The following is a 57,671-nucleotide window of genomic DNA, read 5'->3' on the forward strand; positions in this document are numbered from 1 at the left end:
CCCGGCACGGATGCGGCGCTGGCGCTTGGAATTATGTTAATTTTGTTTGCGGAGGGGCTGACGGACGAGAATTTTCTTCAACAGTATACGGTCGGACATGAGGAGCTGCGCGAGCATGTCCGTCAGTATCCGCCGGACGTCGTATCCGCCATTACTGGCGTGCCTGTGGATGACATTTATAAGCTTGCCCGGTTGTACGGCAGCACGACACCGTCGTTTATCCGGATCGGAAACGGACCGCAGCATCACGATAACGGGGGCATGACCACCCGCGCGATCGCCTGTCTGCCTGCGCTCACGGGGCAGTGGCTGGTCAAGGGCGGCGGCGCGATAAAAGGCAACGGCGGTTATCTGAGCCTGAACAAATCCGCCCTGGAGCGTCCCGGTCTGAGCCGCAAGAACACCCGGCGAATCAATATGAATCTGCTGGGCAGCGCCCTGCTGGAGCCGGACCGGCCGATCCGCTCGCTCTACGTGTACAACTCCAATCCGGCGATTGTCGCCCCCGAAGCGAATAAAGTAAGGGAAGGGCTGGCGCGCGAGGATTTGTTTACTGTGGTTCACGATCTGTTTCTGACCGAGACGGCGAAGTTCGCCGATATCGTGCTGCCTGCGACCTCGTCATTCGAAAATACCGATCTTTATACATCGTATTGGCATCACTATGTGCAGCTGCAGCAGCCGGTCATCGAGCCATGCGGGGAAAGCAAGTCCAATGTCGAGGTATTCAGGCTGCTGGCGCAGGCGATGGGCTTCGACGAGCAGCCGCTGCGCGATACGGAGGAGGAGATGATCGAACAGGCGCTGGACGCTCCGGGCAATTCCCGCCTGCGGGGAATTACGTTGGAAGGCCTGACGGCCAGCCAGTTCGCCAAGGCCGACGTGAAGCCGGTCCTCCAGGACAAACTGCATACACCGAGCGGCCGCATCGAGCTGTATTCCAAAGCGATGCAGCGCAGCGGGTATCCGGCTCTGCCGACCTACGTTCCGCTGGTTGACGACGGTCCGCATCCACTGCTGTTCATACCGACGGCCAATCACAATTTTCTCAACTCGACATTCGCCGGGAACGACAAGCATATACGGATGGAAAAAGCGCCGCGGCTTTATATGAATATCCTGGATGCCGAAGCACGCGGTATCCGGGACGGAGACACGGTACGGGTATGGAATGGACGGGGAAGCTGTGAGCTTGCGGCGGCGGTTGGCAGCGATGTTCTGCCTGGAGTCGTCGTCAGTCAGGGACTGTGGTCCGATGCCGCAGGCGGCAAGGCGCTCGTCAACGCGCTGACGCCGGACCGCGTTGCCGATATGGGCAATGGCGCGACCTTTTTCTCCGGAAGGGTGCAGGTGGCACAAGCACTTCATCTGCAGCATTGACAGGCGAAGCATCCCCTTTGCCCTGAACGGGAAGTTATCACAATCTATTGACCACGAAGCGGACTTGCGACAAAGTGATTTTACATTAGCGGCGGACGGAGGCATGACTGAAGTTCTGAATACTTCACAGCTTGCCGGCAGCTGCTTCTTAAAAATAAATAAATAGGAGAATGGCCCGGATCGACAGGATCCGGGTATTTTTTTCGTCCGTAGCCTATTCCTGCTCCCGGGAGGGAGCATTTTAAGGCGGCAGCACTATTTTCAAAAAAGAAAAAGAAAATCGCTTGACATGGAGTATACTCCATGCAATAAGCTTCAGTTGCTTAGCCGAATAGGCAATAGGCAGAGAGGAGGGCAAGGGATGGGAATACGGCATGACCAGTCTCGATCGTTTCTGTGCTGCAGCCTAATTGTAGGAGAAAAAAATAAAAATCGAGTCGCCAATGACTGAAATATACGCTGCTTCGGGAATAATGAACGCAGCTAAACCACTTTTTCGTACCAGATTAAGCATTGAAATTAGGAGGAGATTGAATATGCATACGGACAACATAGATACAATTACACCTCAGGCACCGATTCCATCGGGCTTCGGGCCGCAAACGACAGCACGCGAGGCGCTTGGCGGACGTGATTTGACAGGCAAAACCGCCATCGTAACCGGCGGGTATTCCGGCATCGGTCTTGAGACAACCCGCGCGTTGGCAGAAGCAGGCGCGACGGTCATTGTCCCCGCCCGCACGCCAGAGAAAGCCCGTGCTTCATTATCGGGTATCCCGAGAGTGGAGCTGGAGGAGCTGGATCTAATCGCTCCCGCTTCCATCGACGCCTTCGCGCAGCGGTTTCTGGATTCTGGACGGGCGCTGGACATCCTGATCAATAATGCCGGCATTATGGGACCGCCGCAGGTGCACGATGCGCGTGGGTACGATACCCAATTCGCCACCAATCATCTGGGACACTTCCAGTTGACGGCGCGGCTCTGGCCGGCTTTGGCCAAGTCGGGAAGCGCGCGGGTCGTCTCGCTTTCTTCCGTTGGAATCCGTTACGGAAGCGTAGATTTTGACGATCCCAACTTCGAACGCAGGGCATATGACAAATACCAGGCCTACGGACAGTCCAAATCTGCCAACTCGTTGTTTGCAATCGCATTGGACAGGCGGGGCCGGGAGCATGGCGTCCGCGCCTTCGCCGTTCACCCTGGCGCGGTCATGAGCGGATTGGTGCGTTATATGTCGGAAGAGGAGCTGAGCGCCTCCGGTGGGCTTGACGAGGAAGGCAATCCTCCCGCTGAGCCGCTGTACGTATTCAAGACCACGGAGCAGGGAGCGGCGACAAGTGTATGGTGTGCGGCGAATACGCAGCTGGACGGCAAGGGCGGCGTTTACTGCGAGGATGCCGATATCTCCGTGGTTGTCCCCGCTGACGCTCCGATGGGGCCTGGTGTCGTACAATGGGCAATCGATCCCGGCTTGGCAGATCGGCTGTGGCGTCTTAGCGAAGAGATGACCGGCGTGAAATTCACGATCTGAATGTACGCGGCCATAACGATTGCATGAACATAGCCATGATAACCGCATCATTGCGCAAAAGCCTGTTGAGAACGCTCAACAGGCTTTTGCCGTATAGGGGGCGGGTTGCAGAGCCGCCGGAGTATCCTGATTTTGATTTCATCTATAAAATCTCCAGCTTTTCTTTCAGTTATTCGCTCCTGCGGCAAAGCTCCTGTGCTTCGCTCATGAAAAAACTTTCGTTAGGGATCATCTGACAGCAAAAACGGCTCTTCGCCAACCATGCGAAGAGAGCCGTTTTTTGCTGTTTTCCGAAAGTGCAGCTTACTAAAATTTGAAATCGTTCCTTCTGTTTCGGGCGTCAAGTTAACCTTCGGGAACAACCGACCGCGAGGAGCCCGGCACTGATCACTGCCGTCACCACAGCAATGATGTGTAAACCTGAAGTCGTCACCGAGCCGCCGAATATAAGCCCCAGCAAGCTGGTGGAAAAGATGCTGCCTACGGAACGGAACGTTTGGAACAAGCCGGATGCAACGCCGGTTTCTGCCGGTTTCGTATGGCTGTACAAGGCTGTTGAAAGCCCCATATTGTTCATTCCATTTGAGATGCCGATGACTGCAGCGACCAGCAGAATGATCGGAACAGAAGTATGAGGCCCAAGCACAAGCAGCAGGAGGGTACCCGCTACAAGCACGATACTTCCGATGATGACGGGCTGCCGGTAGCTTGAACGGCGAATCATCCGGACGGCGAGCGGGGTCGTCAATACGCCGATACCTGCGAAAGGAAGCATCAGTAATCCGGCGGTCTGCGGATCGTAGCCTCTAACTTGGCCCAGCCATAACGGCAAGCCAAAGAAGAGCGAATAGAACACGATGTTCAGACCGGCATACTGGGCAAATACGGAAGTAAGCCGGATATTCGAAGCCAGCATCCTGACATCCAGAAATGGCTTATCCGTACGCAGCTCCCGCAGGATCAGGAGAGCCCCGGTAACCGGAACGATGATCAGCAGCCACCACTGGGTACCTTTGCCAAGCGTGACCAGGAAGAACATTAGGCTTGCGAACATGCCGCTGAACAGGACGATTCCCGGAAGATCGATCATGTGCAGAACGCCTTTCTGCTCTTCCGAAGGCTGTTTCTGCTTGTCCGCAGGGATCCATCTGAATACCAGGATAAGCACCAGAACCGCAACCGGTACATTGATCCAGAAGATGGATTGCCATCCCGCATGAGCAACCAGGAGACCTCCCAAAGTAGGCCCGAAAGCCGCCATTACGTTGGCGGTAATGGAAATTAGTCCGAGGGCCGCGGTTGAGCTTTTACCGTCATCACGATCTGCCGTACGGGAAACGGAGCGAATGATCGACAGACCGGCAGGAAATGCGCATGTGCTTCCGAAAGCCTGCAGGATCCTGAGTGCCAGCAGCCAACCGAAAGACGGCGCCCAGGCAGAGAGAAGACTGCTGATGATAACCAGCGCCATTCCGGTGCTGAAAACGCGGCGTGGACCGAACAGATCCGCAAGCTTGCCCATCAAGGGCTGGCCTACCGTCGCCGCAAGGTAGAAACTCGAAATCAACCAGGTTACGGTCGTTATGCCGACCCCGAAGCTGGAGCCGATATTCAGAAGCGCGACGGAGATCATGGATGAGTTCAGCGGGTTAAGCAAAACGCCAAGTGCAACGACCCATGTGACCCGTTTCATTACTCGCTGATGGTCAGACCCTATTGGTGCAGCCACTGTGCTCGCAGCCAATGTCATTATATATTGCCTCCTTTTATGTGATCGTCTTATGGAGCCTTCTTTCATTCCAACCGGCACACTGTTATTGTAAGATTGAATACTCATAAATAAAAATATATATTTAATTATAAATTAATCACTTTATAGTTATGGATTGAGGTGGAAATTCCGTTGGATTTATTGCAGCTCCAATATTTTCAAAAAGTAGCGCAGCTGGAGCATATGACGAAGGCCGCACGCGAGCTTCAAATTGCCCAACCGGCCCTAAGCATGACAATTGCACGCTTGGAGAACGATTTGGGAGTGCCCTTATTTGACCGCTTGGGACGGCAGATCCGGCTCAATGCCTATGGAAGAGCTTTTCTCATCAAAGCGGAGACGGCTCTGAAAGCTCTGGAGGAAGGACGGCGCGAGCTCGCGGATATGTCGGGGCTGGAGCATGGGCGCGTATCTCTGGCGGTGACAACTTTAAACCGTTTCTCCAAGCTGTTGGGCGCTTTTCTTTCCAAGCATCCCGATGTCAGCTTTCGCGTAATCCAGGTTCCTACAGAGGAATCGAAAATCCGGCTGCTCAGCGGTGAAATCGACTTTTGTTTCTCTTATCAGCCCTTTGAGCAGCCGGAGGTAAGCTGTTTGCCTCTGTTTACGGAAGACATTCTGCTGGCTGTACCGGCTTCACATCATCTTGCAGGACGGCGAAGCATAAGCCTTCACGAGGTGGCCCACGAATCTTTCGTCAGTCTAAAAACCGGATACAGCTTCCGCGATATAACCGATGAATGCTGCCGGAAAGCAGGTTTTGTCCCAAATATTGTGTGCGAAGGAGACGAGCCAGCGGCGATAGATGGCTTGGTCCGGGCGGGTTTGGGAATCGCTTTTCTGCCGGCGGCGGCAAGAAAAGAGTATTCTTCGCTTCATTTGCTGGACATCACAGAGCCTGTATGCCAATGGACCCTCCATTTGACCTGGCTTGAACAGCGCTATCTGTCACAGGCGGCACGCCAGTTTCATGATTTCGTCGTCCGTCTATATGGGAAAAAGAGCATTTCACCGTGACATTTCCATATAAGGCTGGATGAAAATCACTTGACATGGAGTGAACTCCATCCGATATGATGCGATGGAACAGGAAAAGGCTTGGCGGCCGATTGTCAATAAGCAATGAGATGGCTTGGGCTGCAGCCCCAAATTGAGCTCGCTGATGGCTGAAATGCATGCTGCTTCGGGAATAATAAATGACAATCCGGACCGCCTAATATAGGACCTGTTGAAGAGTTCAAAACCAGGAGGAGATTAATATGCAAACAGGTAACAGCTATACAATCACGCCCCAGGCTCCAATCCCATCCGGCCTCGGTCCGCAAACAACAGCACGGGAAGCGCTGGGCGGACGCGATTTGGCGGGCAAGATCGCCATCGTCACCGGCGGATATTCCGGTGTCGGCCTTGAAACCACCCGCGTTCTGGCCGAAGCAGGCGCAACGGTGATTGTGCCTGCGCGTACGCTGGAGAAAGCCCGCGCTGCGGTTGCGGGTATCTCGCATGTGGAGCTGGAGGAGTTGGATCTTTTCGATCCCGCTTCCATCGATGCTTTTGCGCAGCGCTTTCTGGACTCGGGACGGCCGCTGCATATCCTCATCAATAATGCCGGAATAATGGCTGCCCCGCTGGTACGCGACGCACGCGGCTACGAGTCCCAATTCGCCACCAATCATCTGGGACACTTCCAGCTTACGGCGAGGCTGTGGCCTGCATTGAAGCGGGCTGGAAGCGCGCGGGTTATCTCGCTCTCATCAACTGGAATCCGCTTCGGAGGCGTTGATTTTGACGACATAAACTTCGAGCGGCGGGAGTACGACAAGTGGAGGGCTTACGGCCAGTCCAAATCCGCCAACGCATTGTTTGCCGTCGCGCTGGACAGGCGTGGTGCGGCGTACGGCATCCGCGCCTTTTCCGTCCATCCCGGTAGAATTCTGACCGATTTGGTGCGGCATATGTCGGACGAGGAGAAGGGAGCAGCAGGAGGAAATTTAAAGACCACCGAACAGGGAGCAGCGACGAGCGTCTGGTGCGCAACAAGTGCTCAGCTGGAGGGAAAAGGCGGCGTATTCTGTATGGATGCCGATATTGCCGGGATTGTATCGGAAGATGCTCTGCAAGGGCTGGGCCAGGTGATGACGGGCGTACTGCCCTGGGCGATCGATCCCGGCCTGGCGGAGAGGCTATGGCAGGTCAGCGAGGAGATGACGGGGGTAACGTTCACGGCTTGAGCCGGATCATAAAATAACAATATTGCATTTGACTATGAAGAGTAGTTTGAATAGCAACTGAGCCTGCATCTGCAGGATCAGCTGCTTTTTTTTGCTCAAAATAAGCAAGGATAACATCCTTCCAATTCGGTAAAAATGATTTCTCCATTCTAGAGTTGACTAATCCCAATGCTGTGCTTATAATAAAAAAATGAACGGTCTGTCTTATATTGATAGGAAATAAAGTCGCTAATCAATATAAAACGATAGTTGGTACATTAAATTGATTTAAAGGAGAGATCTTAAATGAGCAGAATATAGCCGGCTGAATTTGGACCAGGAAATTTGAAACATCGTTATTGTTGTGTCCGTGAGAAATTCGCTTCAGAGCAAAATTTATTTTTTTTACCCCATGGAGAATGATCGTTCTCGATGGAGTAAGTTACTTGATAAAAACAAAATCAACACAATAGAAACTAAATACTGGAGGAATCGAAATGGAAAGATTGAATGGGAAAGTTGCATTGATCACAGGAGGAAACAGCGGTATCGGTCTGGCAACTGCAAAATTATTTGCAGCGGAAGGGGCGAAAGTAGTTATTACAGGCCGGAATCAGGCTAAGTTATCCGCCGCGGCCGAAGAGCTTGGTGTCAATGCCTTTGCCGTCCAGATGGATGCAGGTGATCCGGCAAGCATGGAAAAAGCGGTGGCTGCAGCGGTGGACAAATTCGGTAAACTGGATGTAGTTTTTGCGAATGCGGGCATTGCCGGACATACACCTCTGGGCGGGACCGAGCTGTCTGTATTTGAGGAAATTATCAAGGTCAATGTTACTGGAGTATTCTTTACCGTACAAGCGGCCCTGCCGCATCTGAAGTCTGGGGCGTCGGTCATTTTGAACGGCTCGGTGCTGGCGTCATTGGGCGCTTCCGGGTATTCGGCGTATGCAGCTAGCAAAGGTGCGGTCAGAAGCATGGTTAGAGTGCTGGCTACCGAGCTGTCGCCTCATGGGATCCGGGTGAATACGATTGTTCCGGGAGCAACCCGTACGCCAATCTGGGGACAATCGACGCCTGAAGGCATGTCCAACCTGGAGAATGCGCTATCGCCCTCCATTCCGCTTAATCGCCTGGCCGATCCGGATGAAGTCGCCAAGGCCGTCTTGTTCCTCGCCTCGGATGATTCCTCCTATATCCAGGGTACTGAAGTCGTTGTCGATGGAGGCGCAACTTCCTCGCCGGCTGGGGCTCCCATCTATCGGGCAAAAGGATAAGGAAGCAATTGGCGCTTGTTTACTCATAATTACGAAATAACTCGAATATTGTGGGTGCGGTGTTCCCCCCAAAGCGGCAGGACTCGCCCCATATCGACGGGAAATGAAGCTCAACGCAATACTCAGCAAATATTAAACAGGAGGTAATAACAATGTCTAAATTAAATATTGGAATTATTTTGGGAAGCTCCCGTCAAGGACGCGTGAGTCCACAGGTAGGAGAATGGGTGAAAGGGATTGCTGACAAACGGGGTGATGCAAACTATGATATCGTAGATATTGCAGACTTTAAATTACCATTTGTTGGAACTGAAGATGGCGAAGAGCAGGTAAAGGCCTGGTCAGAGAAGCTGAATAGCCTGGATGGATTCGTCTTCGTTACGGCAGAATACAACCATAGCGTGTCGGCGGTTTTGAAAAACGCGCTCGATTCAGCCCGGGAGGCCTGGTACAATAAGGCAGCCGGCATCGTAAGCTATGGTTCATCAGGCGGAGCCCGTGCTGCCGAGCATTTACGTGGAATCTTGTCAGAGCTAAGCGTTGCGCATGTCCGTGTACATCCAACATTGTCCTTATTTACAGATTTCGAAAATTACAGCGTGTTTAAACCGGCTGATTTACATGTAAACAATGTTAATTCCATGCTTGATCAAGTGGTTGCATGGAGCGGCGCATTAAAGCCTTTGCGGTAAAGCTGTTTTAAATATAGGAGCTGTTGAATACTTAGAGGCTGTCACTGTCAACATGGTCACAGTCTTATGCAAAAAAACAGAATTGAGCAAGGCTATTCAGCAATCGCTGCTGGGTAGCCTTGTTTTGCAATCTTTATTTCATCTTGATCTGTGCTTCATCCTTTCTTGACCTGACTTTACTAAACTAGCCTGGTAGTCAAGACAAATGGAAGGATGAAGAGAATTGAAAAAAAGCATACTGTTCCTTTGCATCGCGCTGATGCTATCCATTACGGCCTGCAGCGGGGGCAATGCGACACCTGGCTCGCTATCAGGCGGCGCAAACACGGATCAATCAACACAACCGGACAGCAGCAAACCGGAGAGCGCGGCTTCAACGTCCAATCCTTCCCCAACCCCCGCCCCCGATCCCAACAAAAAAAGCACCATCGTTTTATCTATGTACGGTTACGATCAGTATTATGATGACGCGAAGAAGGCTTATGAGAAAGAACATCCGAACATTACCGTCGATCTGAAGTATGTAACCAAGGACTTTGACCCCTCCGGCACGCTGGTGGAGAAGTTCAGGACCAAGACGAGCGCCGATTTCCTCAGCGGCAAAGGGGCCGATATGATCGTCACGGATGATTTGCCGATTGAAGGTTTCATCGGTAAACAACTCTTGGCCAATCTGAGTGACATGATGAATGGCGATACATCCTTTAAAAAAGAGGATTACTTTCAGAACATCCTTGATGGTGTGAAGGAAAGCGACGGCAGCGTGTATGCCATGCCCCTGTCCTTCTACGTGTCCGCCCTGCTGGCGGATGAGAATGCGCTAAAAAGCACGGGTGTGACTATTGGCGACAGCAGCTGGAACTGGGAGCAGTTCGCCGCCACCGCGAAAAAGCTGCCCATGACAGGCAGGTACAAATACGCTTATACCGAGAAGCGAGATAGCAATTTTCTGTATGCGCTGGTGACTGCGTCGTATTCCCAATTTGTGGATCGGGTCAACCGGAAAGCCCATTTTGATTCAGATGCGTTTATCAGCCTGCTGAATCAAATAAAGCAGCTGGAAAAGGACAATGTGGTAAGCTTTGATTTTCGAAATTACGAACATGTATATTTCCGGCAGACGGATATTTCTTCCTTCGGCGATTATATGTTCAGGGTTGCAGAAAGCAAGTTTGAAAAACCGGCGCTATATCAGGTTCCCAAGGGCGAAGGGCAGCAGGACGGCGGATCCTTTTCCCCGCTTTCCAACATCGCCATTAATGCGAATTCCGCCGTTAAGCCGGAAGCGTGGGACTTCCTCAAATTCTTGATGTCCAGGGGAGCAGGCAATGTGGACAAGGAACCGGACGGGAGTTACTCGGTGTATACTACGTTTCCGTTATCCAAGATCATATTTGCAGCGCAGGAGGCTAAGTTTGTGCAGGACGGCAAGGCCAAGCAGGAGGAACTTCAGACTGTGACTGACTTTATTTCCAAAGCGAGCAACCGGAAATCGACGCTCCCCTACGAGATCGAAATCCTCATATGGGACGAAACGCCGGCCTTCTTCAGCGGGCAGAAGTCGGCCGAGGCCGTTGCGGACATTATGCAAAACAAAGCGACGACTTACCTCAATGAATAAGCCGCGGTTCCGGTTTCCCGGACGGCTGAAGAAGGACGGGCCCGCAGCCTTGCTGTTTCTTGCGCCCAGTCTGCTCGGCTTCTCGCTGTTCTATGCGATACCCTTTGCCATGGGCATCTATTACTCCTTCACCGACAAGCTGCAAGGGGGTTCCTTCGCCGGGTTAGCCAATTACAGGGAGCTGCTGTACAGCAGCTCCTTCCGCCAGGCGGCAGCCAATACGCTGCTTTTCACGGGGATCAGCGTTCCCATTCTGATCGTGCTGTCGCTTGCTCTGGCACTCATGCTGAATCAACGGATGTGGCTTAGAAACGGGCTGCAGACGGCGGTTGTTCTGCCCCTTGTCGTTCCGGTTGCCTCTATCGTCATGGTTTGGCAAATATTCGTTGACTGGAACGGCACCTTGAACAGCTGGCTGCACTTCTTGGGACTGCCGCGGATCGATTGGATGAACTCGAACTGGTCCATGGCCGTACTGGTGCTTATGTATATCTGGAAAAATATCGGCTACAATATGATTCTCTTCCTTGCCGGTCTGCAGTCGATCCCCCAAAGCTATTACGAAACGGCCCGGATCGAGGGAGCAGGCGGCATTCGCCAGCTATTCGGCATTACGCTCGTTTACTTGATACCGACCATGTTTTTCGTCATTCTTATTTCGATTATCAATTCGTTCAAGGTATTCCGGGAAACCTACATGCTTGCCGGAAATTATCCGTACGATCGCATTTATATGATGCAGCATTATATGAACAATATGTTTGTCTCGCTGGATATTCAGAAGCTGACGGCGGCCGCTACGCTGATGGTCGGCTGCATTATTGCTCTGGTATCGGGCCTGATATCGGTCGAACGCCGGTTTCAGCAAAATCTGGAGTAATGGGGGGAGCTTATGCGGAACATTCGTGCGCTTCCCAGGGCGGTGCTGTTTACTTTACTCGCTGCAGTGGCGGCACTCCTGCTCATTCCAATTGTCCTCACAGCCGCAAACTCGCTCATGACCCAAAACGAGTTCGCCGCTAATTACGGCTTGATCGGTACGATGACCGATGCCGCAGCAGGGGACAAGGATGCCTTTGTCAATCTGAAGCTGATACCAGACTGGGTGACCTTCGCCCAGTATAAAAAACTGCTGATTACGACGCCGCGGTTTCTGCAGATGTTCTGGAATTCGGTAGGACTCGTCACGCCGATCGTCGCCGGACAGACACTGATCGCTTCTCTGGCCGCTTATGCCTTTGCCAAGCTCCGTTTCAGAGGGCGGGATGCGCTGTTCATGGTCTATCTGATGACGATGCTCATGCCGTTTCAGGTTACACTGGTTCCCAATTACATCATCATCGACCGATTGGGATTATTCAACACAACGGCGGCGATTATTCTGCCTGGCATTTTCGGCGCCTTTGGCGTATTTATGATCCGTCAATTTATGGCTCAAATTCCGAATGCCTATATGGAAGCTGCCAAGATGGACGGTGCGGGACATGCCGCCATTTTCGTCCGGATCATCCTTCCCTTGGTCAAACCGGGCTTGGCTGCGCTGAGCGTCCTGCTGTTCGTCGACTATTGGAATATGGTCGAACAGCCGCTCATCTTTCTGGAGGATGAGTTCAAGCAGCCGCTGTCGCTCTATCTGCTTCAGATCAGTGAACAGGAAACAGATGTGGTTTTTGCCGCTTCGGTCCTGTACATGTGCCCGATGATCCTGCTGTTCCTGTACGCCGAAACTTATTTTGTCGAGGGCATTCAGCATTCGGGAATCAAGGGGTAATCAAGTATCAGGAGTGATGAAATGGAAGCAGACTTCAGATCCGACGATTCTAAAAGCCGAAAGCGAAAAATCCGCCTGCTCGCCGGGTTGTTTTTTGGCTTGCTGATCGTCCTCACATTATTCAGCAATACGTTGTTTGCCTTGACGCTGCCTAAAGTTACGGTGGAGCAGCCCGAAACCGGTCTCCTGAATCAGGAGTTTAAGGGAAGTGCCGCCTTGAAGTTTGTGTCGGAGCTGGATCTATCGAACCCGGCGGGCGGGAAAGTCAAACAGGTGCTGGTCAAGGAGGGTGATGCCGTCCAGAAAGGACAGGCACTCATCATGTATGAAAACAGCGAGACGGAGCAGCAGATCGAGGCGGAGCGGGACGCGCTGGAGAAGCTGAAGCTCCCTGTGCAAAGCCTGCAGCGCGACTATATCGAAGCTGCTGCCAATGCGGATTCGGGGGCACAAAGCGACGCCCGAATCGCATTGGAAAGCGCGCGGCTGGATATTGCCGCTCAGGAAAGGCGTATTCAGGCACTGGAGGGCCAGCTTGCCGATCAACAAAAGCTGAAAGCCCCGTTCGACGGCATTGTAGAAGCTGTTCATGCGGTGGAAGGCCTGCCTTCAGGCACGGGGGAAGGTGATATCCGCCTTGTTAACTCGGATAAGGGACTGCAGTTCGAGATGCAGGTGCCTGTCAATATTGCCGCCACGCTGGATACAGCCGAGCCTTTGGAGGTCATGATTTCAGGCAAGAGCGGCCGTTCCGTTCAGGGAAATATTGTGGAAATCGGAGAGAGCGATGCCCCTCAGCCAGGCGAATCGGACCCGGAAACGATTCGTCTGCTCGTCAGCCTGCATGATGAGGCTCTCCGCGAGGGTGACCGGGTTGAGCTCAATCTCACGACCAAGGGGGACGGGAACGCGCTTATCATTTCAAGCCAGGCGGTCCATAAAGACAGGGACGGCGCCTATGTGTTTGTTATCGACAATAAAAAAGGCCCGCTTGGCAATGTCAACTTTGCAAGAAAGCTGTCGGTCACCATATCTGCCGCCAACGAGATGAGAACCGCGGTTGTCGACAGCTTAATTGGCAGTGAAAAGGTCATTGTGGAAAGCAGCGATCCTCTGGCCGAAGGCACTCAGGTCCGCTACTAGCTAAACACGCCGGCTCCCTTTTCAAATCGAAGTTTGATATGATGGAACGGTAAACAAAGGACACGACTTGGGGGCTTCGCATGGACGTCAGGACGATTTTAGTTGTGGAGGATGAACCCATCCTGAGGGAAATCGTGAAAGATTATTTTCTGAATGAAGGGTATGAGGTGCTGGAGGCTGTGGACGGCGAACAGGCCTTGCAGCTGATTCAAGACAGGAAAGTGGACCTCATCATACTGGACATCATGCTTCCAAGACTGGATGGATGGTCAGTTTGCCGCCGCATACGGAAGACCTCCGATGTTCCGATTATCATGTTAACCGCACGAGTGGACGAAGACGACACGCTGCTTGGCTTCGAGCTCGGCGCCGACGATTATGTCACGAAGCCGTATAGTCCGCCGGTTCTGCTGGCCAGAGCAAAACGGCTGCTCGACAGCCGCTCGCGGCAAAGCCAATCGCCCGGCACAAGCGATACATTGATCCGTCACGGCATCCGCATTCATTTTCCATCGCGGACGGTGGAAAGCGACGGGGTGTCGATCAACCTGACGCATACGGAATTCGAGATTTTGAGCAGCCTGATGCAGAACCAGGGCATTGTGATGACCAGGGAGCAGATGATCACCAAAATCTGGGGATACGAATACGCCGGCGACGATCGTACGATAAATACCCATATCCGCAATTTAAGAATCAAGCTGGGTGATAAAGCGAAGCTGATTACAACCATTGTCAGAACCGGCTACCGGTTTGGGGCAAGCGTATGACAAGCCGTATCGTACTGAAGCTGTTTCTGCTGACCATCCTGTTGTGTACGCTTATTTTGGCGTCTATATACGTTGGGCAAACGGTATTTTTCAAGGATTATTATGTCAATCAGAAAGTGAAAGACATCCAGACAAGCCTGCAAAGCTATAAGACGCAGTATGAATCCGGCGAGGGAGACGCCAGGCTCGCGCAATCGCTCGTGCAGGACTTTTACCGGGATCACGGCGCATGGCTGGCGGTTCTGGACCACAATGGCGAGCTGATCCAAACCGACGCGTTCGACATGGAATTGACCGGCGAGAGCCTGAGCGGGCAAACCGTGACCTATAAGGTGCCGCTGTATCACTTGGTGAGCGCGGACGAAGGGGAGGGTTTCAAAGGCTTCCTTGCGGATCAAACGCCTTTCTGGATCTACGGCATCGTGAAAGGGAGCACGTTAATTCCGGCAGCCATCCGGACAGAGAATAACGGAAGCGGGATCAAAATCGAAACGTTCGAAAACGCGCGCTTGAAAAGGATAATGACCGACCTCGTAGCGGACAAATTGAAAAAAATGGATGAGAGCCTGGCGAAGAAATTGAACTATGAATCGGACTTTAATGGCAGCAAGGCGGAGCTGTACGATCCGTTCACTTACATGCAGGGCAAAGTCGTGAAGACACGATTCCAGATGCTGGACGATACGAATAGTCTGCTCTATACGAATGCCTTGTTTCTCGATCAGATCAACGTTTTCCAGACAGAGCTGCTCTTGAAATACGCTCCCGGGGATGCGGGTCCTCAAACACTGGACTTCGAGCAGAGCAACGCGAAATACAAGCTGATCGTTCAGCCGATGCGCGGCTCCGACGGGAATACCGCCTATCTCTACGCGATGGCATCTCTCCAGCCGGTCGATGAAGCTGTGCAGATGGTCCAGAGCTACTATATGTACATTATCGCGTTTGTAGCGCTGCTGGTCCTGCTTGCTTCCTTTTACTACTCCATGACGATTGCAAGACCTCTGCTGAGGGTGAACCAGATGACGAAGAAGCTTGCCAACCTTGACTTCACGGCAGTGATCCCGATTAAATCGAAGGATGAGATCGGCGATCTGTCCAGAAATATAAACTCGCTCTCGCAAACGCTGCATTCTTATATCAAGCAGCTTCAGGATGACATCGAGAAGGAGAAGCAGCTGGAGAACACGCGCAAGGAATTTATATCCGGTGTATCGCATGAGCTCAAGACACCTCTCAGCGTGATGAAGAGCTGCATCTCGATTCTGAAGGACGGCGTGGCCGCCCACAAAAAGGATCACTATTTCGCAGCGATGGAAAAAGAAGTGGACAAAATGGATGCGCTCATCGTCGGGATGCTTGAGCTGGCCAAATTTGAGTCGGGCACGTATCAATTGAAGATGGACGAGTTTGATATCGACACCGTGATCGAAGCGGTTTGCGAGCAGTTCAGGGCGGAAATGAACGAGAAAATGCTGCGGCTGCACCTTCAGTTGTCACCTGTCAAAGTTGTGGCCAGCCAGCTGCGCATTGAGCAGGTCATGACCAATTTTATAACAAACGCGATCCTGTATACGCCTGCAGGACAAGCAATCAACGTGACCGCCATTGAAGAGGCGGATCGGGTCGCCGTCAGCGTGGAAAACATGGGCGCCCGAATTCCGCCCGAGCAGTTGGATAAAGTATGGGACCGTTTCTACCGCGGAGACACTTCCCGCCAGCGTTCCATGGGAGGCACGGGGCTGGGACTGGCCATCTCGAAAAACATTCTTGAGCTGCACGGAGTGGAATACGGAGCCGCCAATACGCAGAATGGCGTCGCCTTTTATTTCTATCTGAATAAAAAGGAATAAACTGGGGCGGGTATGCAGCTGGTCATGGAACATGAAGATACACAGCATTTAAATTTGTCCCGAAACCGCAGGGAGCTTTCACCAGTTCACGCGGTTTTTTTTGCGCTATGGCAGCAAACTTTAGGCCAGGTGAAGGATTTGGAAGCAATCGGGATAACCAGAAACCGGGACACGCAGCATGGACTGCTTCGCCGGTATAATGGAGAAAAGTGTATTCAGTAGAAAACATGCCTGAAAGAAATTAAAAGTTAACATAACTATAGTTATGTTAACTAGTTATTATAAAGGTAACATAATTAAAATTATGTTACCTAACTGCTGTTACGAGGCAATTTTGGTTATTGAAAATCCGTATAATTATTCATGACACCGAAGCTGGTGCAGCAGCCGCTGGTTGTCTGCTTCAGAACAAGAGAGACGGTGAAGAAATCCACGGGACTGATAAGGATAAAGGATTTATCGGCGGGGTTATTCGGATGGTCGGGCGGATCGTGCCAAAGCAGGAAGAAAAAATTTAAGCACCCCTGAAAAGAATTGTCGTATTCGTTTGACCCCAAATTGAGGTATGATTAGATTTGATGATGAAATCTTCTATTTACATCGGGTTTATTCGATTTAGTATGGGAAGGAGCATGCACATATGGAAAATGATCGTAACTGGGCTGGCAACTACAGGTATAGCGCCTCTGAACTCCATGTTCCTGAAAACGTGGAGCAAGTACAGGAATTGGTGGCTCGGAGCAGTCAAATCAAGGTGCTTGGCACGCGCCATTCTTTTAATGGTATTGCCGATTCTACTAAAAGCTTTGTCTCGCTTCAGAAGCTTGACCGGGTGACAGCATTAGATCAAACGCGCAATACGATAACGGTCCAAGCCGGAATCCGCTATGGAGAGCTGTGCCAATATCTTCACGGCAACGGCTATGCGCTGCACAATTTGGCGTCGCTGCCGCATATTACGGTTGCAGGCGCGTGTGCAACGGCTACGCATGGATCCGGTGATCGGAACGGCAATCTTGCTACAGCGGTTCATTCCCTGGAGATCGTCAAAGCGGACGGAGAGGTGGCCGTAATCTCCCGTGATCAACAAGACGGGATCATTGACGGAGCGGTCGTTGGACTTGGGGGATTGGGCGTCGTTACAAGCCTTACATTGGATGTGCTCCCGACATTTCAGATGAGTCAGCATGTTTTCGACAACCTGCCTCTGGAGCAGCTTCAAGAGCACTTTGACGATATTTTCTCCAGCGGCTACAGTGTCAGTCTGTTTACGGATTGGAAGAATGCATCATTCAATCAGGTCTGGCTAAAGCGCATCCTGACAGATCAAGTCTCCGCTCAGGGAGAGCCTGATTATTTCGGCGCGACACCTGCAACCGCGCGGCGGCACCCGGTGCCGGGCTATGCATCGGAAAATTGCAGCGAACAGATGGGCATTCCGGGACCGTGGTACGAAAGGCTGCCGCATTTTCGCATGGATTTCACCCCAAGCGCCGGAGAGGAGCTGCAAAGCGAGTACTTCGTGCCGCGCCATGAGGCGTATCAGGCATTATGCGCAATTAACCAGATACGGGAGTACATAGCGCCGCTTCTTTATATTTCCGAGGTTCGCACGATTGCGGAAGACCATTTGTGGATGAGCCCTTGCTATAAGCAGGAGTCGGTAGCGATCCACTTTACGTGGAAATCCGATTGGGAGGCCGTTCAGCAGGTACTGCCGATCATCGAAAAGCAGCTTGCTCCCTTCCAAGCCCGCCCGCACTGGGCCAAGCTGTTTACCATGCCGCCCGAACGGCTGCAGCCCCTGTACGAGAAGCTGCCCGACTTTCAACAGCTGCTCCTTCGTTACGACCCGCAGGGGAAATTCCGCAACGACTTCTTGAATAAATATATTTTGGCGAACTAAACAGCGGCAGTCCGGGACTTTATTCCAAGTCCATGGCTGCCGCTGTTTATATTTTGCACATTTATCGTTCCGGTTCACGCAGCAGACGATGAACTGGTCAACAATCGTCAGCTTATTTTTGTTTGGACTATTCAACTGATGCCGTGTTAATAGTATAATGTATTCTGTTTTCACAATAAGCGGGCTGGACCAACCTCTAACTTCATTTTTATGGCTGGTCCTCGAAAAGGGTGTGAGCCGTATTTTATTTCAATCCAGCGATTCTATTCACAAGCAGCCTTCATTCACAAACTTCTGGGTCTCGCGAATTTTATCTTCAACCGCCTTCCAGATGCTCTCCGTGGCGATCGGATGGCAGATGTATGAGCTAACTCATGACGCTTTCAGCCTTGGACTTGTAGGGCTGGCCCAGTTCTTGCCCATGGTGCTGCTTACTTTCGTTGTTGGTCATGTCGCAGACCGTTTTGACCGGCGAAGAATTGTTTTTTTATGTCAGATCATCGAAGGCGGGATCGCCGCTCTTCTGCTAATCGGAAATTTTGCCGGGTGGCTTGGCCGTGAGCAAATCCTGGTGGCGGCGGCGATTATCGGTGCATGCCGTGCCTTCGAAGGCCCTTCGTCATCAGCGCTGCTGCCGCAGCTTGTTCCAAAAGCCATGCTCCAGCAAGCCGTCGCCTGGACTACCTCGGTCGGGCAAACGTCTCAAATTTTGGGTCCGTCTCTTGGGGGAGTGCTTTATTCATTAGGTCCTGCTTTTGTATACAGTACATCTACTATAGCGCTGCTGGTTGCCGGAATCCTCACTTTCCTGATCCGTATGGAGCCAAGCATCCGAAAGTCGGAACCCGTGTCCATGCGCTCTGTCTTCCTGGGCCTGGAGTTCATCTTTCGGCATCCCATAATCCTGGGAACGATCTCGCTTGATCTTTTTGCCGTTCTGCTTGGCGGAGCTACGGCGCTTCTGCCGATATTTGCGCAGGATATTCTACATACAGGTGCTTGGGGATTAGGATTAATGCGAACTGCACCGGCAATTGGCGCATTATTAATGTCCGTCATTTTCTCGTATTATCCGCTTAAAAAGAACTTTGGACCCATGTTGTTCGGGGCTCTCGCCGTATTCGGACTGGCCACCATGCTCTTCGCCATTTCGACGAGCCTGCTTATATCACTGGTTGCCTTGTTCTTCGTCGGAGCTTCGGATGTGGTCAGCGTCGTTATCAGGTCTTCACTCGTGCAGCTGCAAACACCGGATGAAATGCGGGGCCGGGTGAACGCAGTGAATTCACTATTTATCGGGACTTCGAATCAATTAGGCGAGTTCGAGTCGGGTACACTGGCCGGATTTGTTGGAGCTGTTCCGGCTGCTTTCATCGGCGGTATAGGAACTATAGCCGTCGCTGGCTTATGGATGTATTTATTTCCGTCCCTCAGGCGCCTGCGGTCGTTAACGGAAAGCTAGCGGGATGGAGTAAACGTGATGATGCTCCGGGATAACCGAAGCAACACGCGGCGGAGAAATGAGGAGGGCCTTGCTCCTCTTAAGCTGGATATTACTATATATCAAGAGTTCTTTTACTTCAGATCCAGCGGAGCGGCTGCAGCACGGAGGACGGAGCAGGAATAGGCGAACTGTTCCTGTTCTTTCTCCGTCAGATTCAATTCGACCAGCTCGGCTATGCCGCGCCGTGTCAATATGGCAGGAACGCCCGCGCATAGTCCGTTAACCCCATATTCCCCCTCCAAAATCGCGGAGACTGCCGTTATCTTGTAATCGTCATTCAAAATAGAGCGGACGATATGTGCGATCGCATTTGCAATTCCGTAATGCGTCGATCCCTTCCGCTGCATAATTTCCCATCCGGCGTTGCGTGTTTTCGCAGCAATTTCGTCGAGCTTGATATGTCCGAACCGGTGGGGATGCTGGGCCAGAATGTCCAATATCGGCTTGCCGCCAATCGTTACATGCGACCAGGCCGGGAACTGGGAGTCTCCGTGCTCACCGAGCACATACCCCTGCACGCTCCGCGGGTCTACGGGCAAAAACTCGCACAGCAGCGTCTTCAGACGGGAAGAGTCGATTGAAGTGCCGGTTCCGATCACTTGGCCGCGAGACAAACCTGATAGCTTCCACACCATGTAGGTGACGATATCGACCGGGTTCGCGGCCACGACGAAAATACCGTTGAAGCCGCTCTTCATGATAAGGGGAATAATCGTTTTATAAATCTCATAAGAGCTGTCCAAGAGAGCAAGCCGGGTGCCGCCCGGAATCGGACTTGCCCCCGCACATAGAACAACGATGTCGGCATCGCCGCAATCCTCATAACCGCCGGCGTAAACTTTCGTCCGTGTATGTGTGAAATCCATACAATGCGACAGGTCGAGCGCCTGCGCGTAAGCACGTTCAGCCGTCCTGTCGATCAGCAGAATTTCGTCGCAGATCGACTGATTAACCATCGAATATGCACAGCTCGCCCCAACAAATCCAACGCCGACAACCGCCACTTTCCGTGTTTTGCTTCCCATTGCCCGATCCCCCGCTCTCGTGATGCATTTGCTTCTATTATATGATATTGCGCGGTTAAGTTGTCACTATTGTGTAATAAAGAATCACATTAACCAGACAAGCTTTAAGCAGAGACCACAGGGGCAGTTATTATTTCTCGCCTCCAACTGAAAAAACCGCCAAACCCTTGATTATCAAGGGTTTGGCGGTTTTGAGCGTGTTATAGATTCATTCAGGCACAGCTTATTCTGCAATTGAAGCATGATCCTCAACGATTATATGAGACGCTATCGAACCAGCTCAATAAACCTGCTTGCTGTGCTGGAAAGCGGCATATTGCGCATAATCATCAGCCCCACATGAGAAGGCGGCAGCCGCACGTCCAGCTGAATCTCGAAGAGGGAACCCTCTTCCAGCTCCTTCGATACAAATTCCCTGGTCACATAAGAGATTCCAAGACCCTTCCGCGCAAACTCGATGAGAAGATCCACGCTTCCGACCTCGATCTCAGGCTTGAGAGTATAACCGTAGCTTTGAAATAATTCCGTAATGGCCATTCGCGCCCGGCTGTTGCGCGAGAATAGGATGACGGGGTACTGGAGCAGCATATCCAGCGATAGAACCACATCCTTTAGCTCGGCATAACGGGCCCCCGCTACAAAGCAATCCTGCAGCTGGATACTTTCCCGCACCTCAAGCTGGGAATCGCCGATAGGCATCCGAACGACGCCCAAATCAATTCTGCCTTCTTTTAAGAAAGCGATGATTTCCGGCGTCGTTCCATGGTTCAGGTGAAGCCGGATGCCGGGATGCTTCTGATGAAAATCCTCCAGGTAGGGAAGCAAATAATGCTTGAACAGCGAATCGCTTCCGCCGATCCGCAGCTCGCCGCTGTCCAGATTTTTAAGCGCGGCCATTTTTTCTTCAGCCAGCGAAATCAAAATCTGGGACTGCTCAATATAGGAATACAGAATGGCGCCTTCTTGCGTCAGCGCAACGCCTTTGGAATTTCGGTAAAACAGCGTAATGCCGAAACTGTCTTCCAGCTGTTTGATGGCGTGGCTGACGCTCGGTTGGGTAAGATATAAGGCCTTGGCAGCCTGGGTCAAACTGCCTGTCTTCGCAGCCCAATAAAAAACTTTGTACAATTCGTAATTATTGGTCATAGACGTGGTCTATAGCTCCTGTCAAATATATTAATTACACGTATAGATGATAATCGTATTATAGTGGAAATACGAAAAAGAAACCAGAGCTTGCGGATTGGAAAGCAGTCATGCTGCCCCAATGCCGGACGATCAAGCATAAAACAACTGACGATCGTCCTTCGGCGGAAAGCTCTGATGGAAGGAGAATGAAAAATGGATCCAACAACCTTTGTTTTGTTTGGAGCGACAGGGGATTTAGCCAAAAGAAAAATTTACCCTGCCTTGTATAATTTATTCGTCGATCAGAAGCTGCCTGAATCCTTCTCCTTGATTGGTCTTGGAAGAAGAGAATGGACTGATGAATCCTTTCAGGCAAATGTCGAGCAGTCTCTTCGTATGTTTTCCAGACGCGAACCGGACGATTCCGCATCGATGCAAAAATTTCTCAGCGCGTTTCGTTACAGCGTTTTGGATATTGGCCGTAAAGAGGATTACCAGAAGCTCCTGCAGCTGGTCGAACAGCGGGAAGAAGAGCTGCGCATTTCGCCGAATCGCCTGTTTTACTTATCGGTTGGCCCTGAATTTTTTGAAACGATTGCAGCAAACATCGGGGAGAGCGGGCTTGGTTCCGCGGATGGCTGGAAGCGTCTGGTGATCGAGAAGCCTTTCGGTCATGATTTGCAATCCGCCCGGGATCTAAATCAAAAGCTGAGCAAAGATTTTACGGAGGAAGAGATTTTCCGGATCGATCATTATCTCGGCAAGCCGATGGTGCAGAAGCTTGAGATTCTGCAGCAGTCCAATCCGGTCATCCATGCGCTTTGGACCAACCGTTACATTGCCAATGTGCAGATTACCGCAAACGAAACAGTCGGCGTTGAAGAAAGAGCGGGTTATTACGATCATGTTGGCGCAGTAAGAGACATGTTCCAAAACCATATGCTGCAATTGCTTATGATGCTCACGATTCACCTCCCGAACAACAGCAGCTCCGAAAGAGTGCGCTTCAAGAAGAAAAAAGTGATGGAAGACCTCGAGCCCATTGAAAAACAGAATGTGGCCGCCAACATCATCCGCGCACAATACAAAGCGGGAACCATTCAAGGGAAACCGGTCATCGGTTATACTTCCGAACCGGGAATTGCGGCTTCATCCATGAACGATACGTTTATTGCCGCCAGACTGCAAATCGATGATTTCTTTTGGCGCGGGGTTCCTTTCTACATCCGGACAGGCAAAAGAATGAAGGAAAAATCAACGCGGATCGTCATTGAGTTCAAAGAACCGCTGAAGTCCTCCCAGGCCGACGAGGATAGCAAAGTGCCTAATCTTCTCGTATTTGAAATTAGTCCGAACGAAGGCATTACGCTTCAATTAAATACAAGGGATCCCCACCATAAAGGGGAGTTTACACCCATTAATATAGATTTTCACACGAGCAGGGACGATGTTCCCGAGGCTTACGAAAATTTGATTTTCGACGCTCTGCACGGAGACCCCACGTTCTTCGCGCATTGGGACGAAGTCGAATTGTCCTGGAAATGGGTTCAACCGGTTCTCGAAGCATTCGAGGAGAATCTGGTTCCGCTTCATCTGTATGCAGCGGGTACTTACGGACCTGTCGAGTCCGACGCGCTGCTGGCGGAGGATGGCTATCATTGGTGGTTTGATGCCAAACCTGAACAAGAAATCGAATTAAAAGAGGGAGAACAATATGTCTATCACAAAAACAATTGATCAGTTAGCAATCGATACGATCCGTACCTTGTCAATCGACGCCATTAACAGCGCCAACTCCGGTCATCCAGGTCTGCCAATGGGAGCAGCGCCGATGGCATATACGCTTTGGTCCAGACTGCTCAATCACAATCCCGGCCATGCGAAGTGGTTTAACCGCGACCGTTTCGTTCTTTCTGCGGGCCACGGTTCAGCCTTGTTGTACAGCCTTCTGCATTTGTCCGGCTATCAGGTAACGCTTGATGATTTGAAGCAATTCCGCAAGCTGAACAGCAAAACGCCGGGACATCCCGAATTTGGGCACACGGATGGCGTAGATGCCACGACAGGTCCTCTGGGACAAGGGATTGCCATGGCAGTCGGGATGGCGATGGCCGAAGCTCATCTGGCCTCGAAATTCAATCAGAACGACTTCCCGGTTGTGGATCATTATACGTATGCGCTCGTCGGCGACGGCTGTTTGATGGAAGGGATCTCTTACGAGGCGATGTCCATGGCAGGACATATGAAGCTGGGCAAATTAATCGTTTTGTATGATTCCAACGACATCTCATTGGATGGAGCACTGAACCTTTCCTTCGGGGAAAACATCCAAAAAAGAGCTGAATCGGCTCATTGGGAATATCTGCGGGTCGAGGATGGCAACGACGTTTCGCGAATTGCTGAAGCAATCGCGGCGGCCAAGCAAAACGATTCGCAGCCAACCATTATCGAAATCCGGACAATTATCGGTTACGGCAGCAAGGTAGCCGGAACGAACAAAGCGCACGGCAATCCGCTGGGCAAAGATGAAGCCAAGGCAACCAAGGCAGCTTATGGCTGGCAGTATGAGGAAGAGTTCACCGTTCCGGCGGAAGTCAAAGCTCATTTCGACCAGCTTAAACTTAAAGGCGCGGCCAAAGAAGCAGAATGGGACCAATTATTCGCTTCTTATAAAGCGCAGTATCCTCAGCAGGGCAAGGAGCTGGAGCAAGCGATCGACGGCTCCGTACTGCTTGATGCGGCAAATATTCTTACCTTCGACGCCTCCAAAACCGTTTCAACCCGTATCGCGAGCGGAGAAGCGATCAATCATTACGTGAAAACTGTTCCTTCTATTTTTGGAGGCAGCGCGGATTTATCGCATTCGACGATGACGGATATCGGCGGAGAGCAAACATTCGCCGTTCAATCCTATTCAGGACGCAATATTTACTTTGGCGTCCGCGAGCATGCAATGGGCGCAGCCGGCAATGGCATGGCGCTGCATGGAGGCATTAAACCGTTCGTCAGCACCTTCTTCGTATTCAGCGACTATTTGCGCCCGTCCATTCGCTTGGCTGCGCTGCAAAAGCTGCCCGTGACTTATGTCTTTACCCATGATTCCATTGCCGTCGGGGAAGATGGACCTACGCATGAGCCCGTCGAGCACCTGGCTGCACTTCGCACCATTCCCGGACTTACGGTCATCCGGCCAAGCGACGCCAACGAAACGGCAAGCGCGTGGGCTTATGCCCTGCAGCAAAATGAAGGCCCGGTAGCTCTGGTGCTGAGCAGACAGAATCTGCCCGTATATGAAGAAACCAAAGCCAATGTTGACAAGGTAGCGAAGGGAGCATATGTTCTGACGGAAACGGGCGGTCAGCCGGACGTCATCCTGATCGGAACCGGATCCGAGGTTTCTCTTGCCGTAAGCGCCAAGGCGGAGCTGGAGCGGGACAATATCTCTGTACGCGTCGTCGCTATGCCGAGCAGAGAGCTGTTCGACCGTCAATCTGCCGCCTACAAAGAGAGCGTGCTTCCTGCTTCCGTCACGAAGCGGCTGTCCATTGAAGCAGGCATTTCACTCGGCTGGGAGCGTTATACGGGACCCGCTGGCAGCGTTTTGTCTATCGATACGTTCGGCGCTTCAGGAGCAGGCTCAGCAGTTATGGAATACTTTGGTTTCTCCCCGGCTAATGTGGTTCGCTTGACGAAAGAATTACTGAATAAAACGAACTAATGATAATAAAGAAGAAACGGCTGCGCAGCCGCATGTTATTAAATTCAAAAATCAGCAACTAAAAAACGGAGGTAATCAACTATGAAATTTTTTATTGATACTGCAAATGTGGAAGACATCAAAAAAGCGTATAAAATCGGCGTTTTGTCCGGCGTTACAACAAACCCTTCTCTGGTAGCCAAGGAAGGCGTTAAATTCGAGGACAGGATTGCGGAGATTCTGCAGTTGGTGCCCGAGGTTGAATCCGTTTCTGCCGAAGTAACGCCTGACGCTCTGACGGCCGAGGAAATGATTGCGCAAGCGAATGAACTGATCAAAATCAACAATAACGACAAAAACATCACCATCAAGCTGCCGATGACGCTGGCCGGTTTGGAAGCCTGCCGCTACCTGACCAAAAAAGGCGTCAAAACAAATGTGACGTTGATTTTCACGGTGAATCAGGCACTCTTGGCTGCCCGCGCAGGCGCTACCTATGTATCTCCGTTTCTCGGCCGCCTGGACGACATTTCGGAAGACGGCGTTCAATTGATCGTAAAAATCGCGGAATTGTTCCGCACGCACAAGCTGGATGCGCAAATCATAGCGGCATCTGTCCGCCATCCGGATCACGTGACCCGCGTAGCCATGGCAGGCGCACATATTGCAACGATTCCCTTCGCGGTTATCGAGCAAATCTCCAAACATCCTCTGACAGATCAAGGAATGGAGAAATTCGCAGCTGATTGGAAGAAAACAACACTTTAAGATTCGACCAAATAAATTTAGGATCAAAGGAGATGTTCCATATGGCTGTTTCATTTGATTATTCCAATGCATTATCGTTTATCGGGCAGCATGAAGTGGATTACTTCAGCGAGTTTGTGAACGCGGCTCATCATATGCTTCATGAGAAGAAAGGACCCGGATCCGATTATCTGGGCTGGGTGAATCTGCCGCTTCAGTATGATCAAGAGGAGTTTGCGAGAATCAAACAGGCTGCCGAGCGTATTCACAGCCATTCCGACGCCTTGATCGTCATTGGCATTGGCGGTTCCTATCTGGGCGCAAGATCCGCGATCGAAGCGTTGTCCCATACGTTTCATAATCAAATGGACGGGAATACCCAGGTCTATTTTGCCGGACAAAATATCAGTTCGACATACATCACCCATTTATTGGAGCTGCTGGAGGGCAAGGACATTTCCCTGAATGTCATTTCCAAGTCGGGAACGACGACGGAGCCGGCAATCGCATTCCGTATTCTGCGAGATTATATGGAGAAGAAATACGGCAAAAGCGAAGCGCAGAAGCGTATCTTTGCCACAACCGATTCCTCCAAGGGCGCATTAAAAAAACTGGCCGATGAAGAAGGCTATGAAACCTTTGTCATTCCCGACGATGTTGGCGGACGCTATTCCGTGCTTACAGCAGTAGGACTTCTGCCCATTGCCGCTGCAGGACTCGATATCGATCAAATGATGGCGGGAGCCGCAGCCGCAGCAAAGAAATACAATAATGCCGATCTTGCCGCCAATGAGAGCTATCAATATGCGGCCGTCCGCAATGCTCTTTACCGCAAAGGAAAGTCCATTGAGCTGCTGGCTAATTTTGAACCGTCCCTGCATTTTGTTTCCGAGTGGTGGAAGCAGCTGTTCGGCGAAAGCGAAGGCAAAGACCAAAAGGGGCTTTATCCCGCATCCGTCGATTTCACAACCGATCTGCATTCGATGGGCCAATATGTCCAGGAAGGCCGGCGCGATCTCATCGAGACGGTCCTCTCGGTGAAGAAGCCCCGGATTGAGCTGACCATTCAGGAGGATTCGGGCAATCTGGACGGATTGAATTTCGTCGCGGGCATGACGATGGACGAAGTGAACAAGAAGGCCGCCCAAGGCACCCGCCTTGCCCATGTTGACGGAGGCGTGCCCAATCTGATTGTTGAGCTGGATGAGCTGAATGAATACACGTACGGCGAAATGGTGTACTTCTTTGAGAAGGCATGCGGCATCAGCGGCCTGCTGCTCGGGGTGAACCCGTTTGACCAGCCTGGCGTAGAAGCATACAAGGTCAATATGTTTGCACTACTGGGCAAGCCTGGATTTGAAGCGCAAAAAGCCGAGCTCGTGAAGCGTTTATCTGCAGCAGGACAGGAATAACAAGGAGGGAATAACAATGAGCAAACAGCAAATTGGCGTGGTTGGATTAGCCGTCATGGGTAAAAACCTGGCCTTGAATATCGAAAGCAAAGGATTCTCGGTTTCTCTATATAATCGTTCAGCCGAGAAAACAAATGAACTTGTGGCGGAAGCGCAAGGAAAGAATCTTGTAGGCACGTACAGCATCGAGGAATTCGTGCAGTCTCTTGAGACGCCGCGTAAAATATTAATCATGGTCAAAGCGGGACAACCGACAGACGATACCATTAATCAGCTCGTGCCATATCTGGATCAAGGCGATATCCTGATCGACGGCGGAAACGCCTTTTTCCCTGACACGCAAAGAAGAAATAAAGAGCTGCAGGCACAAGGCTTCCGCTTTATCGGCGCAGGCGTGTCGGGCGGGGAAGAGGGTGCGCTGAACGGCCCTGCGATAATGCCTGGCGGGCAAAGAGACGCCTATGAGCTGGTAGAGCCTATCCTGACCGCCATCTCGGCCAAAGTGAACGGCGATCCTTGCTCCACCTATATCGGAGCAGACGGCGCAGGCCACTATGTCAAAATGGTGCACAACGGCATCGAATACGGCGACATGCAGTTGATTGGCGAAGCGTATCATTTGCTTAAGGATGTATTGAACTTGAATACAAGCCAGCTGCATGACATTTTCACCGAATGGAACAATGGCGAGCTGGACAGCTATTTGATCGAAATCACGGCCGATATTTTCGCGAAAACAGATCCGGATACAGGCAAACCGATGGTGGACGTGATCCTCGATTCGGCAGGGCAAAAAGGAACTGGAAAATGGACAAGTCAAAGTGCATTGGACTTGGGCGTTCCATTGTCCATTATTACCGAATCCGTATTTGCCCGGTTTATCTCTGCAATGAAAGAAGAACGTACGGCCGCAAGCAAACGGCTGAATGGCCCTGCGGCAGCAAGCTATGACGGCGATCCCGGGGAATTCATCGAAGCTGTCCGCAAAGCTTTGTATACCAGCAAAATCGCATCGTACGCGCAGGGCTTTGCGCAAATGAGAGCTGCTTCCGACGCATACAACTGGGATTTGAACTATGGCAGCATTGCGATGATATTCCGCGGCGGATGTATAATCCGTGCAAGATTTCTACAAAATATCAAGGATGCTTATGACCGCGACCCGGCTCTGAAAAACCTCCTTCTGGACGAATACTTCGGCGGAATCGTGGATAACTACCAGGAAGCCTGGAGAAAAGTCATTTCAGTTGCCGTAACCAGGGGAATACCGGTTCCTGCTTTTGCTTCCGCTCTGGCATATTACGACAGCTACCGCACAGAGAGACTGCCGGCTAATCTGCTGCAGGCGCAAAGGGATTATTTTGGGGCTCATACATTCGAGCGGGTTGATCAAGAAGGAAGCTTTCACTTTCAATGGATGAAAAATTAACGGATAACCGATCATTGGAATATTAATATCATTAATTAGCTGCAAAAAGAGCACTCCTCCCGGATACCATGAAGTTTCCGATTTCATGGTATCCGGCACAGGGGTGCTTTTCATGTTGTCACCTTCCAAGGAAGGAATCACTGGTTGATTCATAATAAAAGAAAATCTTTTCGAATGTGTCGATTTTGCCGATATTGGATCGTCGTCTTAATAGAGGCCGGGGTTTCGGGTAACTAATTTGAAATTAGCAGAACAATTGAACGCCTGTAATCAACTCGGCGTGCTGCCGTCTGCACCTGAAACGGGATAGGATAAACTGAAGCACTGAAGCACATGCAGTCTGGGCGGTCAGTAAAGCATACCCGGATCACGTAAAATGGCGGCAGCTCAAGGATCTGCCCGTGGTTTGAAGAAACTCACATTAAATAATCTGCAGCAGCAAAGGAGATACATGATGAACACAGTAATTTCAAGAGACGGCACCAGAATCGCTTATGACAAGGTTGGACAAGGTCCGTCACTCGTATTGGTAGCAGGGGCGTTCAGTTACCGCAAATTTCCGGGACAGGTGCAGCTGGCCGGTCTGTTGTCAGAGCACTTCACGGTCTACAATTACGACCGGCGCGGCCGCGGCGACAGCGGAGACACCCAGCCGTATGCCATAGAGCGCGAGATTGAGGATCTACAGGCCATGATAGAAGAAGCCGGCGGATCGGCAAATGTTTGGGGGTTGTCATCCGGGGCGGTTCTTGCCCTGCAGGCAGCGGCAAAGGGGTTGAATATCACAAAGCTGGCCCTGCATGAGCCTCCATTTGTGGTCGATGCAGCGGACCGCAAGCCGCCCGAAAATTTCCTTATACATGTTTCCGGGCTAATAGCTGCCAATCGCAGGGCTGAGACCATCAAGTACTTCATGACCCAGGGCATGGGCGCTCCTTCATTCGTTATCAGCTTGATGCGCATTATGCCAGGCGTTTGGTCCAGGCTCATGGCCGTTGCCCATACGCTCCCTTACGATGCGGCCTTGTTGGATGGATATATGGACGGCAAGCCGCTGCCTGCCAGTTTATGGAGTGCGGTCACGATGCCAACGCTCGTGCTCGAAGGCACGGAAAGCCCGGCATCATTGCGTCATGGCGCCCAGGCGCTGGCGAACATACTTCCCAATGCGCAGCTGCTGAGTAAAAAGGGACTCGGCCATACCAAGAAGCTCGCTGCACATCTAATTGCGGCGGAGCTTACAGCCTTCTTTGGCCCAGGCGGCAAGGGGAATTAGCTGTACCTTTGACCGCTCTCCAGGTGAAGAGCCAGGTGATTGAAGACTGGAGCAGTTCTGCTGTACAGCGAATCGAGTGGAGCTGAAGAATATACCAAATGAATCAGCGGCGGCGAACAGGGCTGTCTCAAAGGTCATCAATTGACCTTTTGAGACAGCCCTGTTTTTTGCTCTGGAAATGCTGACGTAAATCGGCTGAGCGGCAGTCTCTATCCTCATGCCGGACTCTCCGGCATTATATCAGAGTTTTTAAAGCATCCGAGGTGAAAGGGTTCAATTCTGCCCACCGTCCACCACGAACTTTCAAGACCCATTCCGGATCCGCCAACAACGATCGTCCAACCGCTACAAGATCGAATTCATTATGGCTCAACCTTTCGATCAAGTCTTCAATACCGGTTGTCCCGGTCACCTTTCCCGGCATTAATGAACTCATGAATTCTTCTTCAAGGCCAACTGATCCAACGGTGATCACGGGTTTTCCCGTGATAGCCCGGACCCAGCCCGCCAGGTTCAGGCTGGAGCCCGCAAATTCCGGCTCCCAGAACCGTCGTGTCGAGCAATGGTAGGCGTCAACGCCAGCGGCTGTCAGCGGCTCCAGGAACGCAGCCAATTGCTCCGGCGTGTCCGCCATCCTGGCGGTAAACGATGAAATTTTCCATTGCGATATGCGAAGCATGATGGGGAAATCGGGTCCAACGGCTTTCCTGACGGAAGCAATCACCTCGGCAGCGAAGCGGGTACGCCCCTCGTAGTCATCACCGCCATACCGGTCCGATCTCCGATTGGTCTGTTTCCAGAAAAATTGATCGATCAAATAGCCGTGCCCGCCATGGATCTCTATACCGTCGAACCCCAGTCTCTTTGCGTCTGAAGCGGCATTGGCATATGTATCAATAACGAAGCGGATATCCGTTTCGGTCATAGGCGTGGTTACCGGATTGCCGTACAGATCGAGACCGGACGGTCCAATTGGGAGTGATTCCGGATTTGGCGAATGCAAGACCGACCGGGTCATGCCAACATGCCATAGCTGGGGGAAGATAAGGCCGCCTGCTTCATGTACTTGCTCAACGACAGCGGACCAGCCGGCAAGCGCAGGACCGTAGAAATGGGGAACATTCGGATTATCCGCTGACGAAGGATGGTTAATAACCGTACCTTCCGTAATGATCAGTCCTACGCCATTCTCTGCACGGCGCCGGTAATAACGGGCCACATCAGGTCCGGGTATGCCGTTCGGCGAGAATGCTCTTGTCATAGGCGACATGACGATTCGATTCCGCAGCTCCAAGTTGCCAAGCGTGAACGGAAGAAATAAAGGCTGAACGGACGGGTGGACGGGTGGGGCGTCTGATTCTGAATATCTGCTCATGGGCAGGTCCTCCTTGAGTGGATGCAGTTTATTTTATATCAAAGATCAGGCTTGAAGCCGGGGGATGCGGGTGTTTCTTTGGATCGCTGCTCCAGCTTCATGGGACCGACCGTTAGGGCAGCGGCTGTGCCGATGATGGATACGCAAAGCGAAGGGATAAATCCTTGCGTGATCGCATGATCCATCGCGAGCTTATAGTAGGAAACAAGCTCAGGGTCAAAGTATTCCTTATACCGGAATACGGTTTCGGGATCCATTGGATTAAGGGCCTTGTCTGAACCCGGAATCAGATGGAATAAGGAGGCTGCCGTATTGACCGACAATTCCATGTGGGAATTGACGATTACGGCCGTGACCGAGGCGCCCATAACGCCGCCTATTCTTCTGCTGAACCCGATAAGCGAAGCGGAGACTCCAATGAATTGTTTTTCGACACTGTATGAGGCGGCGTTCTGGCTGACACTGTTGAGCGGACCGATAACAAATAACCCGAGAATGACGACAAGGCCGATGATTTGCCAAAAGGGCACATCCTGGTTCATATTCATGAAAAGCAAGGAAACTCCGGCTCCAAGCGCCATATTGACGAACATGACGGTTCGAAACCGAAAATGAGTCTGGAAGAATCCGATCAGAACAGCGCCGCCAATCATGGAAAGCATCAGTGGGGTCAACAACAGATTCAATTTGCTTTCCCCGAGTACATAATTGGCATACAGGGGCAGGTAAGACATCGCGGAGAAGATGAGTGCGTCTTGGCAAAACACGACGATGCTTGTACCGGCCACCATGCGGTTTCTGAAAAGCCGGAGCGGCAATATCGGCTCCTTAACCCGCCGTTCCACAACGTAGAACCCGATGGCCGCCAATGCTGAAATAATGAATAAGCCGACAATCCACCAGGAACCCCAAGCATAGTCTTTTCCGCCCAATTCAAGCGCAAGCATGGAAGAGACTGTCGTGATGACAATCAGCAGCGCGCCGGTCACATCGATTTTGGGTTTTGTCTCCGACCGGGATTCCCGGAGCGTGAAGAGCAGTGCAACAGACGCTTGCCGATACGATCGAGTTATCCAAAGCTGTCAGCACAAATCCCAGAGCGATGGACAATAGAATAATGCCCTTTTTTGTTCTATCAAACAAGTTTCCTCCACTCCGAAATTCAACTGCGCAGCACCATTAGAACATTTTTGCCGCCCGATCTGTATTCCGGAGCCCTTCCGCAATAATCGCCCGGCTGCGGTCTGGATATTGATTATGCCCCTCAATCACAATCGTTGTAATGTCACGGATACCGAACACCTGCAAATGCTTCTTGACGAAATTAACCGCAAGTTCCTCCAGATCTCCATATACTCCGCCTCTGGCATTTAATAGAGCCACCTTCTTGGCGGTTAATAGTCCAACCAGACCTTCGGCTGTGTACTGAAAGGTTTTACGCGGTTGATGCAGATAATCCAGATACGTATGCAATACAGCGGGAACCGTCAAATTCCATAGCGGGAAGGCAATGACTACTTTATCGGCAGTCAGAAACTGCTCCAGATGTTTGCGGACGGATGTTTGCTCGGCTTGTTCTTTCGGGGTAAGTGCCAGGCCGTTGGCGAATTTGTAATTCCCCGTAATCATCGTGTCTCCCAAATAAGGCAGTTGTTCTTGAAACAAATTTACTTGCATGATCGGATCGTCCGGATGCGCTTCCTTGTAGCTGTTCAGGAACGTGTCGTACATTCTCACACTTACCGAATGCTCCGCTGGTCGGTTGTTCGCTTTAATAAACAATGTGGCAGCCAATTTTATTCCTCCGTCCATGATTAGTTTTGATACCAATTACTTTATAAAGTTTTTATTTTACAAACCAAATTTATCCTGAGTCATTTACTTTGTCAAGATTTTTCTTTACAATGTGGAGCATGCAGGTAACGTTCGGAAATCAAGTCATTGGAGGCAGTTCCATCATGAGTAAGAAAGATCAGTCATCCGTAACATCCACTCGAAGAGCGATTGTAACATTGCTGAAACAGCACGGGCCTATGGATGCCATTACATTAGCGTCCAGGCTGACATTGACAGGGATGGCAGTGCGTCAGCATTTATATGAGCTGCAGACCCAGCAGGTCGTTGAATATGAAGAAGAGTCCCGCCCTATGGGCAGGCCGGCCAAGATATGGAAGCTGACATCCCAAGCCAATCTCTGGTTTCCAAATGGATACCAGCAGTTATCGGTCGGCTTGCTTGGCGCCATAAGAATGTCATTCGGGGACGAGGGAATCGGGAAGGTACTGGAATCTCAAAATCATACAAAAAAGATTCAATACCAAGAGCTTATGTCCGGTGCAGCCGGCCTGCGGGACAAGCTTCAAAAGCTGTTCACGCTCCGCATGAACGAGGGATATTTTGCCGAGGTTCAAGAGCTGGAGGATGGCAGCTTTTTATTTGTGCAGAAGCACTGCCCGATTCTGGAGGCCGCCGCAGTATGCAATGGTTTTTGCCGTAACGAGATGGAACTCTTTCAATCCGTGCTGGGAGACCATGTGCTGATTGAACGGGTTGAGTATCTTTTATCAGGCGGCACCCGCTGCGCTTACCGGATAACGGAATTGCACAAAGAGGTCATTCCATTCTGATATGAGATTATGAGGAGGGGGCAGCATGCGTTTGAGGAATATCAAATTAACCAATGGTTAGAGAATATAACAGCAGATGAGCAAGCTGAAATCAAACGTGCATTCAGTATGCAATATAACGTCGATATTGGACTTAAACCAGAGGAACTAGCCTCTTTGGATATGGAACTCTTGCTCCCGTTGAGAGATTTAATCCGCGGAATTGTGCTGACTAAGACGAATAAGCCGAATATGCAGGCAGCTTATAACTCTTTGCGTTCACGAAAATTACCACGTAAAACGGAGTTTGGAGCCGTCAAGGACTCGGATGAATAACTGAAATACGATCGATACTACATGTTCAGAAAACTTGAATATGGTATTTTTGGAATAATATATAGGTTCAAATGTAAGAACGGCTCAATCGCAAAACGATGCGAAGTGAGCCGTTCCTGGTTTGTGTGTAGCCATCCGTTATAGTTAATCATTTACTATCATTTGAAAGATGACCTGAGCATACTTTACATAGCCGCACGCATACTAGCTTTGGGGGGCGAAACGAAGCGGCAGGCTCTTTACGCCATGTACGATAAATCCGCGTGCCGGCTCCAGCGGCTCCGTGTTTTGCCGGGCAAGCTCCGGCAGTCGGTTCCTGACCGCTGTCAGTGCGACTTTGGCCTCCAAACGAGCGAGCGGCGCCCCGAGACAAAAGTGGATGCCTTGGCCGAAGGCCAAATGCGCGTTGGATTCCCTGGATATATCAAAACGGGCAGGTTCGTCAAACTTTGCTTCATCCCGGTTGGCAGAGCCGATCCATGCCACAACGCGTGTTCCTTGCGGGATCGTTTGGCCTCCGACCTGCACATCCTGTTTGGCGGTCCGAAACATGGCCTGCACAGGAGAACGAAAACGGAGCACTTCTTCAATGGCATTGGGCAGCATTTCCGGCCGGGATACAAGCTTGTCCCACTCAGCGGGATGCTCCAGAAAAGCAAGAACGGCATTGCCAATGAGATTAGTGGTCGTTTCATTACCGGCTACCAGCAGCAAGCGGCAAAAAGACAGGATGTCCGATTCCGACAGATGAGAGTTTCCTTCTTCTGCTGCCAGCAATGTGCTGACCAGATCATTTTGAGGCTGGACCCGGCGCTGCGCGATGATGTCTTTGAAATAGTCGTTCATCTCCATATGCGCCTGACGGGATCCTGCTTGGCCGCCGCCGATTATGGCATCGGCGCCCGCCACGATTTCATCCGACCATTCCTTGAAACGATCACGGTCTGCGGCAGGCACTCCCAGCAGTTCAGCAATCACAATAACGGGAAGCGGATAAGCAAAGTCTCTGATCAGATCAAGTTCGCCAGTATTGGCGTTTTTATCCAGCAGCTCATTCGCAATCTCTTCAATTCTTGGCTCGAGAGCGGCGACGGCTTTTGGAGTAAACGCGCGATTTACTAATGAACGCAGGTCTGTATGCCTTGGAGGGTCGGTAGTAATCAAGCTGAATCCTTCTTGCTTTTGTTCAGATGGTTCTGCAGCCTTGGCTTGGCCATTCGGTCCCGAGGAGAAATGGGCATGGTCGGTCAGTACCGTTTTGACGTGATCATAGGTAAACACGGACCATAACTGAAGCGACTCCATATACGCGACGGGTTGATTTTTTCTGAACATCTCATAAACAGGATACGGATTTGATAAAAACTCAGGAGATAGTAGATTAATCATAATCGGACACCATCCTTTGAGAAAGTTTCTGACAACTAGGAATATACAGGAAAGTATCCGGAGATACAAACTTTAGAGCATGAGGAGCTTCGCGCTGAAGCATTCTTCCTATCAATATGGCAGCTATTTACTAAATATATTCCTTTACAGGAATATTCCATTTAGGGTATATTGTAAACAGGAATACTGCTGCTTTGATTAATCTTGAATGGAGGAATTTGAAATGACTGAAAGCTATGCAGCAAAGAACATGACAGCGAAAATGGTAGATAACGAACTGGTAATCACACGTGTCTTTAATGCGCCTCGCGAGCTTATGTTCAAAGTATGGTCCGAGGCTGAGCATCTGAAGCACTGGTGGGGACCGAAGGGATTCAACTGGGGTTACGCTGAACTGGATTTCCGTCCGGGCGGTTTTTTCCATTACAGTATGCAATCCCCGGATGGTTACCTAATGTGGGCCAAATTTATTTATCATGAAATTGAGGCACTGGAGAAGATCGTTTGGGACAACTGTTTTTCAGATGAGGAGGGCAATATTGTCCGGCCAGACTTCAGCGATCAGTTCCCGCTGAAAATACGCAATGTTCTGACCCTTGCTGAAAATGACGGCAAAACCACCGTTACCCTGCGCGGCGGTCCGATCCATGCAACCGAGGAAGAACGAAGCTTCTTTGCAGGCATGTTCGAGTCCATGAAGGAAGGCTTTGGCAATACTTTCGATCAGCTCGAAGAATATCTGGCGAAGGTTTGACGGGAATTCATTAATATCCCGAAGGATGAAGGTAAGCCATTCTTTCAAATAATTGCAATAGCAGAGGAGCTAGCCCTAAGGCAGCTCCTATTTGGATTATGAATAGACAATACGCCAATTTCTTATACGGTGCTGGAAGGTATGAGAAAGTGGGGGGACAGCATAGGGGAGAGGTCAGGCAATCACAAGCCCGCCGTCAACCGCGATGATTTGTCCCGTGATCCAGCTAGCCTCCGGAGCGGCCAAATTCACAATCCAGCGTGCTACATCATCCGGCTCTCCACGGCGGCCGAGCGGAATAGCCTGGCGCTCCTGCTCCTTGACGGCATTGATTTGCTCATCGGAAAGTCCCATCCGCTCGCGGAGGAAATCCGTCTCGACCGGCCCGGACGCAATGGCATTCACGCGAATGCCCTTCGGGGCAAGCTCAAGCGCCCAGCAGCGCGTCAAATGCTCCAAAGCTGCCTTGCTCGCGGCATAAAGCGACAGCCCGGCAGCCGCCTTGCTTCCATAGGTACTGGACAAATTGATAATTGTGCCTTTCGTTTTTTCCAGGTACGGGATGGCGGCGGCAGCAAGCAGTGTTGGGCCGGCGACATTGACGTTGAAAATATCGGAGATCGACTTTGCATTTGCTTGGATGAGCGGCTGGAGGTTGCCGCCACCTGCATTGTTGACGATGACATCGAGGCGCCCCCAATGTTCGATGGCCGCTGCGACCGTCCGGGCAGCCGAATCCGGATCGCTTGCATCCGCCGCAAAACCCTTAATGCCCGGGTTGCCGGCCGATATTTCTTCCAAAGCAGCTTTTCGCCGCCCGGTGACGAGCACCTTTGCTCCATTTGCAGCAAACAGCTTTGCCGCTGCAAGTCCGATACCCGCGCCGCCACCTGTGATAATAACAACCTTGTCTTCGAGTGTATTCATATATTTCTCCTCTATTTTTAAATTTTTCAAGCACCGCTTGACCCATAACTTCTTGTCCAAATCAAAAGGGGCTTCCGCTCAATTTCGGCGGGTAGTGTGAGTTGCGTCTAAAACAACTTTTTCAGCAGTCCTTTTAACTGCTCCTGTTCTTCTATGGTGAGCTTGCTGCCAACATTCCGGGTGATCGTCTGCTCATAAACAGGCCATACCTGCGATATCACATCATGACCCTCGGATGTTAAACTAACAAAAATCCGTCTCCTGTTGGAGGGGTCGAATTCTCTTTTGATCCGGCCCGTTTGCTCCAGCGCATTTAATAAATTACTTATATTGGCCCGTGTAACAGCAAGATCGTCGCTTAATTCGGAAGGGAGCATCGCTCTTCCTCCAGACTTCAGCGCCACCAGCAAGCACCATCGGCCGAGCGTCAGCTCGAAGCTCCCCAGCTGCTCCTCCAGCTGTTTAACCAGATGGTGATTGGTCTTATAGAGAGTCAAAAAAACATCAACCGACATAATCGGCTGTTCAAACGGATCCCATTTCCCGTTCATATAACCTCCCCGCAGCCTGTCGCACCAAGCGGATTTTCCAATTTGCCGTGAAGCGGACTCGCATTGTCCCGCTTGCCGCTCAATAGTTAATTGTTTAACTATTAGCTATTTAACAATAATACTTTACCTGTTCCCTGTCAAGCAGCCTGCATTGCCGGTGCAGCTGCGGTGCGGCTCGTGGATTCAAATCGCCGCCCCGGGTGGAGAGTTGACAGCTGCAATAAGCGAAAGGACAGTTAAATAACATCAGAAAAGGATTTATTATAGAAAGGTGGAATCTTTTTATGTTAACTTTATTTTTGAAAGGAGGATTATCGTGCCTGAGTATGGAGACTCACAGAAATTTCATTTGTGTCGGAATTTGTAACGGAAGGGAATGTGATCCGCGATGCTTCGCCGTCCTTTGCCAATATTCGTGCAGCTGCTTGCCGGGATTTTCCTTATTTCCGTTCTTGTAATCGCTCTCACGAATATTCTGAATTACCGCCTGACCTCCCAGGTGATGCTTAACCGGATGGCGGATTACACCCAGCAATCAGTCGAGCAGCTCTCGGATAAAATCGATGTGCTGCTGGCTCAGTACGATCAGTTATCGCAGCTTGTCGTGTTTGACGACCGTGTCCAGCAAACATTGAACGAAGCAGGAAGCGAGAAGCGCGTTGCGGAAGATCCGATCGAATTCAGCAGGTACATTGGCCAGAAAACGCGGCATATCGCAAACGGCATGCTGATTCATCTGTTTGACAGAAGCGGTCATGGATACTCCTCAACGGATTCGCTGCAGCTGTTCTGGCGCGAATATGACGAAGCATCCTCTGTAACATGGTACAGCAAGATGGCCCGCATGGACGGTAAAATGCTGTGGGTGTACGGTCCCGCATGGAGGGACGGTGAAATCCCGGCCATCATCGGGGCGCGCAAAATCAAGTATACGAAAGATCTTCATATCATCGGCGACGAATTCCTCGTTTTTCCTGTCGATAAATTGAACCGGATGATCGGGCAGACCGTTCAACCGATCGAGCGCAAGGTACAGGTGATGGATCCGCTCGGCAACATCGTCTATTCTACGCAATCGAGCGAAATAGGTACGGCTGCCGATACCGGTCTGTTCGCCAAATTCGCCGACGGAGGCCCGCTGTTCTTCGATTGGACTACCCGGGAAGAAGGCGAGCAGATGTATGTAACCTACGCAAAGTCCGCCTATACGGGCTGGACAACGATTGCTTATTTCCGGAAAGAAGCGGTATACAGCGACACCTCGCAAATCTGGATCCACGCCCTGCTGACCATCGCCGCAGGTACGGCTGTCGCCCTTATTCTGGTCGCTTATTTCACATGGACGCTCACCAAGCCTATCCGCTACCTCGCGCTTGGGATGAACAGAATCGGCAGACAGGCGGTCCATCCGGTGAAGATGCGGTTTACCAGCAGGGAGATATCGCTTTTATATGCCAATTACAACCAGATGGTCAACCAGCTGAAGACGCTGATCGAACGGTTGTCGGAGCAGCAAATCAGCGTGCAGCGGGCTCAGCTCGTCGCGCTAAAAGCGCAGTTCCGTCCGCATTTTCTGTATAATTCGCTGAATTTGATCTATTGGACTATCGAGGACGGACGCGCCGAGGAGGCACAGGAGATGACGCTTGCCTTAAGCGATTTGCTTCGTTACAGCATTCATCCCACGTCGGATATGGTCATGCTCAGGGATGATCTGGATCAGCTGGAGCGGTACCTGTTCCTGCAGCGTTCCCGTTATGGGAGGGTCCTGCAGGTGAGCGTGGAGGTCGAAGAAGGACTCGAGGAGCAGCGGGTGCTCCGCCTCATGCTTCAGCCGCTTGTCGAGAATGCGATCCGGCACGGGCTCGAACAGAAGGAGCAGGGCGACTGGCGCATTCGCGTCTGCATTTGCCGAAAAGGCGACCGATTGCTATGTGCGGTGGAAGACAACGGTACGGGATTGGATGCGGATGCCATGAAGAGGCTGGAAATACGGGTTCGTCAGAATCAGATGCCCGAGGGAAAAGAGGGCGGCATCGGCCTTTCCAATCTGCACAGCCAGCTTCAATCCTTCTTCGGGGAGCCTTACGGTTTAAGGCTTTTTGCCAGTCCGCTTGGCGGGCTTGGAGTCATTCTGTCGCTCCCCCTTGACAAGGCAAAACCGGCATCGGTGTGGAGCGAATTGCTTGGAGGTGACGGCCGTTGAGCAGACATGGGTTCATTCTGCCTTTTCTGATGACGGCGTTCATGATCGTCGTTTGTTCCTGTATGCCGCAAACATCTCTGCCGACTATCAAAGCGCATCCGGACAAGACCACAATCCGCATATGGCTTTGGCAGGGCAGCGGCCTGGAATCACTGATTCAAGCCTATAAGGACAGTCATCAGGGGATCGATGTGGAGATTGTCACTTCCCAATACGACGATATTCAACCGAACCTGATGATCGCCTTCGCAACCCGGTCCGATTCGCCCGATCTCGTCCTTCTGGATTCGTCGCAAATCAACCAAATGAAGAATTTCCCCGCATATTTCCATAATTTATATGAGTACGGCGATGAGCATGTCCACTACCTGGATTGGAAATGGAGGCAGGCGGAGAGTGATGACGGCAGCTTTTTGTTTGCGCTTCCGGCCGATATCGGTCCTGTCGCTCTTGCCTACCGCTTTGATTTGTTTGCAGCCGCAGGCTTGCCCGCAGGCCGCACGGAAATTACAGCCATGCTTGGCAGCTGGGACGATCTGGAGCGGCTTGGGATCGCGCTCAAAGAGAAGTCGGGCATCCCGCTGTTCGACAATTTGACCAATATTTATCTTTCCTATTTGAATCAATACGTACAGCCGCATTCAGATAAATCCGGAAATGAATCCGTTGCCCGATTCAAGGAAGCGTGGGACCGGACGATCCGGTTCCATAAGCTCGGTTTGAGCGCGGGGCTGCAATCCCAGACGCAAGCCTGGGCAAGCGGAGCGGTGAACGGACGGTTCGCCGCCGTTCTGGGACCATCCTGGGTGCATGGGCTGATGAAGAAGAATGCGCCTGCGACTGCCGGCAAATGGGATTTGGCACGACCTCCCGGCGAACCATCCAACTGGGACGGGACATTCATAGCCGTGCCCGCCGCAAGCCGTTATCCGCAAGAGGCGTATGAACTTGCCCGGTGGCTGACTGCTCCGCCACAGCAGCTCGATAATTTTATTCAGAACGGAAACTTTCCGTCAACCCCGGAATCCTACGCATCCTCCGAGTTCATCGGGATTCACGATCCTTTTTTTAACAACGCGCCGACCGGCCAGATCTATTCCTATACCGCACTGCGTTATAAGGGCGGGTTTGAGGATGCGGATATGACCATTACGGACCGGCTCATCCGCGATGCGCTGCAGCGGGTGGAGACTGAAGGAGCAGACCCTGATCTTATGTGGGAATCGGTCATGCAGGAAGTTGGCAGCGACACAGGCAGCAGCAGGAATTAAATGGATAAAATATACCTTTACAGCGGGAGAGATGGCCGTGTTTACGATAATGGTTGTTGACGATGAACCGAATGTACGGATACCCGTGTGCCGGATGCTGTCGCAGCTCACAGGCGTGGACAACGTCCTGGAAGCAGGCGATGGAGAGGAAGCGCTGAAGCTGCTGGATCAGCATGAAGTGCAGCTGATCATTACCGACATCCGCATGCCAAGGATGGACGGACTGGAGCTGGCAGGGAGAGTGAAGGACCGGTTCCCGAATTCGCAATTGTATATATTAACCGGTCATGCGGAATTCGACTACGCCCTGAAGGCGATGGAGCATCAGGTTGCGGGGTATTTGCTCAAGCCGCTGTCCAAGCAGAAGCTGCTGGACGTGTTCGATGCTGCGTATGCGAAATACCGCGAGCGCTATCATGTCCACCAGGTGGATACGATCCGCAGCAGTGCGCTGCTCGAGAAGCGCATCCACGACCTGCTTCATGACCTGCCGCTGCCCAAATTCGACGAGAACCTGATTCCACCCTTTGAGCAGATATCGCTCGTTTCCTTCTCCACCAGGGATCTTCAATCGCTGGGCGAACCGTCCGTCCGGTATTTCATCAGGAACAGTGCATATGAAGCGTTCGGCAAGCTGGGCGTGCCGGTGGTCTGCCTTGAGGAACGTTTGATTACCATTGTGCTGTTCACAGCCCGATATGACCGGGAGTTATGGGAGGAGCTGGTGAACGAGACGGTGCTGTGGATTCAGGAAAAGCTGCGCATTCCGATCAAGACAGGATATGGCGGTCACAGCAGCGACATCGGAGATATCGGTATGATGTATGTGCGCTGCGTGGTTAACCTTGGATTTACCGAGCTGTCGAGGCGCGGAGCAAGTGAACGGCTGGCTCCCATTGTGCGAAGCTTAATTGCCTATATTCACAAGGAATATGCAGGCAGCGCGCAGCTTGCCGATTTTGCCCAGACGCATCAAGTCAATGCCAATTACTTAAGCAATCTTTTTCATCAGGAGACAGGCATGACCTATTCCCAGTATTTGACCCATCACCGCCTGATGCAGGCGAAACGGCTTCTCCGCGAAAGCAATCTTAAAATTTACGAGGTATGCGAACAGGCGGGATACCGGGACCCTGCGTATTTCAGCCGCATTTTTAAAATGGCGGAGGGCATGTCGCCGAACGATTACCGTCTGTGTGCGTCACTTTCCCAACATTAGTACAAGAAAACGAAGATTACTCATCTATCCCCGGAATGGGGCTGACCGTACACTATATGTAAGGGCTTACTTTAGGCGGTCCTACCAGAAGAAGGGAGAATCAGTGATGAAGGGAACAAGGTATTTCAAAACACTCTTGTTGATTGTACTACCGCTGATGCTGGTACTCAGCGCTTGCGGAGGAAGCGGTGACAGCGTCAACAATGGAACAGATGCTTCGCCCGGCAGCACAGGAGGCGACAGCAGCAAGAAGGTCAAGCTGCAGATGTGGTTTTGGCAGGGGGCGTCCTTCGAGAAAATTATTCCGGAATTCAACAAGCTGCATCCGGATATTGAAATTGTCCCGCAGATTTACAAATGGGAAGACGCGCACAAGAAGCTTCTGACCGCAATGTCCGCCGACTCGGGAGGCCCGGATATCGCAATGATCGATATCTCGCAGCTGGACCAGTTTCTGAAATATCCCGACAAGTTCTATGACTTGAACGAGTTCGGCGCATCTGATCTGAAGGATGAATACCTCGAGTGGAAATGGAACCAGTCGATCGTCGGTGACAAGCAGCTCGGCTTGCCTACGGACATCGGTCCTATGGTGCTGTACTATCGGGCGGATCTGTTCGAGAAAGCGGGACTCCCTTCCGCTCCGGAAGATGTCTCCGCGAAGATCACGAACTGGGATGAATTCCTCGAGGCGGGAAGAACGCTGAAGGAAAAGACGGGCGTAGACATGCTGTCCAACCCGTATGAACTGTACGGCGCGATCCGCGACCAGGGCGATGAGCTGTATTTTGATAAAGACGACAATATGATTATCGATCAAAATCCGCAGATCAAGAAGGCGCTGGATTATTACATCAAAGCCCGCGATATGGGCATTGCCGGCACTTATGACCAGAAGAACGCTCTGCAGGAATATTCCGCAGCGCTTAATTCGGGGAAAATCGCCACCTATATTTCGGCGGCTTGGGGACGCGGCCATGTCGAGACGCGTGCGCCCGATACGAAAGGCAACTGGCGTGCCGCGAAAATTCCGGAAGGCACCGGCAACATGGGGGGCTCGTTCCTGCTCATTCCCAAGCAGAGCAAATATGCCGAGCAAGCTTACGAGGCCATAAAATGGATGCTCTCCCCTGAGCAGCAGCTGGAAGTGGCCAAAATCTCCGGAAACTTCCCTTCGACGCCTTCGGTCTACGGCGATAAGACGTTTACCGAGCAGGGCTTCGATTTCTGGGGCGGGCAAAAGCTTGGCGTATTGTTTGCAGAAGTCTCGAAAGATGTGAAGGTGCAGCGTAAAGGACCGAATTATCAAACGGTGGAAGATATCATCAACGACGGGATGCAGGCGGTCACGGTCGGCAAGTCCGAGGATCCCGAGAAAGAATTCTGGGCGCTCGTCGAGAAAGCAAAGACAAAGCTCAAGAACAAATAAGGTTATCCATTCCCCCGAAAGCGGGCGGCAAGCTCCTGCTTGTTCTTCCATAGCCGCCGTTTTCGGGGGAACCCCTGAAAAAGATAGTAGGGTTAAGGAGGTGGGGACGTGAAAGGGTTCAGATCATATTTGGCTTCCTATCTGATGATTTCACCGTTCTTTATTCTATTTCTCATATTCGGCCTGTTCCCGATCCTGTTCTCGCTTTATCTCTCGTTCCATGCATGGGACGGGCTTGGCACGATGGAGTATGTGGGCTTTCGGAATTTCAAAAATTTGTTGTCCGACGATCCCGACTTCTGGAAGTCGGTCGGGAATACGTTTGTCATCTGGTTTCTTTCTACGCTGCCGCAGCTGTTCCTTGCGTTGGTGTCCGCGTTCCTGCTCAATGCGGCTTTCATGCGGTTTAAAGACTTCTTCCGCGCCGTATTTTTCCTGCCGAATATTACGTCTATCGTCGCCGTTGCGATTATCTTCGGTTCTTTTTTCGGCACGCAATTCGGCCTGATCAATGGACTGCTCGGCATCATGGGTATTCCGAGAATCGATTGGATCAATGATACATTCTGGGTGAAAGTCGCGATTGCCCTGATGGTCATTTGGCGCTGGACGGGCTATAACGCAATCATCTATCTGGCCGGTCTGCAGGCAGTGCCAAACGATCTGTACGAAGCGGCAACAATCGACGGCGCAAGCCGCACACAGCAGTTTTTCCGGATAACGCTTCCGCTCCTGAAGCCGATCATCCTGTTCACCGTCATTCTGTCGACCATCGGCGGCATGCAGCTGTTCACCGAGCCGGCGATTCTGGTCGGCAACACCGGCGGAGCGACGAAGGGAGGGCTGACGCTGGTGCTGTATCTGTATAACCAGGCGTTCGGCAACCAGTTGTTCGGCTACTCGTCGGCAATCGCATGGGTGCTGTTCCTCCTGATCGGCATCTTCTCCTTCCTGAACTGGAAATTCATTTCGAGGGGAGAGAGCATGTGATGGATGCAAAAGCTCCTGCTGCAACCAGGCTGCCGAAAACCAAGATGTCCGCCAGGACGGGAAGGAAGTTCAGCTTTGGTCTGATCGGCATCTATACAGGCATGTTCCTGGGCGCCATTCTGTCGTTGTTTCCATTCTATTGGCTGATTGTCATGTCCACGGCAACAACCTCTGATATGTTCCGGTTCCCGCCGAGACTGCTGCCAAGCGATCAGCTCCTGGTAAATATTCAGAAAGTGCTGGATAACGTCGGTTTCTTCCAGTCATTCGCCAACAGCCTGATTGTAGCGGTTTCCCATACGCTGCTTGTCCTGTTCTTCTGCTCCATGGCGGGCTTCGTTTTCGCGAAATTCGAATTCCCCGGGAAGGGCATCCTGTTCCTGTTTCTGCTTATGACAATGATGATCCCGCAGCAGCTCGGCCTTATCCCGCAGTTCATCATCATGCAGAAGCTGGGCTGGATCAACGAATTGAAGGCGCTCATTATTCCCGGTGTGGCCAATGCGTTCGGCATCTTCTGGATGAGGCAGTATACGCATTCCGTCATCCACGATGAGCTGATCAACGCAGGACGGATCGACGGATGCCGGACATTTGACTTGTATTGGCGCGTGGCACTGCCAATCCTCCGGCCGGCGCTTGCCACCTTGGGGATCATTACGTTTCTGGGCTCGTGGAACGACTATCTGTGGCCGCTTGTCGTCATATCGGTTCAGGACAAATTTACGATCCAGATGCTCATCGCCTCCATGAACGGCGTGTACAGCACCGATTATTCCATGGTAATGGCCGCCACACTGATGGCGACGGTGCCGTTGATCATCGTTTTCTCCCTCTTCAGCCGCCAATTCATCGCAGGTTTGATGCAGGGCTCGGTCAAGGATTAATCATCATAAGGAATCAATCATGCGAAGGATAGACCTTAATACAATCGTGCAAACAGGCTGCCTGATTTTACCGGGCAGCCTGTTTGAGCACGCGCTGAACTCTGACGGCATTGCGGACGGGGAGTCCAATATAATTGATTCTTTCTGGTAAATCGGGTCGTTCCATTGACTAAATGGTTAGATCAGTTTATATTATTACTAACCAGTTAGTTAATATAATGGCTGAACCCAAAGAGAGAAGGAATGATCCAATGACACAACGGACCTGGCTGATTACCGGCGTAACCAGCGGCTTCGGCCGTCACATGACCGAGCAGCTTCTTGCCCGCGGCGACCGTGTCGCCGGCACCGTCCGCAGGATGGATGCCATGAACGATCTCAAAGCCAAATACGGCGACAAACTGTGGCTCGCCCATCTCGATGTAACCGATACGCCAGCTATCCATCAGGCTGTGAACCAGGCATTCGCCGAACTCGGCAAGATCGACGTTGTGGTCAACAACGCCGGTTATGGACTCTTCGGCGCAGCTGAGGAGCTTACGGATGAGCAAATCCTCCACCATCTGAACACCAACCTGATCGGCTCGATCCAGGTGGTCCGCGCCGCACTTCCATATTTGCGCGCGCAAGGGGGGGGCCGCATTATCCAGCTCTCTACCTATGGCGGCCAGGCGACCAATCCAGGCGCGTCGCTGTATCACGCAAGCAAGTGGGGAATCGAAGGCTTCATCGAATCAACGATGAAGGATGTTGCACCTTTCAATATCGGTGTCACCATCGTCGAGCCTGGCGGCGCGCGCACGGAGTTCAGATACGGCAGCGCCAGGATCGGTACGAAAATCGATGCCTATGACGCAAGCCCTGCCAGCATGACCCGGCGATTCATTGAGGGCTCCACGCATCTTCCGATTGGCGATCCTGCCAGGATGGCCAAGATCATGATCGACAGCGTCGATCAGAATCCGGCTCCGGAGCGGATCGTGCTCGGCAGCGACTCTTACAATGCGATTCACAAGGCGCTTACCGAGCGGCTCGCGGCTCTGGAAGCGCAGAGAGATCTCGCATTCTCGACAGACTTCCCCGTGGACCATTGACTAGAAGCGGTGGACTCATCCCAAAATCCGGTCTGATGCCCTTCGCTGGACAGCAGACAACTTATCCAAGGCGTTACGCTTACAGAGGAAGGATGTACAAGTCAACATGGCTTGTGCATCCTTCTTTGCCGTTCCTTCCAAGGCTCCTTGCCGCTAATAGGGCGGGGCCTCTCACGCTTATGCATAAAATTTTTCACTCCCATCCATGCTAACTACTCACAGCCTTTTTCGCTATTCGGATAATATGACATACTGTCGTCATATTATGAATTGTATAGTATGTATGTAATCATAAATCAGGTACGAGGAGAGACAGCTATGGAAAACGTAAAGTCAAAGGTCATCATTATAACGGGAGCATCCAGCGGGATCGGACAAGCTGCGGCGGAGTTATTGGCTAAATACGGTGCAAAGATCGTATTGGCAGCGAGAAGAGAAGATCGTTTGCAGAAGATCGTAAGCGATATTGAAAAAAAGGGCGGAGAGGCTGTATATTTAGCAACCAATGTGGCTTCTTCGGAAGACATGCAGGAACTGGCCCGATTTGCATTAAAGCAATATGGACGCATCGATGTGCTTGTCAATAATGCCGGAATTATGCCTCTTTCTCAGCTGAATGAATTAAAAGTCCACGAATGGGACCAAATGATCGATGTCAATATCAAAGGCGTTTTATACGGGATTGCCGCCGTTCTGCCAGCTATGAGGGAACAAAAATCAGGCCATATCATCAACATTTCATCGGTTGCGGGTTATCATGTATCCCCAACCTCTGCTGTATACAGCAGCACCAAATTTGCGGTCAGAGCCATTACGGAAGGGCTGCGCCAGGAAGAATCACCGGCATCCAATATCCGCACCACGATTGTCTCCCCCGGTTTTACGGATACGGAGCTGACCCATGCGATCAGCAGTCCTGAAATTAAAGCCATGGTGAGCCAAATGAGCGACATTGCGATTTCTCCCGACAGTATAGCAAGAGCGATTGCCTTTGCGATTAATGAACCGGCCGATACGGGAGTGAATGAAATTGTCATCAGACCGACCGCGCAGCCATCTTAATCGGTCGCCTTTGAGATGCAAATGCTATTTGGAACAAGAATGGGGGCGGTTTTTATTCCTGAACATCATGATATATTAAGCTTTAAAGCTTTTACTTCCTGGATTGCTGGATTAAACAAATTGGATGACGATTTATGGACAAAACCGATTTCGGAAGGGAAATGGCCGGTTAGCGAAATTGTTTCGCATATTTTGAATTGGGATAACCATATAATCTCGCAGATTCTTCCCGCCGTGAGAAAAGGGAAAAACATCACATTTCCAGATATTGAGACCTATAATCAAAAAGCATCCCAGTATGCCAAATCGGGAATCACACAATCGGCCTTGATCGATGAAGTCATTCGAACCAGAGAACATCTTGTCGCCCAGCTATTGGAGATGCCCGATGATTTATATCATGCGCACTTGAACTATTCTCTTGCATTCCTTATTCAGGAATTTGTTTTACACGACGATCAACATAAAGAACAGATCGAATCATTTGTAAATCGAGAAGAAAGGGTGATAAAATGACAGAACAAGAGGATGTTCGCCGATGCCATAAGGCCTAGTAAGGCTATTTTAGATGCAGGAGGATAACGATCAATGGGAATTGCTGTTCTTCTCGGAAGCTCTCGCAAAAACGGAAATACCGACAGATTGGCAGGTCAGTTGGTAAAAGGTTTGGATGCGGTTAAATTATATTTGTCCGACTATAACATCCAACCGATTAACGATTATCGTCATTCCGAGAGGGAATCGTTCCCGGACGATGATTACCTTATGTTAATGGAACAGGTTTTGAAACAGGACATTATTGTGTTTGCGACACCTGTCTACTGGTATGGAATGTCAGGGGTCATGAAAACCTTTGTTGACCGCTGGTCCCAATCGCTGCTGGAGAACAGAGCGGGTTTCAGAGCTGCTTTATCCGCCAAAAAGGCCTTTGTTATCGCGATTGGGGACGATGAACCTCATTTGAAAGGACTGCCATTAATCCAGCAATTCCAATATATTTTTGATTTTGCCGGCATAACGTTTGCGGGTCATCTGCTTGGTAAGGGAAACAGACCGGATGACATTCTGCACGATGCGGCAGCTCTTATTGCTCTCGAGGAATTACGGGGAAAACTGAACCATTATCTCGCAGGTGCATAAAACGCAATGCCGATTGGAAAGCATGAGGATGCCGGGTTCTCCCGGACACTTGCGAATGGTTGAAGTTGGGAGGTAATTACAATGAAAGTCAGACCCTCTGTTAAGCCTATTTGTGAAAAATGCAGAGTTATTCGCCGCGATGGCGAGGTTATGGTCATTTGTGAAAATCCGAAGCATAAACAGAAGCAAGGGTAATGTTCCAGGTCATTTGCTCACCTATGCAGAACCAAATCAGGCTGCAAGAAAGTCCTTGAGGATCAAGCGCTTCACAATGATGACCAGTTCCGATTATTGGAGCTGGTCATTTTTTTGTTCAAACGAATGAATCCGATGGCACTCTTCTGACCTTCATGCATAATTGGAAAAAATTAGTTAAAACCTATTTATACACATCGGATAACAAACGGTTATGGGATGTTAAGCCTGGAATCCTTTCTTTAGCGCCGAAGCGATCGTCACGACCCGTTTGGCTTGATGAATGACGGCAGCTTTGGCATCTTCGACAATTTTTCCTTGCTGGTCAACCGTCACACTTGTACCATAGGGATTGCCTCCTGCATCAAACAGGGATTGATTCGTATAACCTGGCGCTACGACGATGGCTCCCCAATGATACATTGTCGTATACAGAGCGAGTATGGTAGCTTCCTGACCGCCATGCGGGTTTTGTGCGGAGGTCATCGCGCTTACTACCTTGTTGACTATTTTTCCTTGAAACCAAATGCCGCCTGTGGAGTCCAAAAATTGTTTCATCTGTGCCGCAATATTTCCGAAACGTGTGGGGGTGCTGAAAATTATGGCATCTGCTGCCACGATATCATCCGGAGCTACAGTGGGGACATCCTTGGTCGCTTCGACATGCGCTTTCCAATCCGGGTTAGCGTCAATCTCTGATTGGGGCGCAAATTCCGGTACCTTGAAAAGCTTGACGTCTGCCCCCGCAAGCTTCCCTCCTTCTGCAGCCCACTGGGCGAGTTGATAGTTTGTACCCGTAGAGCTGTAGTAGACAACCGCCAGATGTACATGTGCCATACCTTATATTTGCCCCTTCCAGACCATATTCGCTGTATCTTCATCTTCTTAAGGTTTAGATGTCCATCCCATATTATTCGCACCGGACCGCACAGATATTCCCAGATGAAGAATAGCCTGTTTCTGTATGGTGAACAAGTTACTATGTCGTCGAGAATGGGTATAGATGTCCATCTAAACAAAAGGACGTTAACCCGTTGTCGAAAACGAGCAAAATTAACGCATCGGAGCGTTCCGATAGTCCGATCGCGGCAAGCTCACGGGCATTGAATGACCGATCCCAGAAAATTTGATCCGTAAGGGGAAGAACATTGGCAGCGGATATAATCATATCGCCCTGAATCAACACCGCACCAGCATGCAAAGGGCTCTCCGGAAGGAAAATGGACTCCAGCAGCGGAGTGGAGATCTTTGCGAATATGGGTGTGCCATGACTTATTAGAGGAGCAATAAGGTCTTCTCTTTGAATGACGATAAGCGCTCCTTGCCGTTTGGAACTCAAATGATGCATGGCAAAGGATATTTCCTTATAGTGATTTGTGTATTCAGACAGAATGCTGTTCAAAAAATAGGTGGACGCAACCGATACCGATTCGGAAAACCTTTTGGAGATATCATCAATATCGCTTAGAAGTTGAACACGTTCCTGCTCAAAGGTAAAAATAACATTTTTCAGTATTTCCTCAATCCGGGTCAGCTTTTTTATTAATTCAGTCCGCAGAAGAGAAAAGTCGCTATTGGCAATATCCATATGTAAAACCCTCCGCCTGACAGGGATTTAAGCTTATTTTGATTCCGGGAGCTGAAAGGGGTAAAGAGCACCTTTATAGGAAAATGATTCTCTTCCCGTTTCCTCGGATACCACGACGATTAATGCGTCCGTCCGCTCCGACAATCCGATTGCAGCGCGATGGCGTGTCCCTAACTTTTTTTTATATGTTTTTTTGGTGAGCGGAAGGATGTTGGCAGCCGATACAATAATATCGTAACGGATCAATACAGCTCCATCATGCAAGGGGCTGCCCACCGGGAAAATGGAATCCAAAAGCGAACCTGAAAATTCGGCATGGATAGGCACTCCCGGGGTAATCCATTCGTCAAGCGGATCTTCCCTTTGGATGACAATAAGAGCCCCTTGCCGTTTGGAACTGAGCTTGCGGACGGCTTCGAAAATTTCGTTAAACTTATTTGTATAAGGAGCCAGCAGGCAGCTTAGGTAATACGCCGATGCCATCTTTCCCGAATCCGAGAATCTTTTAGAAAGATGTCTAAGATCATTCAGAATGTCAATATCCTCTTGATTCAATGAGGCAATTAATTGGGATAGATTTTCGGAGATGCTGATGAACTGTTCCTTAACATCATTCTGCTGTGGTGAAAGCCCTCCCCCAGTATATTCCATTGCTGTTTAGCCTCCTTTACTATTTTTTAGTTATTCCCGTTGATGGCAATAATTATTTCTAGTAATAGACAGCTGCTGCGGGAACGTTTGATCATATCGTTTTTAGAATGACAATACTCGAACGTTCGTTAATTGTACAGCTATGAGACACAAGGACGATATTAAAAACGAAGCAATCTTTCAGGCCGCGATTGAACTTACTGTTAGAGGCTGATGAAGGATTTATTCTATTGAAATAAAATGGAACGATCGATTATCAAAATATTATTTTATGATTATTTTGAAAGCCGGAATCGGCAGGGAATTGGGCGTATGCGGGCTGGAAGAGTACCTTGAAACCAAAGCGATATCCGGAAGAAGCTGGATCGCCAGAGCAAGCTGGCCCTGGCCTTGAGTGAAGGAAACGGCTTGACGATCATATGTTGAGCTATTCGTATTAAAGACAGCTCCGGGCAAATAAGCCCGGAGCTGTCTTCGTTTTATTCCAAAAAATTTTTTAAGCTCCTTGCAAACCTGCGGATTCTTGATGCTGCGCGGCAGTTTGGGAGATGATCTTTCATTATTCTTTTATTGGCCTTTGCTACAATTACAAATGGCGGTCGTCTGGCTTCCGCGTCGGCAACCATTCACCTGTGTTTGGAACATGGAACACAAGCTGCTGCGCGCAGCTTCGGGAGCTCCATCTCCTGATCGTGCCAGACAATTCGTACATCAATTATCCGTGGAAGGAAAGGAGGCAAAAAATGAGGAAATCAGCTTTAAGCATGCTGCTCGCTTTGGTTATGTTCTGGGCCTCATTATCGCAGGTGCACTATGCAAATGCGGCCAAGGAGAGCGATTATTCGTACACCATTGACGGCGATGGCGCAACGATTACTGATTTCCCGAGAGGAGCTGCTGTGGATATCATAATTCCCGATACCTTGGGAGGAGTACCGGTCACCGCGATTGGGGACACTGCATTTTATATCATCGATCTTACGAGCGTCGTCTTTCCGGACAGTCTGAAGAGCATTGGCAATGATGCATTCGGCTTTAATTTCCTTACCAGCATTGACATCCCGGACGGCGTTACGAGTATCGGCGAAAGAGCCTTCAAGGATAATCTGCTGACAAGCGTCGACATTCCGGACAGTGTGACGAGTGTTGGCCAGGAGGTTTTCTCGAACAATCTCATTACCCGCGTGAATATCCCGGACAGCTTAACGAGCATCAGCGATTTTGCATTTAGAGGCAACCAGCTTACAAGCGTGGTTATTCCGGACGGCGTGACGAGTATAGGAGGTTATGCTTTCCGTTATAATCTTCTGACCAGCGTAACGCTGCTGAATGAATCAACAGTTATCGATAACCTCGCGTTCAACAACAATCAGACCATTGCGGCAGATCTGAAAATTTTTGGTTCCGCGAGATCCGCTGTGCAAAATTATGCAAGGAGCAAGGGGTATACATTTGTGGACGGGACCGTGTTGTTTGCAGCGATGGACGCGGCGAAACAGTTGTTATCAGACCATATGCCAGGCACAAATGAAGGGCAGGTGCCAACGCCCATTCATGACGGCTTGAAGGATGCGCTCGCTGATGCCAGACTTTTCGTCGACGGGATCACGGGCACAACCGTATCCACCGATTTGGAACCTCCCGCAGCCTTGTTGAATGCGGCGATCGATGTGTTCACCGACGCGATCATTCCGCCTCCGGCCGATGCCGCAGCATTGGAAGCGGCAATCGCGTTAGCGGATCAGGCGTTGACCGATCATCCCGAAGGCACGGACGTCGGTGAAGTGTCCAGCGCAGCCCGCACCGCGCTGCAAGACGCAATCGACGTGGCGCAGGGTATCGCTGACGATGCCGGGAATCAAACCCAGAATCAGCTGGATGCGGCAGCCGCCGCGTTGAATGCGGCGATCGATACATTCGGGGATGCCATTATCCTGGCTGGCGATGCCGCAGAATTGGAGGCGGTCATAGCGGCAGCGGATCAGGCGTTGACCGAGCATCAGGAAGGCACGGACGTCGGTGAAGCGTCCAGCGCAGCCCGCACCGCGCTGCTAGGCGCAATCAATGTGGCGCAGGATATCGCTGACGATGCCGGGAATCAAACCCAGGATCAGCTGGATGCGGCAGCCGCCGCGTTGAATGCGGCGATCGATACATTCGGGGATGCCATTATCCTGGCTGGCGATGCCGCAGCATTGGAAGCGGCAATCGCATTAGCGGATCAGACGTTGACCGAGCATCCGGAAGGCACGGATGTCGGTGAAGCGTCCAGCGCAGCCCGCGCCGCGCTGCTAGGCGCAATCAACGTGGCGCAGGGAATCGCTGACGATGCCGGGAATCAAACCCAGGATCAGCTGGATGCGGCAGCCGCCGCGTTGAATAACGCCCTGGCGCATTTTGAAGCCGCTTGGGTGGGGCTTGTGCTGACAGCGCCAGCGGATGGTCTGTACGGCACCAACGATATCCTACGCTTTACGGCGGTCTATGGGTATGAAGTGACCGTGACGGGTTCGCCGGCCATTCCGCTCGCAATCGGCAGCGGCAGCGGTACCGAGACGGTTTATGCCTCTTATATAGGGGAACGCGGCACGCCATTGACCGAGCTTACCTTCGAATATGACGTTCCCGGTGGGCTTGCGGATGAGGATGGCATTGCCATTTCCCCGCAGATGGAGCTTCCGAACGGCGCAAGCATAACGCGTGCCAATGGCAGCGGGGCAGCTTCGCTGGCTTATCAGGCACCGGATACGAAAGGGCTGCATATCGTGTCCATTCCGCCTGCTATTGCCCTGGCCGCTGGAGAAGGCGGCAGTTCATCGATAGGTGTAACGGTAACGGCGAGCGTATATGGAGTGTCGGCGGGCAACACGCTGACCGAGCTGAACTGGCTGCCGGGAAGCCATAGCAGCGCCGATTTTGCAGGCGAAGCCGGTACCGATATTCTGGCCGCGCAGCAGTTCATCGTCTCAGCGAACGGTACTTATACCGTCTATGCCAGGGACAAGGCAGGCAATGAAGCGGTGAGCGAAATTGCCGTCACCGGCATCGATACATCGTCACCCGATCCGGATGAAGACGATGGGGACGATACACCCGGCGGACCGGTTTATACCGGCCCATCGGGTCCCGCAACCGAACCGACGGCAACCATTATGCTGGACGGCGTAAGTACGGCGGTGCGATTCACGAAGGAGACATCCGCCGACGGACAGACCGTGATCCGGCTCTTCCCGACAGCGGAGCAATTGGCCGGAGCCTTCGCCGATCAAGCGGAAACAGAGCTTAAGGCCGACGGGCTCGGTCCGGCGGTCAAGATAAGCTTGCCGGCAGCGCTGCTTCTAAGCGTCCTAAACAGCCAACCGGAAGCCCAACTGCTGATAACCGTGAACGGGAACAGTCTGCGTATTCCGCTAAGCGCTATTGGCGAACTGCCCGAAGGGGCGATCCTGACAGCTGCGATTGCAGAAGCGTCCGATGCGTCGAGCGCTGCCATAAAGCAAGTGATCGACAAGGCGGGCGCGACTCCGCTGCTTGTGCATCCGATCGCTTATGGGCTGGATGCGGACGGCCAGGCCATTACTGGCTGGAGCGGCATCTATGCAGAGCGGACGATCAGGCTGTCCGCGGCAGCCAATCCGGATAAGACGACAGCGGTATGGATCGATGCGAAGGGCGGTCTGCATTTTGCGCCTTCCGTATTTTCAAGTGGCGAACCGCCGATGGTAGTCATTCATTCCCCTGTGGACGGCCTGTATACGGTCATTCAGTCGGACGAATCGTTCCCTGATGTGGAGGGGCATTGGGCACAAGAGGAGATCGAGCTGCTGGCGAACAAGCGGATCGTCGAAGGACAGCCGGACGGCGGATTCGCTCCGAACGCCAAGGTGTCCCGCGCCGAATTCGCAGCGCTGCTCGTGCGCGCACTCGGGCTGCCCGAGGCCAGTGGAGAAGAGCCGTTCACGGACGTGAAGGCGGAGGACTGGTATGCCGAAGCAGCAGAAACTGCGCTGCACGCCGGTTTGATCGACGGCTTTGAGGACGGGACCTTCCGGCCCAACGCCAGTATCACCCGCGAGCAGATGTCCGTGATGATCGCAAGAGCGTTGGCGTTCGCCGGACAAACGCCGCAGACGAATGCCGGCGCATTGGAGCCGTTCGCCGACGCCGCAGACATTTCGGACTGGGCGGCGGATGCGATTGCACAGCTCTCCGGGACAGGAATTGTCCAAGGGACGACCGGCGGGGCATTCGATCCGCAGACGGAAGCAACCCGGGCGCAAAGCGCCGTCATACTGAAGCGGATGCTGCAATATTTACATTTTATTTAATAAGTCAGCAATTCAAACAACCTTCGCTGCCCTCTGGACGGCGAAGGCTGTTTTTGATTGGAGTATGCGTACAGAAGATCAGAGGAGAAGACTATCGCAATGGATAGATGCCCCTGTCATCCGGGTGGCGATGCCGAATGCCGGATGGATGTAATGGAAATGAGTCTCCTGTTTGTCTTTAATCCAGTGTTTTAAAAATTTCCATGGGCCGCATCATTTCATAATCCTCATGCTCCAGCATGTGGCAATGCCACACATAACGCCCGGTAAAAGGTCCAAAACGGGCTATTATGGATGTAATATAACCATAAGGGGCTCGAACGGTATCCTTCAATCCTGTTTCATAAGGTTCAGGAGGATCCGGAGGTCCCGGGAATATAAGGTTTCCTGTTTCTTCAAAATGAGCGACATCAAAAGGCTGACGCTCAAGGATTTGGAAGTCAACCAAATGAAGATGGATCGGGTGGGGATCATCATTAATGATATTAATGAACCTCCATATTTCGACCGTATTCACTTCAATTTTTTCGGATATGCGATCTATCCACATTTTACCGTCCAATAAATTCAAGGATCGTCCATACCGGTCCTGAATTCGGATAAGCACCAAATCTCTTGTTCTCTTGGCCATATTTCTTGATAGTCTTATAAATTCTCCCATGTAAAATGGAAGAGAGCTGGTATCTGCGCTTGTTAGCGGTTGGATGACTCTGAATTGCATAACCTCCGTAGTTTCGGCTGAGGCATTCCCGGTAACATTTTTGAGAGTGATGGATTGGCCGCGGCATTGGGAAAAATCGATGATTACGTCCATACGCTCGGCGCTCAAAAGGATAAATTCATGGATGACGATCATTGTCTCAAGCAGGCCGCTATCCGTGCCAATTTGAAAAAAAGGCTGGTTGCTGTCCAATTTTAATGTAAGGATTCGACTATTGGATGCGTTCAATATCCGAAACCGGTATTTTCGTGGCTCAACGTTCAAATAGGGGTAGACTTTTCCGTTGACCAGTATCGTATCCGCATCAAAAGGAGGGACTAGAGAAGGAGACGGGAGACCTGCATCATCCTGATCCGGTCTGGCGGGATAGTAAAGCGATCCATCGGGATTGAACGATCGGTCCACAATGATAAGCGGAATTTCATATTTTCCTTGAGGAAGATTAAGCGATTGCTCGTGCTTGTCGCGAATGAGATAATAACCCACGAGTCCCGCATAGACATTCAATCTTGTAATTCCTATAGTGTGGTCGTGATACCATAAAGCTGTGGCCCGCTCAATATTCGGATAGATATACACCTCCCGCTCAAATAGAGGTCCCGTTTGTTCGAAATTTCTCGTGAACCATGCCTCAGGGTAACCATCGCTATGGGCTGGCGTTCTTCCTCCATGTAAATGTACAACGCTTCTTCCTTCCGGAAGCGTTGCTTCGGAACCGTGGATCGTGGTATCAACGGGAAGAAAGTGCTTGGCCGGCAGATCATTGATCCATTTGACCAACACAGTCTCATTCTTCATCACATCGAATGTA

At 51.2% G+C, this 57,671-nt stretch carries 49 protein-coding genes (2 of these 49 cut by a window edge); 36 read left to right on the plus strand and 13 right to left on the minus strand.

The window, feature by feature from the left end; all coding sequences use genetic code 11:
* Together AC0YOA_RS21750 and AC0YOA_RS21755 are read left to right on the plus strand one after the other, a co-directional pair.
* On the plus strand, positions 1 to 1,380 hold the 3' portion of the coding sequence (locus AC0YOA_RS21750) for a molybdopterin oxidoreductase family protein (RefSeq protein WP_475788388.1). It extends 678 nt beyond the left edge of the window; 1,380 of the gene's 2,058 nt are visible here — the last part of the coding sequence; the start codon falls outside the window, past its left edge; the stop codon is at positions 1,378 to 1,380.
* A 536-nt stretch (positions 1,381 to 1,916) separates the two neighbouring features.
* Positions 1,917 to 2,912 (plus strand): oxidoreductase, encoded by a 996-nt coding sequence (locus AC0YOA_RS21755; RefSeq protein WP_475788389.1) that lies wholly within the window; start codon positions 1,917 to 1,919, stop codon positions 2,910 to 2,912.
* 340 nt (positions 2,913 to 3,252) lie between these two features.
* Here AC0YOA_RS21755 and AC0YOA_RS21760 read toward each other — a convergent pair whose 3' ends face one another.
* Positions 3,253 to 4,662, minus strand: a complete 1,410-nt coding sequence (locus AC0YOA_RS21760) for an MFS transporter (protein ID WP_475788390.1) — start codon at positions 4,660 to 4,662, stop codon at positions 3,253 to 3,255.
* A 153-nt stretch (positions 4,663 to 4,815) separates the two neighbouring features.
* On the opposite strand from AC0YOA_RS21760, the gene AC0YOA_RS21765 reads away from it, so the two are divergent.
* From AC0YOA_RS21765 to AC0YOA_RS21825, 13 genes are all read left to right on the plus strand, one after another.
* Positions 4,816 to 5,700 (plus strand): LysR family transcriptional regulator, encoded by an 885-nt coding sequence (locus AC0YOA_RS21765; protein WP_475788391.1) that lies wholly within the window; start codon positions 4,816 to 4,818, stop codon positions 5,698 to 5,700.
* Between the two features lie 242 nt (positions 5,701 to 5,942).
* Positions 5,943 to 6,914 (plus strand): oxidoreductase, encoded by a 972-nt coding sequence (locus tag AC0YOA_RS21770; protein ID WP_475788392.1) that lies wholly within the window; start codon positions 5,943 to 5,945, stop codon positions 6,912 to 6,914.
* 476 nt (positions 6,915 to 7,390) lie between these two features.
* Positions 7,391 to 8,167, plus strand: coding sequence for an SDR family NAD(P)-dependent oxidoreductase (locus AC0YOA_RS21775; protein WP_475767099.1), 777 nt, complete (start codon positions 7,391 to 7,393; stop codon positions 8,165 to 8,167).
* A 152-nt stretch (positions 8,168 to 8,319) separates the two neighbouring features.
* Positions 8,320 to 8,859, plus strand: a complete 540-nt coding sequence (locus AC0YOA_RS21780; RefSeq protein WP_475788393.1) for an NADPH-dependent FMN reductase — start codon at positions 8,320 to 8,322, stop codon at positions 8,857 to 8,859.
* A 223-nt stretch (positions 8,860 to 9,082) separates the two neighbouring features.
* Positions 9,083 to 10,480: an ABC transporter substrate-binding protein gene (locus AC0YOA_RS21785; RefSeq protein WP_475788394.1), complete on the plus strand. Its 1,398-nt coding sequence runs from the start codon at positions 9,083 to 9,085 to the stop codon at positions 10,478 to 10,480.
* The gene (locus AC0YOA_RS21790; RefSeq protein ID WP_475788395.1) at positions 10,473 to 11,360 is read left to right on the plus strand and encodes a carbohydrate ABC transporter permease; all 888 of its coding nucleotides are present in this window, start codon (positions 10,473 to 10,475) and stop codon (positions 11,358 to 11,360) included. The genes AC0YOA_RS21785 and AC0YOA_RS21790 overlap by 8 nt, the downstream gene beginning before the upstream one ends.
* 12 nt (positions 11,361 to 11,372) lie before the next feature.
* Positions 11,373 to 12,251, plus strand: a complete 879-nt coding sequence (locus tag AC0YOA_RS21795) for a carbohydrate ABC transporter permease (protein ID WP_475788396.1) — start codon at positions 11,373 to 11,375, stop codon at positions 12,249 to 12,251.
* Positions 12,252 to 12,272: 21 nt separating this feature from the next.
* Positions 12,273 to 13,394: an efflux RND transporter periplasmic adaptor subunit gene (locus AC0YOA_RS21800; RefSeq protein WP_475788397.1), complete on the plus strand. Its 1,122-nt coding sequence runs from the start codon at positions 12,273 to 12,275 to the stop codon at positions 13,392 to 13,394.
* A gap of 80 nt (positions 13,395 to 13,474) precedes the next feature.
* Entirely contained in the window at positions 13,475 to 14,164 is a 690-nt protein-coding gene (locus AC0YOA_RS21805) for a response regulator transcription factor (RefSeq protein ID WP_475788398.1), read from the plus strand.
* Positions 14,161 to 16,017: a sensor histidine kinase gene (locus AC0YOA_RS21810; RefSeq protein ID WP_475788399.1), complete on the plus strand. Its 1,857-nt coding sequence runs from the start codon at positions 14,161 to 14,163 to the stop codon at positions 16,015 to 16,017. Before AC0YOA_RS21805 ends, AC0YOA_RS21810 begins: the two co-directional genes overlap by 4 nt.
* A gap of 341 nt (positions 16,018 to 16,358) precedes the next feature.
* Positions 16,359 to 16,535 (plus strand): hypothetical protein, encoded by a 177-nt coding sequence (locus AC0YOA_RS21815; protein ID WP_475788400.1) that lies wholly within the window; start codon positions 16,359 to 16,361, stop codon positions 16,533 to 16,535.
* A 122-nt stretch (positions 16,536 to 16,657) separates the two neighbouring features.
* Positions 16,658 to 17,923 carry an FAD-binding protein gene (locus AC0YOA_RS21820; RefSeq protein ID WP_475788401.1) on the plus strand — a complete coding sequence of 422 codons (1,266 nt, stop codon included), beginning with the start codon at positions 16,658 to 16,660 and terminating at the stop codon, positions 17,921 to 17,923.
* A gap of 157 nt (positions 17,924 to 18,080) precedes the next feature.
* Positions 18,081 to 19,385 carry an MFS transporter gene (locus AC0YOA_RS21825; RefSeq protein WP_475788402.1) on the plus strand — a complete coding sequence of 435 codons (1,305 nt, stop codon included), beginning with the start codon at positions 18,081 to 18,083 and terminating at the stop codon, positions 19,383 to 19,385.
* Positions 19,386 to 19,498: 113 nt separating this feature from the next.
* On the opposite strand, the gene AC0YOA_RS21830 is transcribed toward AC0YOA_RS21825, so the two are convergent.
* Both AC0YOA_RS21830 and AC0YOA_RS21835 read right to left on the minus strand, forming a co-directional pair.
* The gene (locus AC0YOA_RS21830; RefSeq protein ID WP_475767116.1) at positions 19,499 to 20,452 is read right to left on the minus strand and encodes an L-lactate dehydrogenase; all 954 of its coding nucleotides are present in this window, start codon (positions 20,450 to 20,452) and stop codon (positions 19,499 to 19,501) included.
* A 267-nt stretch (positions 20,453 to 20,719) separates the two neighbouring features.
* Positions 20,720 to 21,598 (minus strand): LysR family transcriptional regulator, encoded by an 879-nt coding sequence (locus tag AC0YOA_RS21835; protein ID WP_475767118.1) that lies wholly within the window; start codon positions 21,596 to 21,598, stop codon positions 20,720 to 20,722.
* Between the two features lie 195 nt (positions 21,599 to 21,793).
* On the opposite strand from AC0YOA_RS21835, the gene zwf reads away from it, so the two are divergent.
* The 6 genes from zwf (at position 21,794) to AC0YOA_RS21865 (ending at position 30,141) form a co-directional block, all read left to right on the plus strand.
* The gene (gene zwf, locus AC0YOA_RS21840; RefSeq protein ID WP_475788403.1) at positions 21,794 to 23,317 is read left to right on the plus strand and encodes a glucose-6-phosphate dehydrogenase; all 1,524 of its coding nucleotides are present in this window, start codon (positions 21,794 to 21,796) and stop codon (positions 23,315 to 23,317) included.
* Positions 23,301 to 25,298: a transketolase gene (gene tkt, locus AC0YOA_RS21845; protein ID WP_475788689.1), complete on the plus strand. Its 1,998-nt coding sequence runs from the start codon at positions 23,301 to 23,303 to the stop codon at positions 25,296 to 25,298. The genes zwf and tkt overlap by 17 nt, the downstream gene beginning before the upstream one ends.
* Positions 25,299 to 25,379: 81 nt before the next feature.
* Entirely contained in the window at positions 25,380 to 26,045 is a 666-nt protein-coding gene (gene fsa / locus AC0YOA_RS21850; protein ID WP_210040097.1) for a fructose-6-phosphate aldolase, read from the plus strand.
* A 41-nt stretch (positions 26,046 to 26,086) separates the two neighbouring features.
* Positions 26,087 to 27,436, plus strand: a complete 1,350-nt coding sequence (locus AC0YOA_RS21855; protein WP_475788404.1) for a glucose-6-phosphate isomerase — start codon at positions 26,087 to 26,089, stop codon at positions 27,434 to 27,436.
* 16 nt (positions 27,437 to 27,452) lie between these two features.
* A complete protein-coding gene (gndA, locus tag AC0YOA_RS21860) occupies positions 27,453 to 28,865 on the plus strand; it encodes an NADP-dependent phosphogluconate dehydrogenase (protein WP_475788405.1) in 1,413 nt (470 codons plus the stop codon).
* 454 nt (positions 28,866 to 29,319) lie between these two features.
* On the plus strand, positions 29,320 to 30,141 hold the full coding sequence (locus AC0YOA_RS21865; RefSeq protein ID WP_475788690.1) for an alpha/beta fold hydrolase: 822 nt from the start codon (positions 29,320 to 29,322) through the stop codon (positions 30,139 to 30,141).
* 235 nt (positions 30,142 to 30,376) lie between these two features.
* Here the strand turns inward: AC0YOA_RS21865 and AC0YOA_RS21870 are convergent, their stop codons facing one another.
* The 3 genes from AC0YOA_RS21870 to AC0YOA_RS21880 all read right to left on the minus strand — a co-directional run bounded on the left by AC0YOA_RS21870 (position 30,377) and on the right by AC0YOA_RS21880 (position 33,310).
* Complete coding sequence (locus AC0YOA_RS21870; RefSeq protein WP_475788406.1) at positions 30,377 to 31,516, minus strand: NADH:flavin oxidoreductase; 1,140 nt, start codon at positions 31,514 to 31,516, stop codon at positions 30,377 to 30,379.
* A gap of 38 nt (positions 31,517 to 31,554) precedes the next feature.
* Positions 31,555 to 32,505, minus strand: a complete 951-nt coding sequence (locus AC0YOA_RS21875; RefSeq protein ID WP_475788407.1) for an MFS transporter — start codon at positions 32,503 to 32,505, stop codon at positions 31,555 to 31,557.
* Between the two features lie 190 nt (positions 32,506 to 32,695).
* A complete protein-coding gene (locus AC0YOA_RS21880; protein ID WP_475788408.1) occupies positions 32,696 to 33,310 on the minus strand; it encodes an FMN-dependent NADH-azoreductase in 615 nt (204 codons plus the stop codon).
* A gap of 164 nt (positions 33,311 to 33,474) precedes the next feature.
* On the opposite strand from AC0YOA_RS21880, the gene AC0YOA_RS21885 reads away from it, so the two are divergent.
* Positions 33,475 to 34,143, plus strand: coding sequence for a helix-turn-helix transcriptional regulator (locus AC0YOA_RS21885; protein ID WP_475788409.1), 669 nt, complete (start codon positions 33,475 to 33,477; stop codon positions 34,141 to 34,143).
* A 9-nt stretch (positions 34,144 to 34,152) separates the two neighbouring features.
* Positions 34,153 to 34,458 (plus strand): hypothetical protein, encoded by a 306-nt coding sequence (locus tag AC0YOA_RS21890; RefSeq protein ID WP_475788410.1) that lies wholly within the window; start codon positions 34,153 to 34,155, stop codon positions 34,456 to 34,458.
* Positions 34,459 to 34,662: 204 nt separating this feature from the next.
* Here the strand turns inward: AC0YOA_RS21890 and AC0YOA_RS21895 are convergent, their stop codons facing one another.
* Entirely contained in the window at positions 34,663 to 35,847 is a 1,185-nt protein-coding gene (locus AC0YOA_RS21895) for a cytochrome P450 (protein ID WP_475788411.1), read from the minus strand.
* Positions 35,848 to 36,055: 208 nt separating this feature from the next.
* Between AC0YOA_RS21895 and AC0YOA_RS21900 the strand changes: the two genes are divergently transcribed.
* Positions 36,056 to 36,601, plus strand: a complete 546-nt coding sequence (locus tag AC0YOA_RS21900; RefSeq protein WP_475788412.1) for an SRPBCC domain-containing protein — start codon at positions 36,056 to 36,058, stop codon at positions 36,599 to 36,601.
* A gap of 174 nt (positions 36,602 to 36,775) precedes the next feature.
* On the opposite strand, the gene AC0YOA_RS21905 is transcribed toward AC0YOA_RS21900, so the two are convergent.
* On the minus strand, positions 36,776 to 37,528 hold the full coding sequence (locus AC0YOA_RS21905) for an SDR family NAD(P)-dependent oxidoreductase (protein ID WP_475788413.1): 753 nt from the start codon (positions 37,526 to 37,528) through the stop codon (positions 36,776 to 36,778).
* A gap of 107 nt (positions 37,529 to 37,635) precedes the next feature.
* Positions 37,636 to 38,079 carry a MarR family winged helix-turn-helix transcriptional regulator gene (locus AC0YOA_RS21910; protein WP_475788414.1) on the minus strand — a complete coding sequence of 148 codons (444 nt, stop codon included), beginning with the start codon at positions 38,077 to 38,079 and terminating at the stop codon, positions 37,636 to 37,638.
* A gap of 388 nt (positions 38,080 to 38,467) precedes the next feature.
* Here AC0YOA_RS21910 and AC0YOA_RS21915 point away from each other — a divergent pair, with 388 nt between their 5' ends.
* From AC0YOA_RS21915 to rpmJ, 11 genes are all read left to right on the plus strand, one after another.
* Entirely contained in the window at positions 38,468 to 40,285 is a 1,818-nt protein-coding gene (locus tag AC0YOA_RS21915; protein ID WP_475788415.1) for a cache domain-containing sensor histidine kinase, read from the plus strand.
* Positions 40,282 to 41,556, plus strand: a complete 1,275-nt coding sequence (locus tag AC0YOA_RS21920) for an ABC transporter substrate-binding protein (protein ID WP_475788416.1) — start codon at positions 40,282 to 40,284, stop codon at positions 41,554 to 41,556. The genes AC0YOA_RS21915 and AC0YOA_RS21920 overlap by 4 nt, the downstream gene beginning before the upstream one ends.
* 37 nt (positions 41,557 to 41,593) lie before the next feature.
* The gene (locus tag AC0YOA_RS21925; protein ID WP_475788417.1) at positions 41,594 to 42,775 is read left to right on the plus strand and encodes a response regulator; all 1,182 of its coding nucleotides are present in this window, start codon (positions 41,594 to 41,596) and stop codon (positions 42,773 to 42,775) included.
* 106 nt (positions 42,776 to 42,881) lie between these two features.
* Positions 42,882 to 44,204: an ABC transporter substrate-binding protein gene (locus AC0YOA_RS21930; protein ID WP_475788418.1), complete on the plus strand. Its 1,323-nt coding sequence runs from the start codon at positions 42,882 to 42,884 to the stop codon at positions 44,202 to 44,204.
* 144 nt (positions 44,205 to 44,348) lie between these two features.
* On the plus strand, positions 44,349 to 45,194 hold the full coding sequence (locus tag AC0YOA_RS21935; RefSeq protein WP_475788691.1) for a carbohydrate ABC transporter permease: 846 nt from the start codon (positions 44,349 to 44,351) through the stop codon (positions 45,192 to 45,194).
* A 44-nt stretch (positions 45,195 to 45,238) separates the two neighbouring features.
* Complete coding sequence (locus AC0YOA_RS21940) at positions 45,239 to 46,081, plus strand: carbohydrate ABC transporter permease (protein WP_475788692.1); 843 nt, start codon at positions 45,239 to 45,241, stop codon at positions 46,079 to 46,081.
* Positions 46,082 to 46,332: 251 nt separating this feature from the next.
* Complete coding sequence (locus AC0YOA_RS21945) at positions 46,333 to 47,175, plus strand: SDR family oxidoreductase (RefSeq protein WP_475788419.1); 843 nt, start codon at positions 46,333 to 46,335, stop codon at positions 47,173 to 47,175.
* 318 nt (positions 47,176 to 47,493) lie between these two features.
* On the plus strand, positions 47,494 to 48,237 hold the full coding sequence (locus tag AC0YOA_RS21950; protein ID WP_475788420.1) for an SDR family oxidoreductase: 744 nt from the start codon (positions 47,494 to 47,496) through the stop codon (positions 48,235 to 48,237).
* A 15-nt stretch (positions 48,238 to 48,252) separates the two neighbouring features.
* Positions 48,253 to 48,753, plus strand: a complete 501-nt coding sequence (locus AC0YOA_RS21955; RefSeq protein ID WP_475788421.1) for a DinB family protein — start codon at positions 48,253 to 48,255, stop codon at positions 48,751 to 48,753.
* A 72-nt stretch (positions 48,754 to 48,825) separates the two neighbouring features.
* Positions 48,826 to 49,377, plus strand: coding sequence for a flavodoxin family protein (locus tag AC0YOA_RS21960; RefSeq protein WP_475788422.1), 552 nt, complete (start codon positions 48,826 to 48,828; stop codon positions 49,375 to 49,377).
* An 81-nt stretch (positions 49,378 to 49,458) separates the two neighbouring features.
* Positions 49,459 to 49,572, plus strand: a complete 114-nt coding sequence (gene rpmJ, locus AC0YOA_RS21965; RefSeq protein ID WP_210040079.1) for a 50S ribosomal protein L36 — start codon at positions 49,459 to 49,461, stop codon at positions 49,570 to 49,572.
* A 222-nt stretch (positions 49,573 to 49,794) separates the two neighbouring features.
* Here the strand turns inward: rpmJ and wrbA are convergent, their stop codons facing one another.
* The 3 genes from wrbA to cdaS form a co-directional block, all read right to left on the minus strand.
* A complete protein-coding gene (gene wrbA, locus AC0YOA_RS21970) occupies positions 49,795 to 50,409 on the minus strand; it encodes an NAD(P)H:quinone oxidoreductase (RefSeq protein ID WP_475788423.1) in 615 nt (204 codons plus the stop codon).
* A gap of 142 nt (positions 50,410 to 50,551) precedes the next feature.
* On the minus strand, positions 50,552 to 51,160 hold the full coding sequence (locus AC0YOA_RS21975; protein ID WP_475788424.1) for a diadenylate cyclase: 609 nt from the start codon (positions 51,158 to 51,160) through the stop codon (positions 50,552 to 50,554).
* 33 nt (positions 51,161 to 51,193) lie between these two features.
* The gene (gene cdaS / locus AC0YOA_RS21980; RefSeq protein WP_210040076.1) at positions 51,194 to 51,811 is read right to left on the minus strand and encodes a sporulation-specific diadenylate cyclase CdaS; all 618 of its coding nucleotides are present in this window, start codon (positions 51,809 to 51,811) and stop codon (positions 51,194 to 51,196) included.
* 743 nt (positions 51,812 to 52,554) lie between these two features.
* Between cdaS and AC0YOA_RS21985 the strand changes: the two genes are divergently transcribed.
* The gene (locus AC0YOA_RS21985) at positions 52,555 to 56,139 is read left to right on the plus strand and encodes an S-layer homology domain-containing protein (protein ID WP_475788425.1); all 3,585 of its coding nucleotides are present in this window, start codon (positions 52,555 to 52,557) and stop codon (positions 56,137 to 56,139) included.
* 178 nt (positions 56,140 to 56,317) lie between these two features.
* Here the strand turns inward: AC0YOA_RS21985 and AC0YOA_RS21990 are convergent, their stop codons facing one another.
* Positions 56,318 to 57,671: the 3' portion of a multicopper oxidase family protein gene (locus AC0YOA_RS21990; protein ID WP_475788426.1), read on the minus strand. 185 nt of this gene lie beyond the right edge of the window; 1,354 of the gene's 1,539 nt are visible here — the last part of the coding sequence; its start codon lies beyond the right edge, outside the window — the gene reads right to left on this strand; it ends in the stop codon at positions 56,318 to 56,320.

It is taken from the genome of Paenibacillus sp. JT22N12 (assembly GCF_056269365.1).

Coding starts and splice junctions, on each gene's coding strand:
- AC0YOA_RS21955 (WP_475788421.1), top strand. CDS start 48,253: ATGCAAATGCTATTTGGAACAAGAATGGGGGCGGTTTTTATTCCTGAA.
- AC0YOA_RS21810 (WP_475788399.1), top strand. CDS start 14,161: ATGACAAGCCGTATCGTACTGAAGCTGTTTCTGCTGACCATCCTGTTG.
- AC0YOA_RS21890 (WP_475788410.1), top strand. CDS start 34,153: ATGAGGAGGGGGCAGCATGCGTTTGAGGAATATCAAATTAACCAATGG.
- AC0YOA_RS21935 (WP_475788691.1), top strand. CDS start 44,349: ATGATTTCACCGTTCTTTATTCTATTTCTCATATTCGGCCTGTTCCCG.
- AC0YOA_RS21755 (WP_475788389.1), top strand. CDS start 1,917: ATGCATACGGACAACATAGATACAATTACACCTCAGGCACCGATTCCA.
- AC0YOA_RS21805 (WP_475788398.1), top strand. CDS start 13,475: ATGGACGTCAGGACGATTTTAGTTGTGGAGGATGAACCCATCCTGAGG.
- AC0YOA_RS21800 (WP_475788397.1), top strand. CDS start 12,273: ATGGAAGCAGACTTCAGATCCGACGATTCTAAAAGCCGAAAGCGAAAA.
- AC0YOA_RS21885 (WP_475788409.1), top strand. CDS start 33,475: ATGAGTAAGAAAGATCAGTCATCCGTAACATCCACTCGAAGAGCGATT.
- zwf (WP_475788403.1), top strand. CDS start 21,794: ATGGATCCAACAACCTTTGTTTTGTTTGGAGCGACAGGGGATTTAGCC.
- fsa (WP_210040097.1), top strand. CDS start 25,380: ATGAAATTTTTTATTGATACTGCAAATGTGGAAGACATCAAAAAAGCG.
- AC0YOA_RS21830 (WP_475767116.1), bottom strand. CDS start 20,452: ATGGGAAGCAAAACACGGAAAGTGGCGGTTGTCGGCGTTGGATTTGTT.
- AC0YOA_RS21790 (WP_475788395.1), top strand. CDS start 10,473: ATGAATAAGCCGCGGTTCCGGTTTCCCGGACGGCTGAAGAAGGACGGG.
- AC0YOA_RS21775 (WP_475767099.1), top strand. CDS start 7,391: ATGGAAAGATTGAATGGGAAAGTTGCATTGATCACAGGAGGAAACAGC.
- AC0YOA_RS21780 (WP_475788393.1), top strand. CDS start 8,320: ATGTCTAAATTAAATATTGGAATTATTTTGGGAAGCTCCCGTCAAGGA.
- AC0YOA_RS21960 (WP_475788422.1), top strand. CDS start 48,826: ATGGGAATTGCTGTTCTTCTCGGAAGCTCTCGCAAAAACGGAAATACC.
- AC0YOA_RS21760 (WP_475788390.1), bottom strand. CDS start 4,662: ATGACATTGGCTGCGAGCACAGTGGCTGCACCAATAGGGTCTGACCAT.
- cdaS (WP_210040076.1), bottom strand. CDS start 51,811: ATGGAATATACTGGGGGAGGGCTTTCACCACAGCAGAATGATGTTAAG.
- AC0YOA_RS21835 (WP_475767118.1), bottom strand. CDS start 21,598: ATGACCAATAATTACGAATTGTACAAAGTTTTTTATTGGGCTGCGAAG.
- AC0YOA_RS21910 (WP_475788414.1), bottom strand. CDS start 38,079: ATGAACGGGAAATGGGATCCGTTTGAACAGCCGATTATGTCGGTTGAT.
- AC0YOA_RS21905 (WP_475788413.1), bottom strand. CDS start 37,528: ATGAATACACTCGAAGACAAGGTTGTTATTATCACAGGTGGCGGCGCG.
- AC0YOA_RS21985 (WP_475788425.1), top strand. CDS start 52,555: ATGAGGAAATCAGCTTTAAGCATGCTGCTCGCTTTGGTTATGTTCTGG.
- AC0YOA_RS21870 (WP_475788406.1), bottom strand. CDS start 31,516: ATGAGCAGATATTCAGAATCAGACGCCCCACCCGTCCACCCGTCCGTT.
- rpmJ (WP_210040079.1), top strand. CDS start 49,459: ATGAAAGTCAGACCCTCTGTTAAGCCTATTTGTGAAAAATGCAGAGTT.
- AC0YOA_RS21865 (WP_475788690.1), top strand. CDS start 29,320: ATGAACACAGTAATTTCAAGAGACGGCACCAGAATCGCTTATGACAAG.
- AC0YOA_RS21825 (WP_475788402.1), top strand. CDS start 18,081: ATGTATTCTGTTTTCACAATAAGCGGGCTGGACCAACCTCTAACTTCA.
- AC0YOA_RS21930 (WP_475788418.1), top strand. CDS start 42,882: ATGAAGGGAACAAGGTATTTCAAAACACTCTTGTTGATTGTACTACCG.
- AC0YOA_RS21795 (WP_475788396.1), top strand. CDS start 11,373: ATGCGGAACATTCGTGCGCTTCCCAGGGCGGTGCTGTTTACTTTACTC.
- AC0YOA_RS21895 (WP_475788411.1), bottom strand. CDS start 35,847: ATGATTAATCTACTATCTCCTGAGTTTTTATCAAATCCGTATCCTGTT.
- AC0YOA_RS21820 (WP_475788401.1), top strand. CDS start 16,658: ATGGAAAATGATCGTAACTGGGCTGGCAACTACAGGTATAGCGCCTCT.
- AC0YOA_RS21915 (WP_475788415.1), top strand. CDS start 38,468: ATGCTTCGCCGTCCTTTGCCAATATTCGTGCAGCTGCTTGCCGGGATT.
- wrbA (WP_475788423.1), bottom strand. CDS start 50,409: ATGGCACATGTACATCTGGCGGTTGTCTACTACAGCTCTACGGGTACA.
- AC0YOA_RS21900 (WP_475788412.1), top strand. CDS start 36,056: ATGGAGGAATTTGAAATGACTGAAAGCTATGCAGCAAAGAACATGACA.
- AC0YOA_RS21945 (WP_475788419.1), top strand. CDS start 46,333: ATGACACAACGGACCTGGCTGATTACCGGCGTAACCAGCGGCTTCGGC.
- AC0YOA_RS21855 (WP_475788404.1), top strand. CDS start 26,087: ATGGCTGTTTCATTTGATTATTCCAATGCATTATCGTTTATCGGGCAG.
- AC0YOA_RS21940 (WP_475788692.1), top strand. CDS start 45,239: ATGTCCGCCAGGACGGGAAGGAAGTTCAGCTTTGGTCTGATCGGCATC.
- AC0YOA_RS21770 (WP_475788392.1), top strand. CDS start 5,943: ATGCAAACAGGTAACAGCTATACAATCACGCCCCAGGCTCCAATCCCA.
- AC0YOA_RS21950 (WP_475788420.1), top strand. CDS start 47,494: ATGGAAAACGTAAAGTCAAAGGTCATCATTATAACGGGAGCATCCAGC.
- AC0YOA_RS21975 (WP_475788424.1), bottom strand. CDS start 51,160: ATGGATATTGCCAATAGCGACTTTTCTCTTCTGCGGACTGAATTAATA.
- gndA (WP_475788405.1), top strand. CDS start 27,453: ATGAGCAAACAGCAAATTGGCGTGGTTGGATTAGCCGTCATGGGTAAA.